Origin of the sequence: Burkholderia sp. Bp9015 (assembly GCF_003853505.1) — a bacterium.
GTDB lineage: Bacteria > Pseudomonadota > Gammaproteobacteria > Burkholderiales > Burkholderiaceae > Burkholderia.
The window spans coordinates 1-55,778 of sequence record NZ_QTPZ01000026.1; the positions used below are offsets into that span (position 1 = coordinate 1).

Below are 55,778 nucleotides of genomic sequence, written 5' to 3' on the forward strand. Positions count from 1 at the left end.
CACAGCCCTTCCTCCGACGCCTCGAACCATTCGCCTTCGGAATTCACCCCATGCACGAAGATCACGATACCGGGCAATGGCATCTGCTTGAGACAGATGAGCGGCGTGTTCTTCGCAAACATCGTCACGCCTTCGACGCGGCCGACGACGATCGGCGGCGGTTCGGGTCGCGGCGCCGGCCCGTCTCGGGCTATGGATTCAGGGCAGCTCTCCGCCGTTCGAGCGGCCGCTACTGGACGAGCATCTGGAAATGAATCACTCATCTGCATTCCTTCTTATATCTTGACCATTCTTCTTGATGAACCTCGTCGCCAGTCTCCCGAACCGGTCTGCGTCGGCCGCCGATCGCTTTCATTTACGCGCAACCCCATGCCGCACATAGCGCCGGAGCGGTATCGGCGCGCGCTTCCTTTCGCCCCGACCGACGATCGTGGAAGGCATGCAAGTCGGCGCCCCGTCAATTCCCTGCATCGGTCCTTCGCAGACGTCAGCAAGACGAAGCGCCGACGCGCTGGCCAATCACGCGTCGCACCTGTCCAATATGAAGGACGACCAAACGCTTATTCCAGTCGACGCGGCCCTAAGAAAGATTCCGGAATGTCACTGCTACCGAGATAGCGCTCGTGATTCCTGTTCTCGGCTCCCCGCCTGCTCCGCGCCGTCCAGGCAGCCCGCAACCTTGCCGCCGTCGAGCCCCAGCGCGGCCGCTCGCTGAACCAGCTCGATGTCGTTGCTCGCGCCGAGTTTCTTCATCGCGCTGATCTTCTGCGCGCTGACCGTTTGCTTGCCCTTGTTCAGCCGCTGCGCGATCGCCTTGATCGGCATGCCGGCCAGATAAAGGCGAATCACCTCGATCTCGCGCGTCGAAAGCTTCACCGGCGGCGCCTCGTGTCCGGCCAACGCATCGAGCGCGCGGCGCACAAGCGGCGACAGATAGTGACCGCCGCTATAGCTCGAGTGAATCGCGGTGACGATATGGCCCACCTCGTCGAACTTGCTCACGAGGCTCGCGCCGACTTGCGAGAGAATCGAACGGAAGATCACCGGGTTCTCGTTCCCGACCAACGCAACGATCCCGACGTTCGGACGCATGCGCCGCAGCCACTCGCACAGTGCGAAGCCGTTCATCTGCGCATCGCCGCGGACCGAATAATCGACCAGCGCGATGTCGCAATCGAGCGTGTCGAGGGTCGCGACGAGTTCGTCCGGCGTCCGGCAGACACCGACGAGATCGATTGCGCACACGTCGCCGGCAATGTGCTCCATGCCGGCGAGCGTCAACGGCCAGTCGTATGCAAAGATGGTGCGAATATTGAATTTCCCCATGCGCGGTTCCAGAAGGTTCACCGGGCGCGCGGCGCGGAATGCGCGTACGACCGGCGTGGCGTTGAATTTACGAGCGAGATATTTTTATCCCGATCGTTATTCTATGAGGCGACGCTTGGACGGGATATCGGACGGTGAATAGAGCGGCCCGCGGGAACGTAGTACAAGTTTGATTTTTGGCGCCGGCCCGACCGTTTGGCTGGCATCGCCCTCGTCCTGACAGCCAACGTGACGGGTCGCACGGGCCGCACCGACGGCCCGCGGGGTAAAATTGCGGCCTTTGCATGCCATTCCGGGCGACCGGCCAGGGCAGCGCGCCGTTGCCGGCCGCGCGCCCCGCCCGTTCGCCGGCGGCCCGTACTCCCCGCTTCCTCCATGACCGAATCCGATCTGCAATCCGACGACACCACCATCCACGAAGACGGCCTCTGGCGCGACAACGGCTGGACGGCCCGCATCATCAAGAACGAAGACGACGACGGCTGGGCCGTCGAGATGATCAAGGACGGCGAAGCCGAGCCCGCGCTCGTCGGCCCGTGGACCATGGGTCGCGACAAGAAGAACCCGAAGCCGATGGATGCGAACGCGTTCCGCACGCTGGTGAAGACCGCGACCGAGGTGCTGATGCGTCACGAGCAGCAGCGCCGCGCGATGCTGCACAAGGAAGTGACGGTGCAGGACGGCGACGGGCAGGATGTGTCGGTCACGCTCGACATCGTGCCGGACGAATTCGAGCCGTATGCGCAACTGAAGGCGTTCGACCCGTACGGCGAACTGCTGGCCGATGCGAAGGTGTCCGCCGGGTTCAAGCTCAACAAGGCCAGCGCCGCACGCTGGGTCGAATCGGGCTTCGAACGGCCGGCCTGACGCCGCGGGCCGCGGGCCGCGCGACGTCGGGCCGCGTGCCGCGCGGCCGCAACCGGCGTCAGCCGTGCAGGCCGAGCGCGGTCATCAGCCGGTACAGCGTCGCGCGCGAGATGCCGAGTTCCGCCGCGACGTCGGCATGCTGATGCCGATGCCGCAACAGCGTTTCCTCGATCGTGCGCCGCTCGGCCTGACGGCGCGATTCCGCGAGTGTCGGCGGCCGGTGCGACGTGTACTGGTTCAGTTCGAGATCGGCGGCCGAGATCAGCGGGCCGTTCGTCATCACGACCGCGAAACGGATCCGGTTGATCAGCTCGCGCACGTTGCCGGGCCACGCATAGTTGTGGATCGCCTCGATCGCGCACGGCATGAAGCCGCGAATCCGGTGCGAACTTTCGCCGCGATAGCGCCGCAACACATGATCGGCGAGCAGCATGATGTCGCGGCCGCGCGCGCGCAGCGGCGGCTCGTCGATGCGCAGTACGCACAGCCGGTAGTACAGGTCCGGGCGGAACCGCCCCGCCTGCATCGCGGACTCCAGATCGACGTGAGTCGCGGACACGATCCGCACGTCGACCGGAATCGACGCGCGCCCACCGAGCCGCTCGATCTTGCCCTCCTGCAGGAACCGCAGCAGGCTCGCCTGGCTCTCGAACGGCATGTCGCCGATTTCGTCGAGAAACAGCGTGCCGCCGTGCGCGGCCTCGATGCGGCCGATATTGCGCTGATGCGCGCCGGTGAAGGCGCCCCGCTCATGACCGAACAGTTCGGCCTGCAGCAGCGTCGACGGAATCGCCGCGCAATTCACGGCGACGAACGGCGCGTCGGCGCGCGACGAATGCTGGTGGATCGCCGATGCGGTCAACTCCTTGCCGGTGCCGGATTCGCCGGCGATGAACACGGTGGCTTCGGTGTTCGCGACCTTGCGGATCGTCGCGAACAGGCGGCGCATCGCGGCGCACGCGCCGATCATCACGCCGTCGGGCGGCGCGGCATCGACGGCCGGATCGCTTTCCGCCAGTTTCAGCATCCCGTACGCATGGCCGACGAGATATCCGATCGTCGTGTAGGCCGTCGCATTGCGCACGTAGTCGAAGCAGCACTGGCGAATCAGGCGCGCGATGGTGCCATCGCGCAGCCGCTCGCCGTCGGCGAGCGCGACCCAGCCGATCCGCGGATCGCGCAGCAGCGCCTCGAACGACGCGACGTCGGGCGACGCGAATCCGCCGAAATCGACGATGCCCGCATGCAGGCGGTTCGCCTTCACGAGATTGAATGCGTCCGCAACGGATTTAGCGCGCCACACCTCCCAGCCGCGCGACGCGAGACAGTCGACGAGCCCCGCATCGGGACGCTGCGACAGATAGACGAGCGGGCGCGACAGCACGGTTAGGTGACGCCGGGCCGCAACGAACGGCGGTGCGTATGCGGCCCGTTCGTCCTCGTGCGGGCCTGACAGTCTGATCTGGCAGCAATGGTTCATGATGGCCTCGCCGCATAGGGTTGTCTGACGGAGCGGGCGGCGCGAAGCGGTACGCGGCGAGCCTCCCTGCTCGCACGCGGCGCTACCGGCATGTCCGCTCCGGAAAGTTTCGTCATCGGCAGAACACGACACGCTGCGTGTAGATCTGCGGTTCGACGACGGGCCGCGCGGCCTGGTTGAGTTCCTCGCGATACGTGCGGTAGGTCTTGCCGTTCACCGTCACTTGCGTCGCGGGCGCCGTCTCGATCGTGTTCAATCCTTTGCGCCGCCAGTCGCTGACCCGCGCCGACGCGGACAGGTTCGACTCGCCGGCGATCTTCTGCGTGATCGCACTGCTGTCGCTCCACGGCTGTGTCTGCATGTCCTGCGCGTGCTGCATCGCGCCGACCGTCTTGCCGGTCGCGGTCGGCCCGTTCTGCGCTTCGAACGGCGCGCCGCGGCCGTACACCGGCGATTGCCACGACGGGGCGTGTCCCTCCTCCGGCATCATGTAGACCATCTGCGGATCGCCGACCATCATCATCGGCACGCATGCCGTGTTGTCCGCGCGGCCGAGCGTCGTCAGCGCCTGCTGGACGCTCGCGGCGTTCGCGAGGGTCTGCTCGCTCAGGATGACAAAGACCGCGGGGTTCTGGAAAACCGACTGTGCGGCGGCTTGTGTGTCGACCAGCAGCAGCGCGACCCAAAAGATCCTCATGATTGAGGCCTCCTCGTACCCTCGTCAGGCAAAAAGAGGTGTTGACCTCGGGGAGGGATCAACACCCGTCCAACTTGCACCGTGCGTCGCACAGCGGATCCCGGCGTTCCCGTGCGGCCCGGCTTGCCGGTCGCGCGGAAGCGTCGCCCGCGTGCTTACGACGATGTGCTCGTCGAGATGACGGTCGGAGCCGGCATCGCCGGCGCGGCCGGGGCGACCTGCTGGTCGGCCGCGGCCGGGGCTGGATCCGGCGCGGCCGGCATGTCGGCGGACGGCGCGGGCGCGGCGGCGGATTCGACCAAGCCGGTCGCCTTTGCGTCGACGGCTGGCGTGTCGGCAGCGGCTGCCGCCGTGGCGCGCGACGCGGCCTCCGGTGCGGGCGCTTCGGCTGCCGCCTGCGTTGCCGGCTCGGCAGCCTTCGCATCGACCGCGGGCTCGGGCGCTGCAGCGTAGGCCGGGGCCGGTGCGGCTTGCGCGGTGTCCGGCACCTTCGCGTCGACGGCAAGCGCTGCCGGGGCTTGCGCTGCGGTGTCGGTTGCAATCGGTGCCGGTTCCGGTGCCTTGTCGGCGACCGTCGACGCGGGTTCCGGCGCCATGTCAGCGGCCGCCAGCGCGGGTACCGGCGCCTTGTCCGCAACCGCTGGCGCAGATTCCGGCGCCTTGTCCGCGAAGCCCCCCGCGGCAACGATGGCGGCACCCGGCACCGCGCTCATCGCAGCCGGTGCAACGGCAGGCGCAGCACTCACCGCCGGTGCTGCCGCGGCAACCGGTGCGGTGACGACGGCAGGCACGACGGCAGCCGCTGATGCCTTCACGGCGGCCGCCTGCGTCCCGGCAGGCACCGCGCTGACGGCCGGCGCGACCATCGACGGCGCGGGCACCGGAACCGGAATCGGCGCCGCCTGGACCGCGGTCGTCGCCACCGGGCGCGTCAGCACGGGCGCGGCGGCATCGAGCGGCGGCAGGCCCATGCGGTTTCGCACGAGCGGATCGCGATACTTCACGTCGTCGGCAACGGTCGCTTCGGCGGACGGCGCCACATTCGAGCGCGCGAGCGGCGTGGTCGTCCCCGGGCACAGATGCCCGGTCGCTTCCACCGCGCGCCGGTTCGCATCGCTCTGGCAGAGCAGCGCGAGCGCGACGTCGGTCAACCCCATCGCGCGGAATTCCCGCGCATCGAGACGACGCACGCACGCCTGGTCGACCAGGGTCGTGCCGCCCGTCGCGCCGAAGCCCGGGAACGACACGCCGACGCTCACCGAGCCCATGCAGGTATCGGACAGCGTGGTCGTGAGGCCGGGCGCCTGGATCGACGGGTTCGTCTTGATCGTCTGGGTGCCCGAATAGTTGACGTTTTCCGACGCCTGGGTGTTGTAGGGGTTGGTGCCGGGTGAGCCGGCCGACTGGAGCGAACTCACGCTCTGCGGCGTCACGTTCGAGCCGCCGCTCGTGCTGGATGGCATCGTAACGTTCACGTTCACGCTCGAATTGCCGCTGCCGCGCACGCCGCTCGTGCTGGCACTGCTGGCGTTGCCGCCGCGCGAACTGGTGACGTTCGTGTTCATGCTCGAGCCGCCGCCCTGGCTGATCGCCGTCGACGACGTCGAGGACTGCGAACTTGAAGTCGAGTCGGCAGTCTGCGCCTGGGCACCGATCGCGGCCATCGCGAACATTGCGGCACATGCCGCCCTGATCTTGTTGCTGTTCATTTCACTCTCCGGACGAGGTTTGACCTCCGACCCAGGCAACCGCACTAATTCCCCCGAATGCCTTCAGCTTTGCCCGCTTCCCCGAACTGCTTCCAGCCGCTACCCAGCTGGGACCACGAACCGCCCGACATTCCCGGCCACGCCAGGGAATCCGGTGCGCCGATGGCACTGCCCGACGAAAGCGTGTGTTGTTCTGACGGATTGGTTGCAGGGTTCGACGTCTGCAAATTTGATTGCACGTCCTCGGCAGCGCGGTCAGCGCAATATGCCGTCAGAGACGCGAGCATCAGAGCGGCGGCAATCAGGTTCTGCTTCATGCCAACTCCTTACTTGAACAACAGTGCGGAAAAGAGACCAGCGTCGCTGGGAAACTGGTCCCCCGCACCCGACTAGTGACTGCTCCCGGTCGCGCTCGAACTCCCCTGGCTTCCGCCCGATGCAGACGGCGAACCGGCCGGACCGGTACTCCACACGGTCGACGCGTTGTAGTGATTCGAACCCGCGATCGCGCCCGACCCACCGCTGCCCGTCAACCCGGCAGCACCCGCGTTGGCGATACCCTGGTCGTTCCCGCCGCTGGCCGTGTAGTGGTTCGCGCCGAGGACGATCGTGGCGGTCACCCCTCCCGACAGCGCATTCGCGTTCTCGTTCGTGCTGCTGTTTCCACCGTACGAACCTGCGGCACCGATACCGCCGCCTGCCGCGAACGCGCCCCCGTTCGAGCCCCAGCCGCTGGCCGTCGAAGTCGAGTTGTGGAAGGCCGATGCCGTGCCGGTGGAACCAGCGGGTGTCACGGTACTTCCTGCGCTTGCGCCCGCGACCGAATTCGAATTGCTCGTATAGCTGCCTGAGCCGACCAGCACCGAACCGGACACACCCGCTGCAACGGATTGCGTCTGGTTGGTCGTGGACGGACCGGCGGCCAATACGGCCGACGAAAGGACGGTGAGCGCTGTCGCTAAAATGACTTTGGCTTTCATAGCAATTCCTTGCCGTGAGAAAGTTTGGTGGCGAGGTCGCCGGGCTCGCCCTCGCGAAACGAAACCCGGCGTCCGTGCCACCAGCCAATGACGAACGCTGCGCGCCGCGGCTCAGTGGTGATACGTCCAGCCGATCGAGCCGGCATTCGCACCGCTGTTGCCGCCCGCTTGCGCGCCGCCGAAGCCGAAGCCGCCCACCGTCGACGTTTGGACGTGGCTCGTGTACGAGATCGAACCGCTGCTGCCGCCGCCAGCCGTGGCACCTGCTGCGCCGAGTGCGGCACCCGAATCGGTCGCGGTGAAATGGCCGAATCCGGCAACCCCGGCAATCGTCGAGCCGCCGCTCGACGAATTGCTGGTCGATACCGTGCCGCTGCCGGCGAATGCTGCACCCGAAACCGCCAGAACTGCGACTGCAATCAGAAGCTTCTTCATGGTCGACTCCATAACGGCGTGGACGGAACAAGCGAGGAAAGCTGCACGCCTTCAACTTTCCAGCCCTGAGCAATCCCCATAACATAAGGATCACTATCTAATTACAAAGAATTTATTCATCTCGAATCCGATGGCCGCGCAATTTTTCGGCGATCCGAATCCTGGTTTCGTATTTTTTTAGTTTTCCGAAATTTTTATATTTATTCTCGATATGAGTTATCGATCATTTATCAATCGGAAAACGAATCGACGCACGCACCCGGAAACAGGCATTCGCCATTCGGGATCAGTCGTTTTCGAAATTTGCTTACACGGCATACCGGCACATGGCATCCGCTTCAGCGATCGAAAATGCGTGAGTACAGTTATCTACCGTGAATGCAGTGCCATCGAAAACATGCGCGTTATCGCGGCGATAACGGGCCTGCATTACAGTCAGGCGGCATCGCTTCTCCCTGGGCTACCGATCAAAGATCTTCCGGGCAATCCGGCCGACGGGTATGCGAGCTAGTCCAGCCACCGCCGGCATCGGCCCGGCGCAGCGGATACGGGTCGGCACGAGCGGAAACGATTCGGCGTCGAGCTGTCCGGCACGGACAGCATGGCCCATCCGGACGAGCTGAATGAAGGGGAGCACGGCTGTCGGCCGGTTGTCGTGAGAAACGACAGGCGGTCCAGCACGCGCAACGCGCGGATACCGGGAAACCGGCAACGAACCCGCGAAGCTGGCACTGCATCGCGAGTCCTGTTCCGAGCTGTCCGACTACCCCACGGGTGCGCAAGGAATGCGCGCATCAAGTTGTTGCTTCTGGTCTTCATCGCTATTTCCCCGACTGCTTATTGACGAACGGGCCGCCCCCCCATCTTTGTTGCATCAGGTCGACCGCTCGCCGGTGCGTCCAATATCGCAAACGGCATGCCATGCGTGATTCCACCGATGGTTGCGCGTCGCGTATCGTTCGCGGCGCCCGCAATATCGCCGGGAATCGAATTTTTTGTTTCAGGAATGTATCGCGATAGCGCTCGGCAGCACGCGCCGATCATCGAATGGCGCGAAGCAATGCCGGAAAAGGCGGACGAACGCGGCCCGCGGAGCCTCGCGCAAGGGGGTGTCGAACGGATGTTTCATACTTGAGAACTGCACCGTCGCATATCCCGGCCGATGTACATTTCGGCCCCGGCAAACCGCCTGCCGCAGCCCGTTCGGCAGCCTTCCCGTACGCGAAAAAATCGTGAATCGAAACGCGCGACAACCGGTTCTGCGGGACCCGCGCGGCCGACATCGCTATCGTTCCGGACGTGCGCACCCGCCGCCGCGAAACGCAATTGATTCATCCGTGAAAATACCGACGATATCGAGCATCGGCCGGCGATGCGAACGCGCGGCAAAAACCGGTAAATACGACGCAAGCCGACATGGCTTTCACGCCGCATATCGGAAAAAACGACGGCAGGTGCGCCATGCGGCCTTGAACACACTTTATCGATTTTTACTGTTTTCCTTCGATTCACCGACATCCAGTACCGGCAACCATCGTGCTCCAACGGATGGGATGAGAACACGCGCTGCGCGCGAGAAACATTTTCGAATCGAGTTCGACTGCTAATCTCATCGCGCGAAACATGGTCGTGAAACGCGCGATCCATGCAGAATGTGCGGGGCGGAGCGGCGTCATTGCGCGTTTCGGCCCGTCGGTTCGCATCCTGCCGGCATTTTCCGTATCGGTTCGCCCGTTCCCGGGATGCATGCTTGAAACAGAAGTTCGTGCGCGGCGCGGCGGCACGCTCCGCTGTCCCGTTGCGCCTGCGTGCGGCGGCCATGGCACATCGATTGCGTGTCATCCCGTTCCGGCGAGCCGCGCATCGCGCGACGAAGCCAGGCCGGATGCGGTCGACACGACCGGCACTGCCGTCAGGTGCCGAGCAATTCCTTCTTGCGCAGATGCACGACATCGCGCATCGGCGGCGCGCCGAACAGCCGGCTGTATTCGCGGCTGAACTGCGACGCGCTTTCATAGCCGACGGTCGCCGCCACCGACCCGACGTCGCCGCCCTGCCGCAACAGCAAACGCCGCGCCTCGTGCAGCCGCAGCTGCTTCTGGTACTGCAGCGGACTCAGCGTGGTCACGTGCTTGAAGTGATGGTGCAGCGACGACACGCTCATGTTGACCGCCTGTGCGAGCGTGTCGACGCGCATCGGCTCCGCGTAGTGATCGCGGATCCATTCGATCGCACGCGCGATCCGGTGCGTCTGGCTGCTCGCGACGGCCATGTGCCGCAGCCGCGTGCCCTGCCCGCTCGTCATCAGCCGGTACAGCAGTTCCTTTTCGATCAGCGGCGCGATCACCGGAATGTCGGCCGGCGTATCGAGCAGCCGCAACAGCCGCAGCGCGGCATCGAGCAGCGGCGGCGTCAACTCGGCGAGCGCGATGCCCTCGCCTTCCGGGCCCGCATCGGGCTCGGGCAGCCGCATCTCGGCCGCGAGTTCGACGATGCGCTGCAGATCGAGCGTGAGCGACAGGCACAGGTAAGGCGCGTCGGGCGACGCCTGCGTGACGCGCGAGAGGATCGGCAAGTCGATCGACGTAATCAGGCAATTGCGCGTGTCGTATTCGTAGGCCTGGCCGGCCACGATCACGCGCTTCGCGCCCTGCGCGGCGATCACGAGCGCGGCACGCGACACGCCGCAGCCGAGATCGACCGGATGCGCATGCCGATGCAGCATCAGCGCCGGCACGGCCGTGGAGTGGGAGCCGTCCGTCGGCGCGAAACGGCCGATCAGCGACGCCAGTTCGCGCCGCCCGGATTCGCGCGACGCCGCGATATCGGTCATGTCCATGACGGATTCCTCGCCTCATTTCCCTGAATCGCGGGAGCATAGCGAATCGCTCGCCGCCGCGCCGGGGATTTGCAGGATTGTTCAATAAATTTGCAGGATTGGGTAGACGTAAAAATCGGCCGTTCGCGCACACTGCCACCTGATCCGGCGCATGCCGGGTTTTCCCCACGGAGACAAAAAATGCCCACCACGTTTGTCCTGAACGGCAAGAGTGTCACGCTCGACGCCGATCCGTCGATGCCCGTCCTCTGGGCAATCCGCGAGCACGCGGGGCTGACCGGCACGAAGTTCGGCTGCGGCATGGCGCAGTGCGGCGCGTGCACCGTCCATCTCGAAGGCCAGGCCGTGCGCTCGTGCGTGCTGCCGCTCGCCGGCATCGCGGGCAAGCACATCACGACGATCGAAGGCCTCGAGAGCAAACCCGCGCAGGCCGTGCAGGCCGCCTGGGTGAAGCTGCAGGTGCCGCAGTGCGGCTATTGCCAGTCCGGCCAGATCATGTCGGCAACCGCCCTGCTCGAACAGAACCCGAAGCCGACCGACGCGGACATCGACGCCGCGATGAACGGCAACATCTGCCGCTGTGCGACCTACGCCCGGATCCGGGCCGCGATCCACGACGCGGCCGCGACGCTGGGAGCCTGACCATGACGATCGAACTCGACAACGCCGGCTCGGTGCGACCGTCGCGCCGCACGTTCCTGAAGGCCGCGGGTGCCGCGGCCGCCGTCAGCCTGACGATCGGCTTCGAATGGGCCGGCCTCGGCCGCCGCGCGCTCGCCGCGACGGCGGCCGCCGCCGACTTCGCGCCGAATGCATTCCTGCGCATCACGCCCGACGGCAAGGTCACGGTCATCGCAAAACATGTCGAAATGGGCCAGGGCGCGTACACGGGCATCGCGACGATCGTCGCCGAGGAACTCGACGCGGACTGGTCGAGCGTGCGCGTCGAAAGCGCACCGGCCGATGCGAAGCGCTATGCGAACCTCGCGTTCGGCACGATGCAGGGCACGGGCGGCAGCTCGGCCATGTCGAACTCGTGGCAGCAATTGCGCGAAGCGGGCGGCAAGGCCCGCGCGATGCTCGTGTCGGCCGCGGCGGCGCGCTGGAAGGTGCCGGCCGGCGAACTGACCACCGCCAACGGCGTCGTCACGCATGCGAAGAGCGGCAAGACGGCCGCCTACGGCACGCTCGTCGCCGACGCGTCGAAACTGCCGGTGCCCGACAAGGTCACGCTGAAGCAGCCGGCCGACTTCAAGCTGATCGGCCATCGCATTGCGCGCGTCGACGGGTCGGCCAAGTCGAACGGCACCGCGCATTTCACGCTCGACACGACCTTCCCCGGCATGCGCGTCGCGCTGCTGCAGCGCCCGCCGCGCTTCGGCGCGACGGTCAAGTCGTTCGACGCGACGGCCGCGAAGGCCGTGCCGGGCGTGGTGTCGGTCGTGCAGGTGCCGGGCGGCGTCGCGGTCGTCGCGAACGGTTTCTGGGCCGCGAAGCAGGGCCGCGACGCGCTGAAGGTCGACTGGGACGAAACCAACGCCGAAAAGCGCAGCTCGGACCAGCTCATGCGCGAGTACCGGCAGCTCGCCGCGCAGCCCGGCGCGTCGGCCCGCAAGGACGGCGATGCCGACGCGGCGATCGCGGGCGCCGCGCGCAAGGTCAGCGCGACCTACGAATTTCCGTATCTCGCGCACGCGCCGATGGAGCCGCTCGACGCGGTCGTCAAGCTGAGCGCCAACAGCTGCGAGATCTGGGCCGGCGACCAGTTCCAGACGGTCGACCAGGGCAACGCCGCCAGGGTCGCGGGCCTGAAGCCCGAGCAGGTGCAGATCCACACGCTGTACGCGGGCGGCAGCTTCGGCCGGCGCGCGAACGCGTGGTCGGACTACGTGGTCGAGGCCGTGTCGATCGCGAAGGCGCTCGGCGCGGACGGCAAGCCGGTCAAGCTGCAGTGGACGCGCGAGGACGACATCCAGGGCGGCTTCTATCGCCCGATGTACTTCCACAAGCTCGACGCGGGGCTGACCGCGGACGGCCGGCTGGTCGGCTGGCGCCACCGGATCGTCGGCCAGTCGATCCTCGCCGGCACGCCGTTCGAGGCGTTCATGGTCAAGGACGGAATCGACGCGACGTCGGTCGAGGGTGCGGCGAACCTGCCGTACGCAGTGCCGAACGTGTCGGTCGAACTGACCACCACCAAGGTCGGCCTGCCCGTGCTGTGGTGGCGCGTGGTCGGCAGCTCGCACACGGCCTACGCGGTCGAGGCGTTCATCGACGAAGCCGCGCACGCGGCGGGCAAGGATCCGTACCTGTTCCGCCGCGACCTGCTCGCGAAGGAGCCGCGGATGCGCGCGGTGCTCGAGCTGGCCGCGCAGAAGGCCGGCTGGGATCCGGCGAAACCGCTGCCGAAGGGCCGCGGGCGCGGGATCGCGGTGGCCGAGGCGTTCAAGAGCTACGTCGCGCAGGTCGCGGAAGTGTCGGTCGACGCCGACGGCAAGGTGAAGGTCGAGCGCGTGGTGTGCGCGGTTGACTGCGGAATCGCGATCAATCCCGACATCGTCGCCGCGCAGATGGAAGGCGGCATCGGCTTCGGGCTCGGCGCGGCGCTGCACAGCGCAATCACGCTGAAGGACGGCCATGTCGAGCAGCGCAACTTCGACGGCTATCACGTGCTGCGGATGGCCGAGATGCCGAAGGTCGAGGTGCATATCGTGCCGTCGGGCGAGGCGCCGACGGGCGTCGGTGAGCCGGGTGTCGCTCCGGTCGGGCCGGCGGTCGCCAACGCGATCTTCGCGGCGACCGGCAAGCGGCATTACGTGCTGCCGTTCGATTCGGGCGATACGGCGAAGGCTTGACGAGCGGAACGAAGAGACGCCGGGCCGGCCGCGTGACGGGAACGTTGCGCGGCCGGTTTTTTATTGCCGAGCCTGCGGCTTCCAATGTAGGGTTCCAAGTCGGCAAAAATCTTCTGCAAACCATTAATTCACTTATAAAAACGGCTAACCCGGATAGGGTTCGATGTAGGGTTCGTCATCCGCCCGAAACCCCGTTCGCGCTGGGCGAACCGCGCGTTCCGCACGTTACGCCGCCCGTAACGTCCGTAACGCCCGTAACGTTCCCGCCGGATGCTACGTAACAATCCTTCAATGTTGCTCCGACCCTTCCGAAGCACACCACACGCCCCACGTTAAAAATTCTTTTAGATTCAAGGCTGGCGCACCGCCCACCCCGCCCCGACCACCCGTCGATTCCTGTCAGCCCGTCCCTGGCCCGGAAGTTGCGGTACATGACCCGCAAACACTCCTTTACGGACATGCGAGGGCCAACATGGATTGCAAATACCTGTACATCGACAACATAAAAATCAACTTCGTGCGCCGCACGATCGAAATCGACAACAAAGTCGTCGACGTCACGCCGCGTGAATTCGATGTCGTCGAATTCCTGCTCGACAACATGAACAAGATCGTGCCGCGGCAAGCGATCCAGGAAGCGGTCTGGGGCCGCGAGCTCGGCGTGTCGTCGCGCACGCTCGACACCCATATCTCGCGCATCCGTTCGAAGCTGCAGCTCGATCACGACAAGAACCTGCGGATCATCCCGATCTATGCGGTCGGCTATCGGCTGGTGCTGTTCGGCGCGGCCATGACGCACGTCGAACGCCACGATGTGGCGCCGATCCTGCGCGCCGCACCCCAGCAGGCGCTGGCCGCCGACTACGCGTAACGCGTAGCGGCTCACCCGCGCGCCGCCGCAGCGCGGCGCGCCGACAAGGCTCCTCCACGGCGCTGCACGCGCGACCCGGAGCGTCTCGTGGCCGGGCACGCCTTCCCCGCCGCGACACGACCGCCGCCATCGGGCGGCGGCCGCGTTTGCGGCAGTCGCATGCAAGCGCGCGTGCCGTCGATTAGCGGCTGCGCTATCGCACGCCACGCCGCCGCGACACCGCGCCGACCCACCACCGCCCCGCCACGCCCCCCGACAAAAGGCTTCGTAGCTCGCCGCCACCCGCGCGGCCCCGCGCTGGACACGACTACGGATTCCGGCGCGGCACGCGGCCGGCGGCGTCCCTACAATCGACGCAGCAGCCGCGCGCCCCCTGCGCCGCCGGCCACAACAACCCGTCGAACCAACGCCGAATCCGCCCTGATCCCGCCGTGCCTGCGCTGTCCCTGACGAATGCCGACGCCGGCGACGCCGCGAATCGGGCTCCGCCCGCCGCCGCCACCCCGGCCGCCATCCCGCCCCCGCCGGCCGCGGTCGCGCTCGACGCGTCGCCCTGGCTGCCGCGCCTGTCCGCCGCCGCCGCGCGCGGGCTGTCGCATGCGTACGGCGCGACGGCCGCGGTCCCGGTCACGCTCGGCGAACACGCGTACGAGGTGCGCTGGCGCGCCGATGCCGAACCGGCCGCCGACGCGCATGCCTACCGCTTCGTCATCGGCCCGGCCGCCGGCACGCTGTGGATCGATCCGGTCGCGGAAAGCGCATGGCTCGGCGACGCGGCCGACCCGGCCGTGCCGGCCGTGATCCGCGCGGCGCTGCTCGCCGACCTTGCCGCGCCGCTCTCGGCCGTGTTGCAGGCCGCGACGCGGCAGCGCGTGGAATTGCTGCCGCCGCCGGCGAGCGTGCCCGCGTGGCGCACCGCGCCGGCCGCGCTGCGCTTCGAGCTGCGTCGCGCCGACGGCGCCTGGCGCTGCCACGGCGCGCTGCTGTTCGATGCGCCGGACGCGCTCGCGGTGTTCTTCGCGACACCGACGCCGGCGGCCGCGCGGCCCGACACCCGCGCCGCGTATGCGGGCCTGCCGGTGCCGCTGGTATTCGAGATCGGCCGGACCGAGCTGACGATGGCCGAACTGGCCGACGTCGTCGGTGGCGACATCATCGCGATCGAACGCTGGCGCGCGCACGAGCAGAACCTGCTGTGCGTCGCGCGGGTGCCGGCCGCGCCGGCGTGGGAGATCACCGGACGGCCGTCGGGCAACCGGCTGACCGTCGAACGAATCAGGGAGATGCCATTGGAACCGACCCGCACCGAAACCCCGCCCACGAGCGCGCACGATGCGCCGCCCGACGATGCGCCGCGCTCGCTCGACGGCCTCGCGGTCGACCTGCGTTTCGAATTGCCGCCCACGTCGATCCCGCTCGGCGAACTCGGCGCACTGCAGCCGGGCGCGGTGATCGAGCTGCAGCAAGGCATCAACCAGAGCGTGATCCATCTCGTCGCGAACGGGATGCTGATCGGCACCGGCCACCTGATCGCGGTCGGCCAGAAGCTCGGCGTGCGCGTCGTCACGCTGACGCAGCCCGCGCCGCGCGAGCGCTGAACGATGGGCAGCCTGCCGAATCCGGTCGCGCTGATCGCGGTGATCGCCGCGCTCGGCATCGCGCCGTTCGCCGCGCTGATGGTGACGAGCTATACGAAGCTCGTGGTCGTGCTTGGCCTGCTGCGCTCCGCGCTCGGAATCCAGCAGGTGCCGCCGAACCTCGTGCTGAACGGCATCGCGCTGATCCTGTCGCTGTTCATCATGGCGCCGGTCGGGATGTCGATCCGCGACGCGCTGCAGGCACGCCACTTCGACGCGTCGGGGCAGCTGTCGACCGCCGATATCGGCGCGCTCGCCGATGCCGCGCTGCCGCCGGTCAAGGATTTCCTGGTGTCGCACACGCGGCAGCGCGATCGCGAATTCTTCGTGCGCACGGCAACCTCGGTCTGGCCGAAGAACCGCGCGGACGGCATCAAGGACGACGACCTGCTCGTGCTGGTGCCGAGCTTCACGCTCGCCGAGCTGACCAAGGCATTCCAGATCGGCTTCGTGATCTACATCGTGTTCATCGTCGTCGACCTGCTGGTCGCAAACATCCTGCTCGCGCTCGGGATGCAGATGATCTCGCCGACGACGATCTCGGTGCCGTTCAAGCTGCTGCTGTTCGTCGCGCTCGACGGCTGGTCGCTGCTCGTGCACGGGCTCGTGCTGTCGTACCGCGTATCGGGGGCGGGATGAACGCGCGCGCGTTGCGCAGCGTCGTGCCGAACCTGCGCGCAGTGATCGCGCCGGCCGTGCTGATCGCGCTGGCGTTGACGCTCGCCGGCGCGGGCCTGCAGCCGCGCAGCGCGCACGCGGCCGGCAGCGCCGCCGGCTTCGCGCAGCTCGCGCGCGCGTGCGCGCCGAACGTCGATCCCGACACGCTCGCCGCGCTGGTGCGCACCGAATCCGGTTTCAACCCGTATGCGATCGGCGTGGTCGGCGGCCACCTGACGCGCCAGCCCGCGTCGCTCGACGAAGCGCGCGCGACCACGAGCGAGCTGGCCGCGCGCGGCTTCAGCTACAGTGTCGGCCTAGCTCAGGTGAACGAACGAAACTTCGCGAAATACGGCCTCGACGACACGACGATGTTCGAACCGTGCCGCAACCTGCGGGCGGGCGGCGCGATCCTGACCGAATGCTTCGCGCGCTCGTCGAATACCGGCCGTCCCGCGCAGGCCGCGTTGCGCGCGGCGCTGTCGTGCTACTACAGCGGCAACTTCACGACCGGGTTCTCGAGCGGCTACGTGAGCCGCGTCGTCGCGAGCGCGCGGCGCAATGCGCGCGAAGGCGGCGTCGAGCCGATTCCGGTGGTGAGCGATACGCCGCCGCCCGCGCGACAACGGCGCATGGACGCGGCCGCGACCACGCCGCCCGAACGCGCGCGCAGGCTCGCGTCGCCCGCGGCCTCCGCCGACGCGCCGTCGTGCCATGCGCGCCCGGTCGTGATGATGTGCCGCGGCTTGCCGGCGAGCCAGGCGAAGCGGCTGTGCGTGCGCTGTCTCGATCAGTGAGCGTCGACGCGACGCCGGCATGACGTGCATCGGATGACGCGGCGTGCCGCGTCGCCCTGCTTCATGCGGCGCGCTGTGCCTCCAGCCGTGCCCGGAACTTCCGAACCGCGCCGCGTCATCCCGCTTCATGCAGCGCGCTGTGCCTCCAAGCGTGCGCGAAACTTCGGCACCGCCCCGCTTCACGCAGCGCGCTGCGCCTCCAGCCACGCCTGGAACATCAGCACCGTCCACAGCTGATGCTGCCAGTTCATCCGGCCCGACTGGTGCTGGCGCCACAGCCGGTCGACCGCCGCCGCGTCGAAGAAGCCCTCGTCACGCAGCCGCGACGGCTGCAGCAACGCGTCGGCCCAGTCGCGCAGCGCGCCGCGCAGCCAGTGATCGACGGGCGCGCAGAAGCCCTGCTTCGGCCGGTCGATCAGCGCCGACGGCACGTACCGGTCCAGCAGCCGGCGCAGCAGCGCCTTCGACTGCCCTTCCGGCAAACGCACCGACGCGGGCACGCGCCATGCGAATTCGACGACGTGATGATCGAGGAACGGCATGCGCGTCTCGAGGCTCACCGCCATCGCCGCGCGGTCGACCTTCGCGAGGATGTCGGTCGGCAGGTACGTGAGCGTGTCGATCGCCATCGCCTGCTCGGCGAAGCTCAGGTTCGCGGGCCATGCGGACACCGTATCGAGCGGGGTCGGCGGTTCCTTTCCGGCCAGCGCGATGCGCTCCGGATGATGCACCGACGACATCAGCAGCCGGTACAGCGCGATGCGGCTCTCGGCCGTCATCACGTGGCCGAGCTTGTGCAGCCGGTCGCCGATGCGGGTCGCCGAGTCGCGTGCTTCCACGCCGCTCCATGCGCCCTGCGCGACCGCCGCGAGCTGGTCCGCATGATCGGGACGCAGCGCATGCAGCGCGGCGGCGATCCGCGCGCGCACCGCCGCCGGCACGCGATGCAGCTTGCGCCACAGGCGCGGCGTCAGGAAGTAGCGCGTATAGCCGCCGAACAGCTCGTCGCCGCCGTCGCCGGACAGGCTCACCTTCACGTGCCGGCGCGTCAGCTCCGACACGAGGAAGGTCGGAATCTGCGACGCATCGGAGAACGGCTCGTCATAGATCGTCGGCAGTTTCGGCACGACGCCGAGCGCATGGTCGGCCGTCACGTAGAGCTCGGTATGCCGCGTGCCGAGGTGGCGCGCGACCGCCTTCGCATAGCCGGCCTCGTCGTAGCCGGCCTCGTGAAAGCCGATCGTGAACGTGTCGACCGGCTTCGCCGACTGCGCCTGCATCAGCGCGACGATCGCCGACGAATCGATGCCGCCCGACAGGAACGCGCCGAGCGGTACGTCGGCTTCCATCTGCCGCGCGACGGCCTGGCGCAGGATCGTGTCGAGCTGATCGACGGCCTCGTCGGCGCTGCCCTCGAATGGCCGCTCGCGGCCGGCTTCGATCGCCTGCTCGAGCGTCCAGTACGCGCGCAGGCGCGGCGTGTCGCGCGCATGCTCGAACTGGATGAAGGTGCCCGGCGGCAGCTTGCTGATGCCGCGATAGATCGTATGCGGCGCGGGCACGCTCGACTGGCGCAGGTACAGGCACAGCGCGTCGCGATCGATCGTGCCGTCGAAGCCCGGGTAGCCGCGCAGCGCCTTCAGCTCCGACGCGAACACCAGTGCGTCGCCGATCCGACCGTAGTAGAGCGGCTTCTCGCCGATCCGGTCGCGCGCGAGCGTCAGCACCCGCGACGCACGATTCCACAGCGCGAACGCGAACATGCCGGTCGTGCGCCGCAGCGCCGCCTCGACGCCCCACGCGGCGATCGCCGCGATCAGCACCTCGCTGTCGGAGTGGCCGCGCCACGCCGGTGCGCGACCCGCGCGCCCGAGCTCCGCGCGCAACTCGCGATGGTTATAGATTTCGCCGTTGAAGACCATGACGTAGCGGCCGCACGCGGATGCCATCGGCTGCCGGCCGTGGACCGACAGATCGACGATCGCAAGCCGCCGGTGGCCGAGCGCGATACCGGCTTCCGGGTCGACCCAGAGGCCCTGCCCGTCGGGGCCGCGATGCGCGAGGCTCGCCGTCATTCGCGCGAGCGTGCCGCGCGCTGTCTCCTCATCGAAGGCGACGCTATTCAGAAAGCCGTCGATTCCGCACATTGATTTGTCTGCCTCTGTTGACCTGTTCCGTCAGCGGCGGCGCAACCTCGCAGCCCGCCGTCCGGCTGACGGTCGAGCCATATTACGAAGAAATAAATCAGCAATAATTCATGGGTGAATCTCGGACGACCCCGGAAAAAAACCGGCGTCAAGCACTGCGTGCGACCGGCCCGGTGAAGCGGAAACAGGGCCCCATCACGACGCATCGCTGAACCGCGCGCCTTTCGATGTTCCGGCCCCGACAGTTCGAGCACGTCAGGCCGCGCCGGTCGCCCACTTCAGCAACTGCGCGACTTCGCGGAAATGCCGTTGCTGGATCGTGCCCTTTTCTGGCGTGCTCTCGTACAGCGCCTGCGCGAGGCCGGCGTTCGCAAGCGTCGGACGCAGCGCGTCGCGCGCGAGCCGTACGATCCGTTCGGCCGCCTCGCCCTCGCCGCGCGCGAGCACCCATGGCAGTGTGCCGACGCCGCCGTAATAGAGCGCGACCGCGACGCTCGACGAATAGACGACCACCGACGCGAAGCCGATCCGGTCGGGCAGCGACGAGAACTGCGCTTCGCGCGCGAGCTGCCGGCGCTTCGCCTCGATGTGCGGGTCGCCTTCGTCTTCCTTGTGCTCGCGCCGCACTTCCTCGATCGACATCTTCATCTTCTGATTGAACTCGCGCCGCTGATGCACGATGTCGATCAGCGCCATCACGATATAGATCAGCGCGGCCCAGCCGAACAGCAGCATCAGCAGCTTCACGATCAGCGCGAGAATCGACATCGGCCGCGTGAAGCCGGACTGCACCGCCGGGTCGAGCGACTCGACGATCAGCCAGCCGAGCGTCGCGACCAGCAGCACGGTCTTCAGCAGCATCTTCGCGAGGTTCACGAGGTTGCGCATCGACACCATGTTCTTCAGCCCCTCGGCGGGATTGAGCCGCGACAGCTGCGGCACGAGCCGGCTCCACGCCATCACGCCGCCCACCTGCACGAAGCCGGCCAGCAGGCCGGCCAGCAGCCCGGCCGCGACGATCTGCGCGGACAGCAGCGCCCAGTCGCGCGCGGCGCCGTCGATCAGCACCGCGAGCCGCGCGAAAGGATCGCTGGCGCCCGCCGCATCGAACACGAGCCGGAACAGCGCCTGCAGCCGCGCGAACAACGTGCCGAGCCCGACCGCGAGCGCGACGCACACGCCGACGAAGAACGCGGACGAGATCGTCTCCGCGCTCTTCGGCACATCGCCTTTCTGGCGCGCCTCGCGCAGGCGCTTCGCGGTCGGCTGCTGGTTCTTTTCGGCCATCGTCGCTCCGGTCCGGCGGGGCCGTCACGCGCCGCCGTGCGCGGCGAACAGCGCGCGCAGCAGCGCCATCAGCCCGCTGTCGGGGCTCAGCAGCGCGCGCAGCGACGCGTATACCACCGGCAGGAACAGCACCATCATCAGCACCGCGAGCGCGCTCTTCAGCGGCTGCGCGAACACGAAGACGTTCAGCTGCGGCACCGCGCGCCCGACGAGGCCGATGCCGAGCTCGACCAGCACCAGCACGATGATCACCGGCGCGGCGAGCTTCACCATCCATTCGAAGATCGTGTCGGTCTGCCGCACGACGAAGGTCTGCAGCATCGACGAGAAGTCGGGGCCGAGCGAGCCGATCGGCCACCACGCGTACGACTGCGCGAACAGTTGCACGAGCACCTGCAGGCCGCCCGCGGTGACGAACAGCGCGATCGCGACGAAATTCAGGAACCCCGACGTCGGTCCGCCCTCGTGCCCGCCCATCGGATCGAAGAACGCGGCGCTGCCGCTGCCGGTCTGGAAATCGATCAGGTAGCCGACGCCCTGGATCGCGAACAGCACCGCGCTGAACGCACCCGCGAGCAGCATGCCGATCACCGCCTCCTTCGCGACGAGCAGGCACCACATCAGGAACGGCAGCGCGGCGACCTGTGCCGGGTCGATCACCGGCGCGACGAACGCGGCGATCACGACCGCGATGCCGTTGCGCACGAGGCCCGTGACGATCTGCTCGTTGAACACCGGCACGACGAACATGATCGGCAGCAGGCGCGGCATCACGTAGAGCAGCGGACGCAGCGTGCCGGCGATGTCGTTGAAGTTCGCGGCGTGGTCTAGCATCGGCGCTCCGCGGCGGCGGGCGGCGCCGGATCGTCGATGGTGGCGGCCGGGACAGTTGCGCCGCCCGGATCGGCGTTGCCGGCCGCTGCGCGCGTGTTTGCCGTGTTTGCCGTGTTTGCCGTGTCCGTCGCGTCCATCGCGTCTACCCCCGCCGGTCGCGACACCATTTCCGCATCGAACGCGGCGGCCATGTCAGGCTGCCCCGATGCATGCCCCTGCGCGTCGCCCGCCCACACGCCGGCCGTCGCGAAGCGCCGCACCGCATGCGCATCCGCGACTTCATCGGCGTCGCGCTCGACCCGCGCCGCGCGCGCCTGCAGGGCCTTCTCGCCGGCCTTGTCCAGCTTGTCCTCAGCGGCCTTCGCCTTGCGCGCGGCGCGCTGCAGGTCGGCGAGCGTGGCCTCGTGACCGCGGTGCAGGTGCGCGGCCTCGCTGACCGACGCGTGCGCGACACCGATATGGCGGTCGAACGTGCGCGTATCGGCCGCCGCGTTCTGCAACGCGCGCGCCTCGCGCACGTCATCGGCGAGGCGCGTCTGGATCGCGGCCTTCGCCGCGACCTGCTGCGCAAGCTGCGCGTGCGCGGCGTCGAGCGCGCGCCGGCTCTGCGCAGCGATGCCCTGCTGGCGCGCGGCCGCCACGCGCGCGATCTGGCTGCGCATCTCGCGCACGCGCTTCAGGCGGGCGAGCGTCGCGAGCACGAGACGGTCGTCGGCTTCAGACATGGTCGTTCGCGAGTTTCGTCAGCTTCGCGAGCAGCGCGTCGAAACGCACGTCCTCGTGCGACGCCTGCGCGCAGAACGCACCGATCGCATCGCGCGCACGCAGCGCGAGATCGCCGAGCCGGTCGCTGCCTTCGCGGTACTCGCCGATCTGCACGAGCAGCTCGATTTCCTGGTACTTCGCGATCAGCTCGCGCACGCGCGCGGCCGCTTGCTGATGCGCGCGGCTCGCGACGAGCGGCATCACGCGCGACAGGCTCGCGAGCACGTCGATCGCCGGATAGCGGTTCGCGAGCGCGATCTTGCGCGACAGCACGATGTGACCGTCGAGGATCGAGCGCACTTCCTCGGCGATCGGATCGGATTCCTCATCGCCTTCAACGAGCACCGTATACAGCGCGGTGATCGAGCCGGTCGCGCCCTGCCCCGCGCGTTCGAGCAGGCGCGGCAGCACGGCGAACGTCGACGGCGGGAAGCTGCGCCGCGTCGGCGGCTCGCCGCTCGCGAGGCCGACCTCGCGCTGCGCGCGAGCGAAACGCGTCAGCGAATCGACCAGCAGCAGCACGCGCTTGCCCGCATCGCGGAAGTGCTCGGCGATCGCGGTCGCGACCAGCGCGGATTTCACGCGCTCCATCGCCGGACGATCGGACGTCGACACGACGACGATCGAGCGCGCGCGCACCTCGGGCGACAGGCTGTGCTCGATGAACTCGCGCACTTCGCGGCCGCGTTCGCCGACCAGCGCGATCACGTTCACGTCGGCCTGCGCGCCGCGCGCGATCATCCCGAGCAGCGTGCTCTTGCCGACGCCGGACGGCGCGAAGATGCCGACGCGCTGGCCGATGCCGAGCGTCATCAGGCCGTCGATCACGCGCACGCCGGTCGGAAACGGCGTGTCGATCAGCTTGCGCGCGAGCGGGTTCGGCGGGTCCTGCTGCGTCGACACCCACGCGGCGCCCGTCACCGGCCCGCGATCGTCGAGCGGCCGGCCGAGCCCGTCGAGCACGCGGCCGAACAGCGCTTCGCCGACCGGAAACACATGCTCGCGCCCGGACGGCACGACGCTCGTCTCCGGCGACAGCCCGGCCACGTCGCCGAGCGGCGTAAGCAGCGTGGTCTGCCGCGAGAAGCCGACCACTTCGGCGAGCAGCGTCGGCTGGTTCGGCGTGCGCAGCTCGCAGATCTCGCCGAGCCGCGCGCGAATGCCCGTCGCATTGAGGATCTGCCCGACCGCGTGATTGACGCGGCCCTGCACCGACACCGGCGAGAAGAACGCGAGCCCCGCGTCGAGATCGCCGACGAGGCGGCCGCGATCGAACGACGCGGCATCGTCGTCGCTCTCGAGGCCGTTCGGTTGCGGATCGTCGAGCGGCGCGTTCATCGCGGCGAGCCCTTCAGCGCGTCGCGGCGGATCGCCTGGCGCAGCGCGTCGATCTGCAGGTCGAGGCTCGCATCGATGCGCCCGGACGGCGTCTCGACCGTGCATGCGTGGCGTTCGAGCTGCGCATCCTCGACGATGCGGATCCGTTGCCGGTTCGACTGGCCGGCGAACGCGCGCTCGAGCGCGTCGCGCATCTCGTCCTCGCGGCCCGGCGCGACCCGCACGATCAGGAACGCCTCGTCGCGCACGAGCGGCGCGATCCGCGCGAGCGCGGCCTCGTACAGCTTCTGCGTGGCCATCTCGCCGACGATCGCGCGCACGGCCTTCACGACGATGTCGGCCATCGAATCCTTCATCGACTCCATCGTGCGCGCGGCGGCCAGCGCCTGCGTATAGGCCTGCGCCGCATGCTCGCGCTGCGCGCGGCGCATCCCTTCGTCGTAGCCGGCCGCCTGGCGCCGGTCGAATTCGCGCTGCGCATCGGCGACGATGCGCGCGGCCTCGTCGCGCGCGGTCGCGATCACCGCGGACGCGTCGAGCAGCGCCGCGTATTCGCGCTCCTTGAGCACCTTGCGCTCCGACAGCAGCTGCAGGTTGTCGCTCGTGATCAGAAAAGCCAGTCCCATGACGCAAGCCTCTCGGGAATCAGAAACAGGAACAGCAATTCGCCGAACTGGTCGCGCTGCGCGCGGTTCAGCCAGTACGGCGCTTCGTCGTCGATCGCGCGGTTGAATTTCAGGCGCGCGCGCCGCGCGACCGCATCGCCCGCCACGCCGATGAAATCCGCGAGCAGCCGCCCGCCGCGCGCACGGATCACCACCGGCAGCGCGGCCGGATCGGCGCGCCACGGCTCGAGCGTGTCCGAGAGCGCACCGAATTCCGGCGCGCGCTCGAGCGCGAGCTCCAATGCATCGCCGCCGAGCTTCGCCGCGACTTCCGCGCGAATGCGGCGCACGGCCAGCGCATCGCGCAGCCAGCCGCGATGCAGCAGCAAGCCCGCATACGATGCGAGCTGTTCGAGCGCCGCGCCGGGCAGCAGCGCAAGCCGCGCGCACGGATTCGCGAGGTCGAAGTCGTGATGTTCGGCCACGCCGTTCGCATCGAGCAGATGGCGCGCAAGCAGCTTGCGACCGGCCGGGCCGAACGCGTCGGGCGAGCGGTAACGCGCGGGCCAGTCGGCCGGCACGCGCGTCACGTGCAGATAACGGTCGGGCCGCAGGTTGAATTCGCAGACGAGCGCATGAAACGCCGCGCGCCGCGCAGCGGGCGGCGCCGCGAGAGATTGCAGCCACGGCAGCGACACGGCATCGGGCGCAACGCCCGGCGGCAGCACATGCGGCTCGTTCATGCGCCGTCGCGCGCGCCGTCCGGCGTGCGCAGGCTGCCGCCCGACTGCGCGGACGCGCCGCCTGCACCGTTGCCGCCGCGCGGTGCGCCGCCGACCAGCCCGGCCAGCCGCGCGCCGAACATCCCGCGCCGCGCGGCCGACAGCGCGATCACCGCGCAGGTCAGCAGGATCAGCGCGAACACCAGCCAGCCGAGCGGCGAGCGCAGCCGCAGGATGTCCGACACCGCGCTGCCGATCCCGTCCACGCGCGCCGTGCGCGCGGCGGCCGGCTGCAGGAACAGCGACACGTTGTCGTACTGCAGCCCTTCGATGCTGTGCGCGACGAGATCCTTCACCATCGGCGCCATCGCGCGCAGGTCCACGCCGGGCCGGTAGCGGATGTACACGGCCGCCGACGACGGCTTGATCTTGTCCGCAAGCGGATCGTTCTCCGGAATCACGACCTGCACGCGCGCGACTACCACGCCCTCGATGTCCTGCAGCGTGCGCGACAGGTCCTGCGACACGCCATACAGGTAGCGCACGCGCTCCTCGGCCGGCGTCGACACGAGCCCCTGCTTCTGGAACAGCTCGCCGAGGCTCGCGTAGCTCGGCTTCGGCAGCCCGTTCGCCTGCAGCACGGTGAGCGCCGACTGCATGTCGCCGTCCGCGACGCTCACCTGCCATGCGTTGCGATCCGACGTGTCGCGCGCGTCGTTGTCCTTCGCCGCGCTGATCCCTGCGTCGCCGAGCACGGCAACCATCTGGTTCGCATCGCGCTCCGACAGGCCGGAGTAAAGCTCCTTCTGGCAGCCCGCCAGCAGCGCGAGCAGTCCCGCGAGCAGCGCACGCGCCGCCCGGCTGCGCCACGCATGCAGGCGCGGCGTCGAATCGATCGTCGTCATCGTTTGTCCGCTTCAGGGCGCGCGGCCGGTTCAGGCGCACGCACCGGCTTTCGCTACTCCTGGGTCTTCAGCACCGTGTGCGTGAAGCCGTTCGCCGCCTGCGCGACCGACAGGCTCAACTGGTATTCCGAAATCGTGGTGGTCGCCGTCCACTGGAAATCCATCGCCTTCACCATCGTCATCAGCGGATCGCTGCGGTTGTCCGCCATCGACGTCAGCATTTCGGTGCGGTGCTTGTCGATGTTCGCGTACCGCGTGTCGAGATCGTTGCCGTAGGTGCGCAACCGCTCGACGAGCGACGAATGGTTCGCCTGCGCGGGTGTCGCGGGCGTCATCTGCACGGCCGGCGCCGCATCGGCCGGCGCGCGCGACATCGCGACGCCCGACGCCGACGGCGACGCCGCGGCCGGCGCGGCACCCGGCTGCATCAACGCATCGAACTGGCGCACCTGCGCCGGATCGGACGCCGTGCCCGCCTGCTGCACGGCACCCGCGAGCGCGGCCGCGCCCGGTGGTGCCGCGCCTACGCCTGTTACCGACATGATCGTGTCCTCCTTGACCGGCAGCGCCGGGAACGGGCCGGCCGCCACGCGCACACGCCCCGCCGGGCGCCCGTCACGGGCGGCCCCGGCATCCGGCGTCGCGCGGCACGGCCGGCGACCGGCGTCATGCGCGGCCGGCGGAACTCAGGTGTTGCGCAACCTGGGCGTTCGCCGTCCCTTCCTGCGCGGTCACTGCGTTGCTGGTTTCGAACGTCGCGGTCGACTGCTGGACCTGGAAGTTGATCTTCGTCAGTTCGAGCTGCGTCTTGGTCAGGTCGTCCGCCTGCTGCTGGACCTGTTGCGTGTTGTTGGCACCAGTCGGGGGGGTACTCATGTTTCGCTCCTTTGCATGTACGTCATTGAACTGCTTCCCTGTTCCGGCGGCGGCCCCATGCCCCACCGGCGACGTGACGCGCCGCATGCGCGCGGCGTGTCGCGTAATGCGCGCACCGCGCGACGCGCGATGCGCAAGTCCTGTCGCGGCGCTAACGCGCCGCCGCCTTCGATGCGCCGGCCGCAGCAACCGCCGGTACCGCCGGCGCATCCGGCAACAACGCCGGTCCGGGCACCGGCTGTGCGACGCCGGCCGCCGCGCCGCTCGCGAGCGGCGGCACGGGCGGCGCCGATGCCCGCTCGGGCGCGCTCGCGGACGGACCGCCGAGCGGCATCGTGATGCGCTGGCCATTGCGTTCGAACACCACTTCGTCGGGGCCGATCGACACCACGGTCGGCCCTTCCTTCAGCCGCGCGCCTTCGAAATAGCGGCTGCCGTCGGCCGTCTCGATGTAGCGCTGGTCGCCGTCGCCCGCGAACACCGTCGTGATCTCCGGAATCCCCGCGACGCCGCCGAGTGTCGTCGCGGTGCGCGGCGCGGCCGCATCGGCGTCGCGCACGTGGTCGACCACCTCGAGCGCCGGACGCGCGTCCTTCATGTAGTTGCGGATACGCGGCTCGATCTGCGCGCGCTCGGCCGCCCCCGTCAATTCGATCCGGCCGCGGCCGAGATAGGTGACCGTCAGCGCCGTGTCGCTGAAATACGTCTGCGCGGTCGCGACGAGATCGCTTACCACGTAGAGGTTGCCGAGCGCCGCGTTGTCGACGCCCGCGACGATCTGCGCGACGCGTTCCCGCGCGGCCGGATCGCTCACGTAACCCGACACGATCACGCCGTCGTCGCGCGGCGCGACGGCGAGCTCCGGATACGCGTGCAGCAGCTGCTGCAGCCGGTGCGTGCGCGCGAGCACCGACTCGTGCTGCCACGGCAGGCGCCCCGACCATGCGACGAAGCCGTAACCGAGCGCGCCGAGCAGCACGCCGATCCACAGCGCGACGACCGCGATCACGAGCCGCCGGCTGCCGAGACGGCGCAGCCCGCCGGTGAGCCAGCCGAGCCACGCGGCCTCGCGCGCGGCGTCCGGCGTGTCGGCCTCGTCGGGCACCGCGACGCTCGCCTGCGCGTGACGCGCGATGCCGAGCTTGATCGAGCCGACCGTCACGACGTCCTGCGGCGTCATCGAGCGGCGGCCCGCGCCGAGCGGCGCGTCGTTGAACAGCACCGGCGCGCCGCCGTCGCCGCCGTGGTTCTGCACCGTCACCGCGAGCGCGCCGACCTGCAGGCATACCTGTTTCGCGCCGATCTCGCGATCGGGCAGGATCACTTCGCAGTCGGCCGCGGTGCCGACCCAGTTCGCGCCGCGCGCGAGCGACATCGTGCGGCCGTACATCGGCCCGCTGAGGAAGCACAGGTTCCACGGCGACGCGAGCGCGGGCGCCCCGGCCGCGGCGCCCGCCGCGCCGCCGGACAATGCGCCGTCGCCGTGCGGGTCAATGATGGTCGTCGACATGGGTGGACGCTCCTGCGGTCGTCGCCACCGGCTGCGCCGCCGAATCCTTCGGCGGCGGCAGCGCGGGCGGGCCGAACTTGGTGCCGGGCAGCGGCGCGGGCGTGAGCGGCACCGCGATGTCGTTGTCCGGCGGGCGATACATCGACGTGCCGTTCGAACCGGCCGGCCCGTCCGCGCCCGGGTTCACCGGCGAGCCGTCCGGCGCGTACATCGACGCGGTCGTCACCACGCGCGGCGTCAGCAGGTAGAACCGCTCCATGTGGTTGCCCGACTTGTCGGTGTACTTGAACAGGTTGCCGATCAGCGGGATGTCCGACAGCCACGGCACGCCGCTCTTGTTCAGCCGCACCTCGTCGTCGTTGAAGCCCGCGATCAGGAGGCTCTTGCCTTCGTCGATCATCGTCTTGGTGACGATGTTGCGCTGCTGGATCACCGGCACGTTCGACACGGCCTGGCCCGGCACGATGTTGCCGTCCTGGATGTCGATCGACATCATCACGCTCTGCGGGTTGCCGGACACGGCGGCCGCATTGCGGATCGCCTCGTCGACGATCATCGGCGTCACCTTGATGCTGGTGCCGGTCGTCACGCTGTACAGCGACGAATCCTGGTAGCCCTGCACCTGCACGTAGAACTGCGTGAGGTTCTCGAGAATGGCCTCGGTGTTGTCGAGCGCGAGCACCTTCGGCTTCGAGCGCAGTTGCGCCTGCCCCTTCTGCGCGAGCGCGTTCACGCGCGTGAGCAGGTAGTTGCGCAGCGAGCCGCCGATCGACGCGGTCAGCGCGATGCCGGTCGGCATGAAGGTGCCGGTCTGCCCCGTCTCCGACGCGCCGACGCCGAACGTCAGCGGCGGATTGCCGGCGCCGTTGTACTGCGTGTTGCCGTTCAGCGGATTCGCGCCGTTGCCGATCTGCACGTCGCCGTGCGTCGTGTGCAGGCGCCAGTCGATCCCGAGACTGTCGAGCGAATCCTCGTTGATGTCGATGATCGTCACGTTGATCTCGACGATGCGCGGCCGCTCGTCGAGCTGGTTGATCAGCGCCTGGTAGCGGTACATGTTCTCCGGCAGGTCGCGCACGATCACCGCGTTGATCGCCGGATCGGCGACGATCTGCGGCAGCGTGTCGCCACCGCCGCCGTTCGAGAACGGCGAGACGCCGCCGGCAGCGCCGTCGGCACCGCCATAGCCGCCCTGGCGCGGGCCGCCGGCAATGTCCGGAAAATCGAGCCGCGGCACCGCGATCGTCAGCCCCGAGCCGAGCTTCACCTGGCGCGCGGCCTGCCCGAGCGGCGTGCTCGACGGCAGTTCGCTCGTGCCGCCGCCCTTGCCGAACAGCCGGCGCAGGATCGTCGCGACGCCCGGCACCGTCACTTCCTTGCCCGAGCGGTTGATCGTGAAGTCGGACGCCCAGCCGTACCGGAGCCGGAACGCGCGGATGTCCGCATGCGCGCCGTTCGCCGACGGATCGCCGACCGAGCCGACCGCCTGCCGCACGAGCTCCACGTAACGACGCGGGCCGGCCACGTACACGCTGTTCGCGCGATCGTTGATCACGAGCGTGTAGCGCTTGTCGGGAATCTGCATCGCCTGCAGCGCGCGGCCGATCTCGCCGGCCGCGTTCGGCGGGATCGGGATCATCTGCGTCTGCGACTGGTCGGCCGGGTCGACGTACAGGAACGAGCCGTCGTAGTACCACGTGAGCCCGTAGGTCGAGCAGATCGTGTCGAGCGTCTGCTGCGGCGTGCCCGAGAAGCGGCCGCTGATCACGCCGTCGACCTTCGGGTCGACCACGGCCGTCACGCCCTGCGACGATGCGAGCTCGCGAATGAAGTCGCCGATCTTCTTGCCGTTCGCGACGATCGTAAACGGCTTGTTGCGCCAGCGCAGGTCCGCCGCGCGCGCCGGCTGCGCGACCGTCACGCACAGCGACGCGGCGAGCAGCGCGGTCGCGCACATGGCGAGCGCGGCCCGTTGCAGGCGGCGCGGTTGAAACCGGATCGGGGCGACGCGTCGACGCATCAAAACACTCCTGTGGAAGAAACGAACATGCGTTCCAGCGCCTGCTGCGCGAAGCGCAGCACCTCGCTGCCGAGCCAGCCCGACAGCAGCACGAGCGCGACCATCACGGCGATCAGCCGCACCGCGATGCCGAGGTTGGCGTCCTGCACCTGCGTGACGGCCTGCAGGATCGCGACGACGAGGCCGGTGACGGTGGCGATCAGCACGATCGGCAGCGACAGCAGCAGCACCAGCATCAGCGCCTGCCGGGTCAGGTCGAGGATCGTCGAGCTCGTCATTGCACGACTCCCGGCGCACGCACGCCGGCGCCCGCGCCGAGCGTGCCGTCGTCGGGCGGGTTCTTCACCCAGCCGACCGTATGCAGCTGCACGTCCTCCTCGACCTCCTGGTACGACAGCACCGCGAGTTCGGGCAGCACCGGCTGCAAAATCGTCTTCACGTAGCGGCGCGCGCCGAGCGCGACCATCACCGCGAGCCGCGCGGCGCCCGGCGGGTTGCCGTGACCGCCTGCGCCTGCCGGCTGCGCCGCCGTCGCGGCCTGCACGATCGCGCGCACCTGTTCGCCGATGTCCTGCTTGATCGCGCTCGACAGCGCGAGGAAATTGCCCTGCTTCGTGCGCATCACCGCGTTCTCGATCCGCTCCTGCAGGTTCTGCTCGAACAGCACGACGCGCAGCTGCCGCGTCGCGCCCGCATGGCGATCGGTGATCATCCGGCGCAGGTCGACGCGCACCAGCTCGACCAGCGCGATCACGTCGTCCGGCTCGTTCGGCGCCCATGTGATCAGGCTTTCGAAAATCACGCGCAGGTTGCGGATCGGCACCTGCTCGGCCAGCAGCCGGCGCAGCACCTCGGTCACGCGCTGCAGCGGCACGAGCCGCGTCAGTTCGCCGACGAGTTCCGGATGCTCGCGGCGCACCAGGTGCACGAGCGCCTGCGTTTCCTGGATGCCGAGCAGCTCGTCCGCATGCTGGCGCACGATCTGCTCGACGTGCGCGGCGAGCGCGCCTTCGCTCGTCAGCCACTTGCCGTCCGGCGCCGCGCCGTCGGGCTTGATCCACAGCGCGGTCGCGAACGGGCCGAAGGCCTCGGCCGGCTGGCGCTCCGCGCGCTCCGGCAGCGGCGCGACGCCGTCCCACAGCAGCCAGCCCGGCTTCAGCGCGCCCTGCGCGGCGAGCACGTCCTGCAGATAGATCCGGTACGTGCCGGGCGCCGCCCCTTCGTCGTCGTTCAGCGTGATGCGTGGAAACACCGTGCCGATGTCCGCGTCGACGCGCGCCTTCGCGCTCGACAGCGCGGTCTGCAGCTGCGCGAGGTTCAGCGTCGTGCGCAGGTCATCCGACAGCGACACCGCGATCAGCGACGTGACGCCTGCCGCATGCGACACCTTCGCGGGCTGGCCGTCGTCGGTCGCGCCGATGCGACCCGCGATGTGAATCAGGTTGAAGCTCGGCGCGGTCGTCTTGCGCTTGAGCTGCGTGAAGGCGAACGCGCCGAGGCCGAGCGCGATCAGCGCGAACGACCATTTCGGAAAACCGGGCACGACGAGGAACCCGGCCAGCACCAGCGCCGCGATCAGCAGCGCGCGCGGATGCGCGCCGAGCTGCTCGCCCAGCTGTTCGCCGAGCTGGCGCTGCCGCGTGTCGCGCGTCGCGACGCGCGTCGTCACGATGCCCGCCGCGATCGACACCAGCAGCGACGGGATCTGCGACGCCATCCCGTCGCCGACCGTCAGGATCGCGTAGCGCTGCAGCGCCTCGCCGATATTCATCCCGTGCATCAGCGTGCCGACCGCGATGCCCGCGACGATGTTGATGAACGCGATCACGAGGCCCGCGATCGCATCGCCCTTCACGAACTTCATCGCGCCGTCCATCGCGCCGTGCATCTGCGATTCCTGTTCGAGCTTCTCGCGGCGCTCGCGCGCTTCGTCGGCGCTGATGATGCCCGCGCGCAGGTCCGCGTCGATGCTCATCTGCTTGCCCGGCATCGCGTCGAGCGAGAAGCGCGCGCCGACTTCGGCGACTCGCTCCGAACCCTTCGCGATCACGATGAACTGCACGACGGCGATCACCAGGAACACCACGCCGCCCACCACGACGTTGTTGCCGACCACGAGCCGGCCGAACGCGTCGATCACGTGGCCCGCGTTCGCGTGCAGCAGGATCAGCTTGCACGACGCGATGTTCAGCGCGAGCCGGAACAGCGTGGTGAACAGCAGCAGCGCGGGAAACGACGAGAAGCTGACCGCCGACGGCACGTAGGTCGACACCGTCAGCAGCACGACGCTCGCGGCGAGGTTCAGCGAGATCATCCCGTCGAGCGCGGCTTGCGGCAGCGGCAGGATGAACAGCGCGACCACCGACACGATGAACGCGGCGAGAAACAGGTCGGCGCGCGGCGATGCCCCGAGACGTCGCCCGGACACGCTGCGGCCGGCGGAAAAGATCCGCTGCCAGTCGCGAGGGAGCGCCTTCGGTTCTGCCATCGTGCCGTCGTCCTGTCGTTGTCGCCGGCGGGCGCGGGCCGTCATGCCCCGCGTAGCGCGGACCGTTGAATGGGACGAGTGTAGCGACGCGCAACCGCGTAAAAAGGGAGGCGCCTCGTAGCGTCGCAGCCGTTTTCCGGTGACGATCGGATCGGACTACGAAACCCGGCGGCGCCTGCGCGCGCGCATCGCCGGAACCGCTTCCATCGCGCGGCTGGCGCCGCGCGGGGAGACAGGGTCAGGACTCCAGACGGCGCGCGGCGAGATACGCGAGCTGCGCGCGGTTCTGCACGTTGAAGAGTTTTTCGAGCGAGCGGATATGGTGACCGACCTTGTGCAGCGACGTGCGCAGCGCGCTCGCGATCTCCTGGTCGGACAGCCCGTGCACGAGCCGGTCGAGCACCTGCTGCTGCTCGTCGCCGAGCGCGAAGCCGCGCATGCGCGCGATGCGCGCCTCGAGAAACGGCAGCGCGACGCGATGCACGGCAAGGCTCACCGACAGCGCGCCGCCGATCACGCGATCGTCGATCCATTCGGTGCCGTGGGCTTCAGACGTCACGTTCACGGCAACGCGCAGGTCGAGCCGCGGCGCCGACAGGCTGAAGATCACGCCGCTGTTCATTGCATGCGCGCGCAGATGGCCGGCCAGCGCGAGCACCTTGCGGTCGCCGCTGCCCTGCGCGGCCGACTCGATCTCGTCGAGCCGCCACGCGACCGGGAAGCCGCTGCTGCGCACCTGCGCGAAACGCGGGTCGCTCTCGTAGAGCATGCCCTCGATATACGGCTGCATGAACGTCGCGGGCGCGAGGTCGCGCAGCAGATGCGCGCACAGGATGCGCCGCCCGATCATCTCGTAGGCGCCGTAGCCGAGCGTGCTGAAACCGATTTGCCGCAATCGCGCATGGCATTGGGAGAAATCGACGGAAGCGAGGTCGGATTTACCGGGCGCGATTTGAATTCCGGTAAAAACGTCGCGCTCGATTGCATGAATTTCTTTCGAATAAGCGGCAGCGGCCGCGATATCGGCTTGCGAGAACCACTCGACGCGTGGCGCGTCGTCAGCATATGTCATGAGGAGCCCACCCTTTCCCAATATGTGAACCTGCCCCGTCACGATTTGGTCTTTTCTTTATGATTTTCTGGTCGACTCTATACCGGTGCGAATATGAACCTTTCGCCCGAATTAGTATTACGGCATATTACGCGCAGACAGGCATTTTTGTACAATGCCCCCGCGTTTCGTCTGGATGACGATCGGCGCATATCATAAAGATGCTCGATCGCATCGTCGCGGGCACCGTGCACGACACGGCTGCCGCTGCGCGATGCGCGTCGATTCCGAGGGATGGCTCATGTCCGATATTGCATTGCAAGAAGAAGCGGTCGCCCCAACCTTGCCCCGTCCGCCGCGGCGGACGGTCGCCTGCACCGACGCGTCGAGAGCGCGCCCGGTGCAGGTCGTCTGGTGCGACGACGTCAAGCGCGACGACATCGCGCAGCCGCACGCGCCGAAGCTCGGCGTCGCCGATACGCTCGCGCACGCGCAGAGCACCGCCGAACGCAACCGGATCGTCACCAGCCTGCTGCACCTGACGGGCTTCTCGACGTTCGCGTATTTCGCGCTCGAATTCTCGCGGGAGCGTGTCGAAAGTCTCTACCTGCACGAGGCGTTCACGCCGCCCACCTATCGCGGCGACTACGTCCGGCACAACCATCACGACATCGATCCGCGCACGCTCGATGCGCGCGTGTGCAACATGCCGATCGTGTGGGACCTGCAGCAGCTGCGCCGCGAACACCGCGCGCGCGACGGCGGCCCGTGCGTGAGCCCGGCCGCGCTCGACGGTTTCCTGCAGACGATGCAGGACGACGGCATGTGCAGCGGCATCATGTATTCGATGGCCGTGCCCGGCACGCGGCTGCACGCGTTCATGAGCTTCACCGCGCCGCGCCGCACGCGCGAATGGATCACGCCGGCGACGATCGAGCAGGCGCTGTCGATCGGGCTGTCGGTGCACAAGTTCGCGTCGCCGCAACTGATCGCGACGTCGCGCGAACGCGCCGTGAACGGGCTCACGCCGTTCGAGCAGGAACTGCTGCTGGGCATCGCGGAAGGCGCGTCGGACAAGGAGATCGGCCGGCGCCTCGACACCAGCGCGCACAACGTCGACTATCACCTGCGCAAGCTGCGCAAGCGCTTCGGCGTCGCGAACCGGATCCAGCTCACGTACCTGACGTCGAAGCTCGAGCTGATCTGACGCGCGCGCTTTGCCCGCGTAAACGCACATGCCGGCCTCGCGGGCCGGCATGTGCGCACACCAGGAGATGACGCCGAACGGCGTTACTTCAGCAGCGTCATCTGCACGACCTTGACGATCACGAGACCGACCGCGATCACCAGATAGCCGCGCAGCACGGCCATCCAGACGCGCGTCGCGACCGTCATGTTCTGCGGTTCGAGCGTGTCGAGCGGGGGCATGCGCCAGGTGGCGCGCAGCGCGCGATCGATGCCCGGCTCGACGACGCGCTTGTTGCGGCGGATCAGCACCGTCGCGAGATAGCCGGTGATCGCGAGCACGGTGCCGCCGACCAGCACGTCGATGATCGCTTCGCCGCTGATGTCCGGATACATCACCGACGCGGTCAGGATGATCGACAGCAGCACGAGCACCCAGATCACCGCGCCCGTGAAGATGTTGAGCTTCGTCGAGTTGACCCACGGGCCGAGCACCTGGCGATCGTTGCACAGCACGAGCAGGAACACCGTCGCGCTCGGCAGCAGCACGCCCGCGAGCGTCTGCACCGCTTCGGTCAGCAGGCCGAGCGGGCTGCCCGGGATCAGCACGAGCGCGGCAGCGGCCGCGACGATCCCGAAGTAGACGAGATAGAAGCCCTTCGCATCGGACACGCCGCGATGCAGCGAATGACGGATCTTGAACACGTCGCCGATCGCGTACGCGGTCGACAGCGACACCGCCGCCGCGCCGATGATGCACGCGTCGAGCAGCGCGACCGCGAACAGCGTCGCGCTGGTGCGGCCCGCATACTTCTCGAGGCCGGCGATGATGCCGCCCGCGTCGCTGAAGTTGCCCGCTTCCGGATGGCCGCCGAACAGCGCCGCGCTGAAGCCGATCATCGCGACCGCGCCGATCAGCACGAACGCGATGCCGATCCACAGATCGACCTTCTCGTACTTCATGAAGCGCGGCGTGATGCGCTTGTCGATCACGTAGCTCTGCTGGAAGAACAGCTGCCACGGCGCGACCGTCGTGCCGACGATGCCGATCACGAGCAGCATCACGTCGGACAGCTTCGCGTGCGCGGGCCAGTTCGGCACGAAGAAGTCGCGCGACATCTGCGCCACCGGCGGGTGGATCGACACGAGCACCGGCACGAGCAGCAGGCTCAGCACGCACAGCACGATCGCGAACCGCTCGAAGCGCCTGAAGTCGCCGGTACTCACGGCCGCCATCGTCAGCGCGGCCGCCACGCACACGCCCGCGATCTTCGGGAGCCCGAAGAAAGCCAGCACGAACGTGATGCCGATGAACTCGGTGACGATCGTCAGCGCATTGAGCAGGAACAGGTCGATCACGCTGAACGCGCCCCAGAACTTGCCGAAGCGCTCGAAGATCAGGCGCGCATGGCCGACGCCCGTGACCGCGCCGAGGCGCAGCACCATTTCCTGGTTCACGTACAGCACCGGCACGAGCAGCAGCAGCGACCACAGCAGCGTCGTCCCGTAGTTCTGGCCGGCCTGCGTATAGGTGCCGAAGGCGCCCGCGTCGTTGTCGCCGACCATCACGATGAGGCCGGGGCCGATGATCGCGAGCAGCGTGCGCAGGCGCGCCCACCACGTGCCGCGCGCGGCGGTGTCGTGATGCGCGATGGTGCCGAGCGCGCCGCGGATGTCGCCCAGGTGGGCTTCGTCGAGCACGGCACTGCGTTCGACGGCGATCGGTGGAGAGACGTTGGATGGCGTGGACATGATGAATTCCGTACGGCTGGTTTTTTTCGGTCAAGCGTGTGGTCTTGGAATACGCGCGCGTAACAGGCCCGGGGCCCGCGCGCGCATGCCGAGACGCGCTCGGTGTTTCAGTTCAGCGAAGCAGCGATTTCAACCGGTTGAACAACCGGGAAAACACCCGCGGACGGGCGTCGAGCATCGGCATCGCGTCGTAGTGCGGATGCGATCGCGTGACTTGCGGAAGATTCGACAGCAGAAGGCCGAAGTTCATGGTCTGGCTCCTGGCGGCAACGGCATGCATGCCGGCCGCGTGGTGGGTGCGGGGCCAGTCCGGGGCCTGAACGACGTGTCAGGCTAGTCGGCCGGCATGTCCCTGCGACCCGGGTTCAAAAGGGTCTGTTGGTGCAACGGGCATAAGGGACAACTGTCACTGTCGTTCATGGCGGCTCCTGTGCGGTGTTCCGGAGAACACGGTTGGCCGCCGCCCGGCGCGCGGGCCGCCATTCGGGTGCATGCGAAACGCATGCGCGAACGCGGCCGCGCGCCGGGCGGCGGCGAAACCGGATGGCGCGTGCGCAAACGCATCACGCTAACCGGCGCGAATCAGGGTGCACGAGGGGGTTACTGAGAAATACTGCTGCGCGCACCGTTTGCCTGGGGGACAAACGGCGGCTTCGATGAGGCGCGGACGTCGGTCGCTCAGGCGGAAACTTCGTTCGAAGATCGACTACTGCAGGCGTCCAAGGCGGCGGCCCCAAGAGTGAAGATGGCGGATTCTATGGACCGGCCGAAACGGAAGTCAACCCTTTGGAACAGGCTTGACGGAATATTTTTTCGGGTTCATGCGGACTGAAAGATTCGCGCCCCAAATGACGCGCCGCAACCTTTCAGCGCCGCGGAGCGCATGCGCCGCCGATGCGTGCGAGCAACAGTCGCCGCGCGCCGCCGGCGGGCGGTCGCAGCGGGCATCGACCGGCCCCGGTGGGGCGGCGCACGCGGTGCGAAATGCGCAGCGTCGCCGCCTTTTTTGCTTGCACCGCAGCAAAACTCGCGACTACAATCCGCCCCAATTCATCAAGGGAGTCCCTTCGTGGACGCATGCTCCAGTTGCAGTTCGATGCCGGTCCAGGCCGGCCAAGCCATCGCGAGATAGCAGCCAGGCGCATGTCTTTCGCCGCTAGCTCGCCATCGTCGGGTTAGCGCGCTTCCTCCCGGGCCGGCATCGCCGGATCGTCCGTGTCGCACGCTCCGTTACGTTCCAATCGCCGAGCGCCGGTCGCGTCATGCACCCGTGCTCGATCACGTCGTCCGGCAAGCGCCGGACCGGACGGAGGCACGTCATGTTGTTTCAATCGCTCATGGTCAGACTCAGGCAACTCGCGCGTGTCGTGTCCGACCGCTCGTTCGCTTCGGCCCTTGCACCGCTCGCCCACACGTTCGGCAACTGGCGCGGCAGCGCGCTCGCGCACCTGCCGGCGGCACCGCGCCCGCTCGACTGCGTGCTGGCCGGCGCAATGGCGGCCGCCGTCGCGCTCGTCGCGCTGCTCTGTGCGACCGCATCGCGCCTCGGCTTCACGCACGTATGGCGGATCGGCGGCTGGCTGCCGTAACGGGTCGCGCGCGCAACGCGCAGCATGCCCGCGCGCCGCCGCCCGCACCTGCGCCATCGCTTGACGTTTTCACTGCTTCAGCCAAACCAATCACTCGAATCATGGAGCCCGCATGAAAAATCGCTTCGCATCCGCGCCGCGCACAGCGCGCCTCGACGCGCTCGCCGCGCTGTTGCTGTCGCTCGCGGCCGCGCCTGCGTTCGCGCAATCGTCGTCACCGGCCATCGCGGCCGAACCGGCCGCCGGAGCCAGCGACACTGCCGCCGCCCCCGCACCGGCCGCCGATGCTGCCGCGCCCGCCCCCACCGGTTTCTGGGAACGGTCGAACCTGCTCGGCAACATGGGCGGCCTGCGCGACGTGCTCGGCGATCACGGCGTCACGCTGAACCTGCAGGAAACCAGCGAGTACCTGTACAACGCCGCGGGCGGCACGCAGCGCGGCGGTGCCTATCAGGGCCTCACGCAATTCGGCTTCAACGTCGATACGGAGAAGGCGATCGGCCTGCCGGGCGGCACGTTCAACGTGTCCGGGTTGCAGATCCACGGCACCAACCTCACGCAGCGTTATTTGCAGACGCTGCAGACCGCGACTGGCATCGAGGCGAATTCGACCACGCGGCTGTGGGAACTCTGGTACCAGCAGGCGTTCCTCGCCGGCAAGGCCGACGTGAAGATCGGCCAGCAAAGCGTCGACCAGGAATTCATGGTCAGCCAGTACGCGGCGACGTTCATGAACGCGACGTTCGGTTGGCCCGTGCTGCCGGCGACCGACCTGCCGGCCGGCGGCGCTGCCTATCCGCTGTCGTCGCTCGGCGTGCGGCTGCGCGTGAAGCCGGCCGACGCGTGGACCGCGATGGTCGGCGTGTTCGACGGCAATCCGGCCGGCCGCAGCGACGGCGACGCGCAGGTGCTGAACGCGCACGGCACCAACTTCAACCTGCGCAGCGGCGCGTTCGTGATCGGCGAACTCCAGTACGCGCTGAACGCGCCGCCCGCCGACCCGAAGGCACCGCAACCGGCCGGCCTGCCCGGCACGTACAAGCTCGGCTTCTGGTATCAGTCGCAGCACGCGAACGATCCGCGCGTCGGCACCGACGGGCTGTCGCTCGCGGATCCGGCCAGCAACGGGATCCCCGCCACGCATCGCGGTAACTACGGTTTCTATGCGGTCGCGGATCAGATGGTATGGCGGCCGTCGGCGGACAGCCCGCGCTCGGTCGGCGTGTTCGCGCGCGTGATGGGTGCGCCGGGCGATCGCAACGTCGTCGATTTCGCGGCGAATGCGGGCGTGACGCTCAAGGCGCCGTTCAAGGGCCGCGACGACGATACGGCCGGCATCGCGGTCGGCTACGCGAAGATCGGCTCGCATGCGCGTGCGCTCGACGGCGACACCGGCAGGTTCACGACGCCCGGCTATCCGGTGCGGCGCGCGGAAACGGTGATCGAGGCGACCTACCAGTACCAGGTCGCGCCGTGGTGGCAGGTACAGGCCGACCTGCAGCACTTCTTCCGGCCGGGCGGCGGCATTCCGGACCCGAACGCGGCCGGCGCGCGCATCGGCGACGAAACGGTGGTCGGCGTGCGCACGACGATCACGTTCTGACATCCGCGCATGCGAAACGGGCCGGACTGCCGCGCGCGCGGCGATCCGGCCCGTGCTCGTTCAGGTGCGTGCATGCAATGCACGCGGCCTGTCACTCGCCATACAGCCCGAGCAGCTTCAGCGTGACGCCGTTGGTCCAGCCGAAGCCGTCCTGCAGCGGATATTCGCCACCCCCGCCGCCGCCCGCGCCAGCCCCTTCGACCACGTACTTCTCGACGAGCTTGCCTTCGGTTGCATACACATGCTTCACGTCGGTCAGAAAGCGCGTGCCGATGTCCTTCGCGAGCGCCGGCTCGCCGTAGCGGCGCAGCCCGTCGATCGCGATCCACTGCAGCGGCGCCCAGCCGTTCGGCGCGTCCCATTGCTGGCCCGTGTTCGCGGTCGTCGTCGCGAGGCCGCCCGGCTGCAGCAGCGTCTTGCGCACCTCGCGCGCGGTCGCCTTCGCACGCTCGGGCCACGCGACGCCCGCGAACAGCGGATACAGCGCGGCCGCCGTCACGCCGTCGCGCGGCTTGCGCAACTGCCAGTCGTAGTCGCCGTAATAGCCGCGACGGTTCCACAGATAGTGGTTGATCGCGGACGCGCGCCGCGCCGCCCGTCCGGAGAAATCCGCGACGCACGCGAAGTCGCGCGTGACCGCGCAGCCTTTCACGATCGTCGTCTCGAGATGGAACATCAGGCTGTTCAGGTCGACCGGCACGATCGCCGTCGTGCGGATCGTCGCGAGCGTCCGGCCGTCGCCGAACCAGCGCGAGCTGTAGTCCCAGCCGCTTTCGGCACCCGCGCGCAGGTCGCGGTACACCTCGTTCGCGGGGCGATCCGGCACGGCCTTCGCGGTCGTCACGTCCTCGAGATACGACTCGTCGCGCGGCGTGTCGCTCGCGTCCCAGTAGCGGTTCAGCACCGCACCGTCCGGCATCGCGACCACGTTGCGCGCGGCCTGCCCGCGCGGCGTCGTCGTTTCGCCCTGCATCCAGTACGCATGCTCCTTGCGCAGCGCCGGCAGGTATTTCTGGTAGACCTTGTCGCCTTCGGCCTGCGCGGCGAGCGTGACCATGTACGCGAAGAACGGCGGCTGCGAGCGGCTCGCGTAGTACGTGCGGTTGCCGTTCGGGATGTGGCCGATCGTGTCGATCAGGTATGCGAAGTTGTCGAGCATGTCGTCGACGAGATCCTCGCGCCCCGACACCTGCAGCCCGAGCATCGTGAAATAGGTATCCCAGTAGTAGCCTTCGCGGAAGCGGCCGCCCGGCACCACATACGGCTTCGGCAGCGCGATCAGCGAACTGTACGGCGGCACCGTCGTGCTGGTGCGCGTGAGCTGCGGCCACAGCCAGTCGATGTGCTGGCGCAGCGTCTGGTTCGCGGGCGGCGTGACCCCGCCTTCCGGCGGCGGCGTGAAGTGCTGGTCGACGAACGCCTTCAGCGAGAAGCCCGGCTGCGACTTCTGTTGCTGATACAACTGTACGATCGTCGCCGGATCGGCGTTGGGCGTCGCGTCGACGAAGGTCTTCTGGTCGGGATAGAGTTGCGCCGTCTGCACCGCGACGAACAGGTCGCCGTAGAGCTGGCTCGGCGGCGGCAGCAGCGTGCCGGAAGCCGGCGCCGTGGCGGGCGCGGCGGACTGGCTGGCCGCCTGCATCGCGGCCTGGTTCGCACTGTCGGCCTGCGCGGCGCAGCCGGCGACCGCGAGGTAAGCGACGGCGAGCACGGCGGCCCAGCGCAGACGCGGCGCGGGCACGGACGGATGCGAGGCAGGATGCGATGCGGTCGATGCGGCGCGACGTGACGTCATGACGTGTCCCCTCCTTTCGATGATGAATGGTTCGGCAGGGGTCTCGTTCGCGCGTGCGCTCGTCTCGATGGCCGTCGATCGATGCGCGTCGTTGTCATCCGCAGATGAGTTCCGACTGTCGCACGAAACGCGCATCGCACGCAAGTTTCGCGGCCGCCTCCGGGGGCGCGCGTCATGTGTCACGTCATGGACCGCACCGGCAGCGCGGTCGTCTCTTCTTCCACGCGCGCTAACAGGAACGACTGTTGCAACATGCGGAACGAGCGTTGTCTCGCGTGACGCAACGACCACATTGTGGGCATAATGGCGTCTTTACCGCGCGCCCTGCCCATGTCGCCCGTCTTTCTAGCACCGCTCATCGTTGCCTGTGCGTTGTTCATGGAAAGCGTCGACGCGAACATCATCGTCACCGCCCTGCCCGCGATGGCGAGGGACTTCGGGCACAATCCCGTCACACTGAACATTGCGATCACGGCCTACGTGGTCGGCCTCGGCGTCTTCATCCCGATCTGCGGATGGCTTGCCGACCGCTTCAGCGCGCGCTCCGTGTTCCGCACCGCGATCGGCATCTTCGTCGCCGGCTCGCTGATGTGCGCGGCCTCCAATTCCCTCGGCGTGCTCACGTTCGCGCGCTTCGTGCAGGGCGTCGGCGGCGCGATGATGGTGCCGGTCGGCCGGATCATCATCTTCCGCGCGGTGCCGCGCTCCGATCTCGTGCGCGCGATGAACTACCTCGCGATTCCCGCGCTGTTCGGGCCGACGGTCGGGCCGCTCGTCGGCGGCTTCATCACGACCTACCTGCACTGGCGGATGATCTTCTTCATCAACGTGCCGATCGGCATCTACGGGATCTACCTCGCGAGCAAGCACATCGCGAACACGCACGAGGCCGATCCCGGCCCGCTCGACTGGTTCGGCTTCCTGCTGTCGGCGAGCGGCGCCGCGCTGCTGCTGATGGGGCTCACGCTGATCGACGGCGCGCTCACGTCGCGCGGCAACGCGCTCCTGATGTGCGCGGCCGGCGCGGCGATGCTCGCGCTCTACGTGCCGTACGCGCGCCGCAAGGCGCGCCCCGTGCTCGACCTCAGTTTCCTGAAGATCCCGACTTACCACGCGAGCGTGGTCGGCGGGTCGCTGTTCCGCATCGGCCTCGGCGCCGTGCCGTTCCTGCTGCCGCTCGCGCTGCAGGAAGGCCTCGGCATGAGCGCGTTCCACTCCGGGCTGATCACCTGCGCATCGGCACTCGGCGGCGCGGTGAGCCGCTCGACGGCCACCCATACGTTGCGCCGCTTCGGCTTTCGCACGGTGCTGATCTACAACGCCGCGTTCGCCGGGCTCGCGATCGCCGCCTACGGCGTGTTCCATCCGGGCATGGCGACCTGGGCGATCTGGATGATCGTGCTGGTCGGCGGGATCTTCCCCGCGCTGCAGTTCACGAGCCTGAATTCGATGATCTACGCGGATATTTCGCAGGCCGATGCAGGCCGCGCGACGAGCCTCGGCAGTGTCGTGCAGCAGATGTCGCTCGGGCTCGGCGTGACGGTCGCCGGCCTCGTGCTGCACCTGTCGCACTGGCTGCAGGGGCATCAGACGATGGTGTGGTCGGATTTCTGGCCCGCGTTCGTCGTGGTCGGGCTGTGTTCGTTCGCATCGATTCCGATCACGCGGCGGCTGCCGCCCGGCGCCGGCGACGAGGTCGCGCGCGGCAAGCGGCAATGAACGGGCTGGCTGGCGGGAAAAGGCTGGCGGCGGAAAAGCGAAACAACAAAAAAATCAGCGGACATCCACACGGGGCCGGTGCACAGCCGCATGGATGTCCGCTCAGGGCTCCGGGTCTCTCGTTGGGGGTTGAGAATCCCGGATCTGCTTCCTGCGTGCCATGGACATATGTGCGTCGGAAGCCGAATCGTTGCGCGCACATTTCGTCGCGCCATGACTGCACTATAGGGAAAGTCGCGCCGCGCATCTGTCAAGCATTGTCAGACGTGTCGCGCGAAAGCGTCGCACACGTGCGCCGCTTTCGCGCTAAAGTGGTGCCCGACCGCCACCTTCAGCCGCCGCTCCGATGCTCACGCTTTCGCTCGCCGCCGCCCGCGCGCTGCATCTCGCCGCGCAGGGCCTGCTGACCCCGCCCCGCCGCAAGGCCACCAAGGCCGACGTGCTCGACACGATCCGCCGAATGGCGCAGTTACAGATCGATACGATTCATGTCGTCGCGCGCAGTCCGTATCTCGTGCTGTTCAGCCGTCTCGGCGACTTCGCCCCGCAGTGGCTCGACGAGCATCTCGCCGAGGCGCGCCTGTTCGAATACTGGTCGCACGAAGCGTGCTTCCTGCCGGTCGAGCAATTCGGGCTGATGCGCTACAAGATGCTCGATCCGTCGGGGATGGGCTGGAAATACGCGGCCGACTGGCACGCGCAGAACCGCGCCGAGATCGAGCGGCTGCTCGCGTGCATACGCGACGAAGGCCCCGTGCGGTCCGCCGATTTCATCCGGGAAGACGGGGTGAAAGGCAACGGATGGTGGGACCGCAAGCCCGAGAAAAAACACCTGGAAGTGCTGTTCACGACCGGCCACCTGATGGTGTCCGAGCGCCGCAATTTCCAGCGCATCTACGACGTGCGCGAGCGCGTGCTGCCCGACTGGGACGATGCGCGCGACCTGCCGCCGCGCGACGCGGTGCTGCCCGCGCTGCTCGACTACACGTGCCGCGCACTCGGGATCGTGCGCGCGGACTGGGTTGCCGATTACTACCGGCTGCCGCGCCGTTCGTACCGCGCGGAACTCGAGCGGCTCGCGGACGCGGGCGAGCTGATCCCGGTGGAGGTCGCCGACTGGAAGGAGCCGGCCTACGTGCATCGCTCGCTCGACGCGCTGCTGCCGGCCGCCGCGGCAGACACGCTGCGCTCGACGGTCACGACGCTGCTGTCGCCGTTCGATCCGGTGGTATGGGACCGGCGGCGCGCCTCGACGCTGTTCGGGTTCGACTACACGATCGAGTGCTATACGCCCGCGCACAAGCGGCGCTACGGCTACTTCTGCCTGCCGGTGCTGCATCGCGGCCGACTGATCGGGCGCGTCGACGCGAAAGCGCATCGCGCGCTCGGCACGTTCGAGTTGAAGACGGTGCATGTCGAGCCGGGCGTGCGGTTCGGCACGGGGCTCGCGGCCGACGTCGCGAAGGCCGTGAAACGGCTGGCGGCGTGGCATGGCACGCCGGAAGTCACGGTCGGGCACGCGCCGACAGCGCTCGCGGACGCACTGCTCGGCGGCTGATCTGCCGCGGCGGCGCGACCGCTCGCCCGCCGCATGCATGCGCGCCGGCACCGTTGCCGTATCGACGCGCCGACGCATCGACCCATCGACCCATCGCGGCGCCGCCGCGCATGCCCACCGCGCGGTGGGCCTCCGCTGCAACCGCTACCGCTTCGCGGCAATCCAGCGGGCAATGCCCGGCCACACGTCCTTCAGCGTGCGCGATCCCATGAACAGCCCGATATGTCCGCCCGGCACGAGTTGGCGCGTCACCTGCGAGGCGGGCGTCCCCACCAGGTCCTGCGCGGCGAACACCTGCTCCTGCGTCGTGATGTCGTCGGCCGCGCCGGCAAGCAGATAAACGGGGCACGTGATCGCCTTCAGGTCGAGCATCCGCCCGAGCGCGACGAACGTGCCCTTCGCGAGCCGGTTCTCCTTGAAGATCTGCACGATCGCCTGCAGATACCAGCGCCCCGGCAGGTCGATCGGACTTTCGTACCAGTTCGCGAATGCTTCGCGCTTGCGCAGGTAGTCCGCATCGTCGAGGTGTTCGTACAGGTCGACGTGCTCGGCGAGATAGTGCTGGTCGGGATGCATGTTCTTCCAGCCGCGCAGCATGAAGCGCCCGCGCATCAGGCCGCCGCCCATCGTCACCAGTTCCTCGTAGAACGACGTCGGATAGGTGTGCGCCATCTGCTTGATCGGACCGTCGCCCGCATCCGTGTCGATCGGCGCGCCCGCGAGCACGAGGCTCGCGACCTTGTGCGGAAAGCGCGCCGCATACATCGCGGACATCCACCCGCCCTGGCACAGACCGACGAGATTCACGCGCCCGCCGAGTTCGTCGACGCAGACGTTCAGCTCGGCCAGGTACTGGTCGATCTCGAGGTCCCGCATGTCTTCGGTCGCCGAGCGCCAGTCGGTCAGGTACACGCGCGTCACGCCGTGCTCGCGCAGCGTCTGCATCAGGCTCTGCCCCGGCTGATAGTCGGCGATCATCGCCCGGTGTCCCGCATACGGCGCTTCGACGATCGTCGGCAGCCCGTGCGCCGGCGCGACCGAATAATCGCGGAACGTCATCGTGCGCAGTTCCAGCAGCGCGCGGTTCGGCGACGCCAGCGCCGGATGCGGTTCGCAATGCAGTTTCTCCTCTTCCGCGACGAAACGCAGGTTGCGCGCGGTGAGTGCCGAGCCGAGCCGGACCATCGCGGCGGCGGCGGCCATCGGCCAGAAGATCGGCAACGCCGGCGCGCTGGCGGACGTCGCGGAAGGCGGGACGGTATCGGTATCGCTCGAATTCACTGAATTCATCGAATTCCTGGCTACTGGGAACATGAAGGGAAAAAGCCGTACGCGCGCTGCGCGACGATCGTCCGCGCTGCACCCGCGGCGAATCGCACGTCACGCGCGCGGCCGTGACGTATGCGTGACGTTTGCGTCTTTCGATGCGTTCGCAACGATCTTCCGATGCGGACGGCAATCGGTCATCGAACGCCCGGTGCGACGATCGACGAAACCATTCTGGTCCGTAACCGGAAGCGATCGCTTGATCGTCGTCAATCGTTTCAGGTGAAATCCCGATAGCATGAAATCGCGCGATGACAGTTCGATGGCCGCGGCGCGATATCCGCCGACCTCGCTGCCGCACTCGCGGCCGACATCGCGTCGCCACAGCGCACCGGCGACACCGGGCGACCTGCCTCCCCGCCTCACATGCACATCCGCGAAATCCGCTCGAAGATCAGCAGTACCTCGTCCACGCGCAAGATCACGAAGGCGATGGAAATGATGGCTCGCACCAAGATGGCGGGCGCGCAGCGGCGGGCGCGCGATTTCCGGCCCTATGCGGCGCGCATCCGGGAGATGGCCGAGCGCGTGCTGCGCGACCGGTCCGGCCACGTCTCCGCGCTGATGGCGAGACGCACGCCCGTGCGCCGCGTCGGCCTGATCGTCGTCAGCACCGATCGCGGGCTGTGCGGCCCGCTCAATACGCGGCTGCTGGTCGAATGCGTGGATGCGCTCGAACGCTGGAACCGCGCCGGCGTCGCGTGCGAACTCAGCGTGATCGGCGCACGCGGCATTGCGCCGCTGATGCGCCATGGCGCGACCATCACCGCCCGCGCGAGCGGCCTCGCCGCCGCGCCGCACTTCGAGCAGCTGCTCGGCGCGCTGCTCGTGCCGCTCACCGCATTCGTCAACGGCGAACTGGACGAACTGCATATCGCGTACAACCGGTTGACGAGCCCGCTCGCGTATTCGCCGCGCATCGACGCGGTGCTGCCGCTCACCGGCCTCGACACCGGCACGCCGCCCGGCGACACCGCGACATCCGACTATCTGTACGAGCCCGCGCCGAAACCGGCCGTGGATACCTTGCTGCTGCGCTACGTCGAGGCGACGCTCTACCAGGCCGTCGTCGAGAATTACGCGTGCGAGCAGTGCGCGCGGATGTTCAGCATGCAGACCGCGACGGAGAACGCCGATCGCGTGCTGCGCGAGCTGCGGCACCTGTACCAGAAGACGCGCCAGGCGCAGATCACCACCGAGCTGTGCGAGATCGTCGCCGGCGCGGCGGCGGTCTGAAGGAGGCACGCATGCCGACGTCGATGAAGCTCGACATCCTCAGCGTGGAAGACGTGCTGTATTCGGGCGACGCACATTTCGTCGTCGTGCCCGGGGAAAGCGGCGAGCTGGGCATCTACCCGCATCACGCGCCGCTGCTCACGCGGCTGCGGCCCGGCGTCGTGACGCTCGTTGCCGCACCGGGCGGCGAACACCGCCGGCTGCTCGTCGCGGGTGGCCTGCTGGAAGTCAGCCGCGACGGCGTGACGCTGATTGCCGACCACGCACTGCGCACGCCCGAACTCGACGACCTGCGCGCACGCGAAGCACGGCATGCGGCGGACGAGTGGCGCCGGCGCTTCGCGCACGACAACCGGCGCGCCTTCGATTTCGCATCTGCGCGTGCGGAGTTGATGGACGAAATCCGGCGCTTCTTCGCGCTGGCGATGCACCGGGAGTCCGCGCCGCGCGACACGCCGGGCGCCGCCGGCTAGGCCGGGCGCCGGCACCGCTCGTCGTGCGGTCGGCGGGCGTGCTCAGTTCAGTCGCGCAGCTTGCGAAAACGCGGCGTGCCGTCCGGCAGGTTCTCGTTGAACATCGCTTCCGGCCGCACCCACAAGCCGCGCGCATGCGGCCACAGATGCTCGTACACGACCACCGACTCCTCGGTTTCGGAATGACGGGCGACGCCAATGTAGCGATACAGCCCGCCCTTGTAGTGCCGATGCGTGGCGAGTTGTTCGGCTTCCTGTTCGGTCATGATCTGCTTCCCTTCGGCAAAAACGAAAGCGCGTATTGTATGCGCTCGCCGCGCGTCAGCGTTTCGCGTAGATATCGGGGCGGCGGATTTCCATCAGCCGTTCGGGATTCGCGGACGGCCCGAAACCGACCGGCCGGTACAGTTCGTGCGCGTCGGTCGTCACGAGCAAGATGCGGCGCAGGCCCTGCACCATCGGCTGCGCGAATACGTGGTCGATCAGCGCGCGGCCATAGCCGTTGCCGCGCTCGGCCGGCAAGACGAATACGTCGCACAGGTAGGCGAACGTCGCGTGGTCGGTCACGAGCCGCGCGAATCCGACGAGCCGGTCGCCCACATACGCGCCGAAGCACAGCGAGCCGTCGATCGCGCGCTCGACGACGTCGCGCGGAATGCCCTGCGACCAGTACGCATCGCGGTGCAGGAAATCGAAAATCGCGTCGATGTCGAGCTCGCGCTTGTCGGTGGAAAATCTCAGCGGGGCGGGGGTGGCTGCGGGCACGTCGGCTCTCCGGTCGGCTGGGGGGAGCAGCAACGATAGCGCGGTGCGGGGTGGGCGACAAGCGATGCCGCCTCGACATGTACAACATTCCGTACAATGGACGCCCATGCTATACTTGTACGGTTAAAAGTACAAGTGAGGCGAATCATGCGCACGATTCACTTTTCGGATGCCCGCGGCAATCTGAAGACGGTCATCGACCAGGTCGTCGACGACGCGGACGTGACGCTCATCACGCGTCGCGATGCGCCGAACGCGGTCATCATGTCGCAGGAATACTATGACAGCCTGATGGAGACGGTTCATCTGCTCCGCTCACCGGCCAACGTTGCCCACCTCGAACGCTCGATCGCGCAACTGCGCAAGGGCAAGACGAAAGAGCACAAGCTGGCGGGGGACGATGAATGAGCGTACGCCGCGTGCTCTTTACTTCCGACGCGTGGGACGACTGCGTTTATTGGCAAGGGCAAGACCGCAAGACGCTCAAGCGCATCAACCAGCTCATTCGCGAAGCCCAACGGACGCCGTTTGAAGGCATCGGCAAACCCGAACCGCTGAAGGCCAATCTGTCCGGGTTCTGGTCCCGCCGCATCGACGATACGAACCGCCTCGTCTACGAAGCGGACGATCTTCAAATCAGCATAGTGTCCTGCCGCTACCACTACGCGTAGCACCAATCCCGCCGCCGTCCCCGCCTCTTCAAGGCGCCGGCAACGCCCGATCGGCCTTGCACCGCTTCAGCGGCAGCGGCCGGGCCGCCACGATCCGCGTCACCTCGCGGGTGCGCGGGTCGATTTCCAGGTCGAGGCACGCGCAGCCGTAACCGTGCATCCCCGCATTGGTGACGACCCAGCCGCGCGTCGACATGTCCGGCATCTCGTCGAGGCCCGGCACCGGCGGGCTGCCCTGGGTCGACAGCGTCCAGCTGTTGTCCTTGTCGACGAGCCACCAGTTGGCCGGCGTCGGATTCTCGAGCCATCCGCAGCGCTTCTCCGCGGCGGCGGCCGCGGGCGTCGCGGACGTCAGCGCGACGAACACACCGAGCATCCACATCGCAGAACGGGCACGGGCGATTTTCATTTCAGGGAAGTCCGGACGAAGGAAACGGGGGGAAACGATAGCGTCGACAGCATACCGGGCTTTCATGCCCGTTATGTCATGCACCGCGTTTCGCGGGCGGCATTCCGTCCGATGCAAGGAAGCTGCCCGACCATCCCGCTTCGCCGCGGACCCAACCGCTCGCACGGGCCACGCGGCTCGATTCGGTGATATCGTCACCGGCTCGATCAACTCGCGGCATCGCTTCATGCCTTATCGACTCATCGCGTTCGACTTCGACGGCACCCTCGCCGATTCGCTCGACTGCTTTCTCGCGGCGCTCACGGAGGCATCGCGCCTGCACGGCTTTCGCGACGCGACGCCCGAGCTGCGCCCCGCGCTGCGCGGCATGTCGGCGCGCGAGATCATCCGCGCGCTCGAGGTGCCGATGTGGAAAGTGCCGCGTGTGACGCTCGACATGCGCCGGCTGATGCGGCCGCGCATCGCGCACGTAAAGCTGTTCCCCGGCGTCGACGCGACCTTCGACGCGCTCGCCGCACGCGGCATCCGCATCGCGATCGCGACGTCGAACACCGAGGACATCGTGCGCGACCGGCTCGGCCCGCACGCGAGCCGTTGCGTCGACACGTTCGCGTGCGGCATTCCGCTGTTCGGCAAGGCGCGCCGGCTGCGCGCGCTCGTGCGCGAAGCGGGCATGCAGCCCGACGACGTGCTGTATGTCGGCGACGAGATCCGCGATGCCGAAGCGGCGCGCCGCGCGCGTATCGCATTCCAAGGTGTCGCATGGGGTTACACGGCGCCCGACGCGCTGCAGGCGCATTGCGCGACGCCGTTGCTGCCGCGTCTCGACGCATTGCTCGATCGCGTGTGAGGACGCCGTACGAATCGCGCGCTCGATTCGACGAATCGCGAAACAACCCGCCCGCGAAACGATGAAACGTCGATGACATGCGCGCGCATTGCAGCGATCGAATGCACGCTGCGCACGCAAAAATTGCCGCCACGATGCACGTAACAGGTACGCCCTACCTGGCCGCGCGCGCATCCATCGTTTCGTCTTACCAACCGTTACACAAACCACAGCGCGGTTGCACCTGCTACCTGAGCGCTCTCCTAGAATCAGTCGGGCCGGGAAACACTTCGAACGCCGCCGCGGCAGAGCGGCCATCGAATCCGGCCCGGGCGCGCCCGGTCTCTCGCACAGCTGCGGATCACGCGATCCGCCCGTTAATCAGAGCCCCGATCGAAAGGAGGTCCCATGAACCGCTTTCCCCAAGTCTCGCGCCTTGCATTGTCTGCCGCTGGCCTGCTTCTCGTCGCCGTGACGGCGACCGCGCAAACCGCGCAACCGGCGCCGTCCGCACCGGCAGCCGCCACGCAGACGCGCATCCACGAAGCCGACCAGGCCTTCATCAACGACGGCACGAAAACCGTGTCGACCCAGCACGACGCCGCACGCATCGCCGATTCGCGCACGTCGGACAGCCAGGTGAAGGCGTTCGCGCAACGCGTGTCGACCGACGATGAGAAGATCATCCAGGCGATGCGCGCGGCCAGCCCGCGCGGCATCGACGTGCCGGCCAACGATCCCGACACGGCCGTGCTGGACAGCATCAAGACCCTGCGCGGCGCGGAATTCGACAAGGCGTATATCGAGCAGGTCGCGCTCGCCGGTCAGCAGAAGACGATCTCGGCATTCCAGGCCGAAATCGCGTCGGGCCGCGACACGAAGCTGAAGGAAGTCGCGCGCCAGGCGCTGCCGATCCTGCAGGCGCACTACGCGGCCGCGCAGAAGCTCGCGCAGCGTCATCACCTCGCATCGGCGCAGTAACGCGCTGCCCCGCCGCGCACCGCGCGCGGCACGCCGCTTCCCCCGTCGTCGCGTCGCCGCCCCCTTTGCGGCGGCGCGACGCACGCGGCACCCGCCTCGCGTCAGGTCGCGAGCTTCGCCCGCAACCGCTCGCTCACCTCCGGCCATTCGTCGTCGATGATGCTGAAGCGCACCGAATTGCGCTTGCGGCCATCGGGCATGATCCGCTCGTGACGCACGATCCCTTCCTGCTTCGCACCGAGCCGCAGAATCGCCGCGCGTGACTTCTCGTTCAGCTCGTCGGTCGTGAACTGCACGCGCACACAGTGCAGCGTGTCGAACGCATACGCGAGCAGCAGCCATTTCGCTTCGGTATTCGCGCGCGTGCGCTGCGCCGATGCGCTCAGCCACGTATGACCGATCTCGAGCTTGCGGTTCTTGCGGTCGATCTTCCAGAAACGCGTGCTGCCGATCACGCGGCCCGACGCACGCTCGACGATCACGAACGGCATCACGGTGCCGGCCGCGCGGCCTTGCAGCGCCGTGTCGAGATAGGCGTCGACCGTCTCCTCGCCCGGCACGACCGTGACCTTCAGGTTCCACAGCTCGCCGTCCGCCGCCGCATCGAGCAAAGCCTGCCGGTCGGATGCTTCGAGCGGCCGCAGCGCGATGCGCTCGCCGGTGAGCGTCGGTTGTCCGGGGGAAGATGAAGCGTCGGTCATGACGGGTTCCGTTTCCGTGAAGATGACGAAGAGAAGCAGGCTGCGCGCAGCGAAACGCCCATCATACGGCCGTCGTCAGCCGGGCAGCGCGGCGAGCCGCTCGCGAATCGCCTGCGCTTCGCCACGCAGCGCTTCGGCGAATGCGTCGACGAGCAGGCTCTTCGGCCGGTGCTCGGGCACGATCACGCTGACGCGGTAGGGAAACGAGCGCGTGAGCGGCCGCACGTGCAGGTCGCGCCCGACGAAATCGAGCGCGGTCAGCGGATTGACGATCGCGGCGCCCAGCCCCTGCCGCACGAACGCGCACACCGACACGGCCGACGGCGTCTCGACCACCGAACGCGGCGCGACACCGAGCTGCGCGAACGCCTCGTCGATCAGGATCCGGTACGGGTCGTTCAGCGACAGGCTCACGAACGGGCGATCGGCGAGATCCGCGAGATCGATCGCGCGCTGCGCGAGCAGCGGATGGCCGTCCGGCAGCACGCACACCTCGTCGACTTCGAGCAGCGGCGTGAGCACGGTGCCGGCCGGCGCGACGTCGTGCTCGGTCAGCCCGAGATCGTAGCGCTGCGCGGTCAGCCACTCCTCGAGCACCGGCGACTCCTGTGTCGCGACCGACACGCTGACGCCCGCATGCGCGTCGTGAAAACGCCGGCATGCGCCGGGCAGGATCGCGTGCGAAAACGCCGGCAGCGCGATCACCGACAACTGGCCGTCGCGAAACTCGCGCAGCCGCGCGGCCGTCGCCGCGACGCGCTCGAGCCCCACATACGCGAGCCGCACGTCGTCGAACAGCGTGAGCGCGGCCATCGTCGGCCGCAACCGGCCGTGCGAGCGCTCGAACAGCGCGAAGCCGACCACCTGCTCCATCCGCGCGAGCTCGCGGCTGATCGTGGGCTGCGACGTATAGAGCATCTCGGCCGCGCGCGTCGTGCTGCCGGTGACCATCAGCGCGCGGAAGACCTCGATGTGCCGGTGTGTGAGCATGGCCGCCTATATCAAAAATGAATCGAATGTCGACAAACATGCATTTTACTGTATAGACATTCAGGCGCATCATTCAAGCTGTCCGTTCATTCGATCCGATTCATCCGCCATGTCCCTCGATTCCCGCCAGCTCGCGACGCTCGCGCAGCAATACGGCACCCCGCTGTGGGTGTACGACGCCGACGTCATCCGCGACCGCATCGCCCAACTGCGCCAGTTCGACGTGATCCGCTATGCGCAGAAGGCGAACTCGAACCTGCATATCCTGAAGCTGATGCGCGAGGAAGGCGCGTGCGTCGACGCCGTGTCGCTCGGCGAGATCGAGCGCAGCCTCGCGGCCGGGTTCAGTCCGGCGGGCGAGCCGGAAGGCGTCGTGTTCACGGCCGACCTGATCGACCGTCCGACGCTCGCGGCCGTGCTGAAGCACGGCGTGACCGTGAACGCCGGCTCGCTCGACATGCTCGCGCGCGTCGGCGAGCATGCGCCCGGCCATCGCGTGTGGCTGCGCGTGAATCCCGGCTTCGGCCACGGCCACAGCAACAAGACCAACACCGGCGGCCCGCAGAGCAAGCACGGGATCTGGATCGACGACGTGCCGCGCGCGATCGAGATCGTGCGCCAGTACGGGCTCAAGCTGGTCGGCATCCACATGCATATCGGCTCGGGCGTCGACTACGGCCACCTGTCGCAGGTGTGCGATGCGATGGTCGACCTCGTCACGTCGCTCGGCCACGACATCGAAGCGATCTCCGCCGGCGGCGGGCTGTCGATTCCGTATCGCGACGGCGAGCCGCGCGTCGACGTCGGTCACTACTTCAGCCAGTGGGATGCCGCGCGCAAGCGGATCGAACGGCATCTCGGCCACGCGGTGCGCATCGAGATCGAACCGGGCCGCTTCCTCGTCGCCGAGGCCGGCACGCTCGTCACCGAAGTGCAGGCCGTGAACCGCCGTCCGAAGCACGACTTCGTGCTGATCGACGCGGGCTTCAACGACCTGATGCGTCCGTCGATGTACGGTAGCTACCACGCGGTGTCCGTCCACACGCAGGACGGCGCGCTGCCGGCCGGCCGGCCGCTCGTCGACATCGCGATCGCGGGGCCGCTGTGCGAGTCCGGCGACGTGTTCACGCAGGACGCGGGCGGCGTGGTCACGCACCGCAAGCTCGCGCAGCCGCAGATCGGTGACCTGCTGTTCCTGCACGATGCGGGCGCCTACGGCGCGTCGATGTCCTCGAACTACAACAGCCGGCCGCTCGCGCCGGAGGTGCTCGTCGATCGCGGCACGCCGCGGCTGATCCGCCGCCGGCAGACGATCGACGAACTGCTCGCGCTCGAAACGTTCGAGTAACACGCGTTCGGCGGCAGTCACGCCAACGGCCAGGTTTGCCGCTACCGGCAAATCTGGCCGTTGTGCTTTTCGGCGCGCGGCGCTCATGCCGCCCGGCAACACATGAAGCACGCCGCCGAAGTCGCCGATCTTCCACACGCGGTCGCCTCGCCCCTTCGCACCTTCGAACCTTCTCCCCTTCGCCACCTGCGCCGACCGACTCCGACACCCGCTTCCCGGGTGTTCGGTCACACCCCGGCCAATGACTTCTGCCGCATTGTTCGCCCGCCGCGCACCACGCACAGTGGCCGCACGGCAGCGCATTCGCTTCGACCCGCGCGCCGTCTCGACGGCCGAGCAACGCCGGGTTATCTGCAGGAGCGAACATCGTGCAACTTCGACTCACCACCGGCCGTGACTACCAGGACGACCTCACGGCGCTGCGCGACGCGATCCGCCAGAACGGCACGCGCGCGACGCGGCAAGCCGTCGACGTCGTGATCGGCGACGACACCGGCGCGCCGCGCGTGTCGCTGTTGTTGAACCTCGCGTGGCAAGCCGCGAAGAACGGCCCCGCCGTCGACGCGTCGCTGTACACGCTCGGCTTCGTCAGCCAGGGCGGCACCTTCGTATTCGACATCCGGCCGTTTCCGGGCGGCACGCCGGCCGGCGCGGCAGCGCTCGGCGGCGACGGTTCGTACGGCTGGCTCGGCTACGCGACCGATCCATTGCCGACGATCAATCCGAGCAACCTCCATCAGGCCGTGTGGACGCTGTCGAAACTCAAGCCGGCGGACGCATCGAAGCCCGCACCGTTCAAGCCCGATCTCACACGGCTCGTGATCGCGTTGTCCGAGGCGCTGCGCTTCGCGCGCACCGAGCATGCGATCGCCGGCCTGCTCGACGGCACGCTCGCGACCTACGCGCCGAACGACGATCGCACGGCCTGCTTCAACAACTGGGCGGCGAAGGGTTTCCCGCTCGGCGAGCCGGCCTGATGCCGGCGAAGGAGCCACTCATGTCTGGACTCGACTTCAACGCGTCGCTGCGCTGGGAAACGTTCGTACTGGGCCTGATCGCGAATGCCGGCGATACGCCACGCGCGGGCAAGCAGCAGACCGGCTGCGCACTGCCGATGTACGTGATTCCGTTCGCGCGGCTCGACGCGCCG

Annotated in this window: 55 protein-coding genes and 1 pseudogene (1 of these 56 running past the window's edge); 21 read left to right on the forward strand and 35 right to left on the reverse strand. The window is 68.2% G+C overall.

Features of this window, described 5'->3' with window-relative positions; translation table 11 throughout:
* Both DIE12_RS24895 and DIE12_RS24900 read right to left on the reverse strand, forming a co-directional pair.
* A pseudogene (locus tag DIE12_RS24895) lies at window positions 1-263 on the reverse strand (hypothetical protein); the annotation flags it as partial.
* Between the two features lie 343 nt (window positions 264-606).
* Window positions 607-1,326 carry a response regulator transcription factor gene (locus DIE12_RS24900; protein ID WP_124522326.1) on the reverse strand — a complete coding sequence of 240 codons (720 nt, stop codon included), beginning with the start codon at window positions 1,324-1,326 and terminating at the stop codon, window positions 607-609.
* Between the two features lie 375 nt (window positions 1,327-1,701).
* On the opposite strand from DIE12_RS24900, the gene DIE12_RS24905 reads away from it, so the two are divergent.
* Window positions 1,702-2,193: a hypothetical protein gene (locus tag DIE12_RS24905; RefSeq protein WP_044846642.1), complete on the forward strand. Its 492-nt coding sequence runs from the start codon at window positions 1,702-1,704 to the stop codon at window positions 2,191-2,193.
* Between the two features lie 58 nt (window positions 2,194-2,251).
* On the opposite strand, the gene DIE12_RS24910 is transcribed toward DIE12_RS24905, so the two are convergent.
* The 8 genes from DIE12_RS24910 to DIE12_RS24950 form a co-directional block, all read right to left on the reverse strand.
* Entirely contained in the window at window positions 2,252-3,673 is a 1,422-nt protein-coding gene (locus tag DIE12_RS24910; RefSeq protein WP_124522328.1) for a sigma-54 dependent transcriptional regulator, read from the reverse strand.
* 112 nt (window positions 3,674-3,785) lie between these two features.
* Window positions 3,786-4,370 carry a hypothetical protein gene (locus tag DIE12_RS24915; RefSeq protein WP_124522330.1) on the reverse strand — a complete coding sequence of 195 codons (585 nt, stop codon included), beginning with the start codon at window positions 4,368-4,370 and terminating at the stop codon, window positions 3,786-3,788.
* A gap of 155 nt (window positions 4,371-4,525) precedes the next feature.
* A complete protein-coding gene (locus DIE12_RS24920) occupies window positions 4,526-6,079 on the reverse strand; it encodes a chemotaxis protein CheA (RefSeq protein ID WP_124522332.1) in 1,554 nt (517 codons plus the stop codon).
* A gap of 44 nt (window positions 6,080-6,123) precedes the next feature.
* Entirely contained in the window at window positions 6,124-6,396 is a 273-nt protein-coding gene (locus tag DIE12_RS24925; RefSeq protein WP_124522334.1) for a hypothetical protein, read from the reverse strand.
* A gap of 72 nt (window positions 6,397-6,468) precedes the next feature.
* The gene (locus tag DIE12_RS24930) at window positions 6,469-7,059 is read right to left on the reverse strand and encodes a hypothetical protein (protein ID WP_124485385.1); all 591 of its coding nucleotides are present in this window, start codon (window positions 7,057-7,059) and stop codon (window positions 6,469-6,471) included.
* Window positions 7,060-7,170: 111 nt separating this feature from the next.
* Window positions 7,171-7,494, reverse strand: a complete 324-nt coding sequence (locus tag DIE12_RS24935) for a hypothetical protein (RefSeq protein WP_124485384.1) — start codon at window positions 7,492-7,494, stop codon at window positions 7,171-7,173.
* Between the two features lie 1,125 nt (window positions 7,495-8,619).
* On the reverse strand, window positions 8,620-9,315 hold the full coding sequence (locus DIE12_RS24945; RefSeq protein ID WP_124522337.1) for a hypothetical protein: 696 nt from the start codon (window positions 9,313-9,315) through the stop codon (window positions 8,620-8,622).
* A gap of 91 nt (window positions 9,316-9,406) precedes the next feature.
* Entirely contained in the window at window positions 9,407-10,333 is a 927-nt protein-coding gene (locus DIE12_RS24950; protein ID WP_044846637.1) for an AraC family transcriptional regulator, read from the reverse strand.
* Window positions 10,334-10,513: 180 nt separating this feature from the next.
* On the opposite strand from DIE12_RS24950, the gene DIE12_RS24955 reads away from it, so the two are divergent.
* The 6 genes from DIE12_RS24955 to DIE12_RS24980 all read left to right on the forward strand — a co-directional run bounded on the left by DIE12_RS24955 (window position 10,514) and on the right by DIE12_RS24980 (window position 17,150).
* A complete protein-coding gene (locus DIE12_RS24955; protein ID WP_044846636.1) occupies window positions 10,514-10,975 on the forward strand; it encodes a (2Fe-2S)-binding protein in 462 nt (153 codons plus the stop codon).
* A gap of 2 nt (window positions 10,976-10,977) precedes the next feature.
* A complete protein-coding gene (locus DIE12_RS24960; protein ID WP_124522339.1) occupies window positions 10,978-13,188 on the forward strand; it encodes a xanthine dehydrogenase family protein molybdopterin-binding subunit in 2,211 nt (736 codons plus the stop codon).
* 472 nt (window positions 13,189-13,660) lie between these two features.
* Window positions 13,661-14,059, forward strand: a complete 399-nt coding sequence (locus DIE12_RS24965) for a winged helix-turn-helix domain-containing protein (protein ID WP_044846633.1) — start codon at window positions 13,661-13,663, stop codon at window positions 14,057-14,059.
* A gap of 431 nt (window positions 14,060-14,490) precedes the next feature.
* On the forward strand, window positions 14,491-15,657 hold the full coding sequence (sctQ, locus tag DIE12_RS24970) for a type III secretion system cytoplasmic ring protein SctQ (RefSeq protein WP_124522341.1): 1,167 nt from the start codon (window positions 14,491-14,493) through the stop codon (window positions 15,655-15,657).
* A 3-nt stretch (window positions 15,658-15,660) separates the two neighbouring features.
* Window positions 15,661-16,335, forward strand: coding sequence for a type III secretion system export apparatus subunit SctR (gene sctR / locus DIE12_RS24975; protein WP_124485378.1), 675 nt, complete (start codon window positions 15,661-15,663; stop codon window positions 16,333-16,335).
* Window positions 16,332-17,150, forward strand: a complete 819-nt coding sequence (locus DIE12_RS24980) for a lytic transglycosylase domain-containing protein (RefSeq protein ID WP_124485377.1) — start codon at window positions 16,332-16,334, stop codon at window positions 17,148-17,150. Before sctR ends, DIE12_RS24980 begins: the two co-directional genes overlap by 4 nt.
* Before the next feature lie 179 nt (window positions 17,151-17,329).
* Here DIE12_RS24980 and asnB read toward each other — a convergent pair whose 3' ends face one another.
* The 15 genes from asnB to DIE12_RS25055 all read right to left on the reverse strand — a co-directional run bounded on the left by asnB (window position 17,330) and on the right by DIE12_RS25055 (window position 33,719).
* Complete coding sequence (gene asnB / locus DIE12_RS24985) at window positions 17,330-19,297, reverse strand: asparagine synthase (glutamine-hydrolyzing) (RefSeq protein ID WP_124522343.1); 1,968 nt, start codon at window positions 19,295-19,297, stop codon at window positions 17,330-17,332.
* A gap of 255 nt (window positions 19,298-19,552) precedes the next feature.
* The gene (locus tag DIE12_RS24990; RefSeq protein ID WP_124522345.1) at window positions 19,553-20,584 is read right to left on the reverse strand and encodes an EscU/YscU/HrcU family type III secretion system export apparatus switch protein; all 1,032 of its coding nucleotides are present in this window, start codon (window positions 20,582-20,584) and stop codon (window positions 19,553-19,555) included.
* Between the two features lie 24 nt (window positions 20,585-20,608).
* Complete coding sequence (sctT, locus tag DIE12_RS24995) at window positions 20,609-21,418, reverse strand: type III secretion system export apparatus subunit SctT (RefSeq protein ID WP_124522347.1); 810 nt, start codon at window positions 21,416-21,418, stop codon at window positions 20,609-20,611.
* A complete protein-coding gene (locus DIE12_RS25000) occupies window positions 21,412-22,143 on the reverse strand; it encodes a hypothetical protein (RefSeq protein ID WP_124522349.1) in 732 nt (243 codons plus the stop codon). The genes sctT and DIE12_RS25000 overlap by 7 nt, the downstream gene beginning before the upstream one ends.
* On the reverse strand, window positions 22,136-23,521 hold the full coding sequence (gene sctN / locus DIE12_RS25005; protein ID WP_124522351.1) for a type III secretion system ATPase SctN: 1,386 nt from the start codon (window positions 23,519-23,521) through the stop codon (window positions 22,136-22,138). The genes DIE12_RS25000 and sctN overlap by 8 nt, the downstream gene beginning before the upstream one ends.
* Complete coding sequence (sctL, locus tag DIE12_RS25010) at window positions 23,518-24,147, reverse strand: type III secretion system stator protein SctL (RefSeq protein ID WP_124522353.1); 630 nt, start codon at window positions 24,145-24,147, stop codon at window positions 23,518-23,520. Before sctL ends, sctN begins: the two co-directional genes overlap by 4 nt.
* Window positions 24,129-24,869 carry a SctK family type III secretion system sorting platform protein gene (locus DIE12_RS25015; protein WP_124485370.1) on the reverse strand — a complete coding sequence of 247 codons (741 nt, stop codon included), beginning with the start codon at window positions 24,867-24,869 and terminating at the stop codon, window positions 24,129-24,131. The genes sctL and DIE12_RS25015 overlap by 19 nt, the downstream gene beginning before the upstream one ends.
* Window positions 24,866-25,753 carry a type III secretion system inner membrane ring lipoprotein SctJ gene (gene sctJ, locus DIE12_RS25020; protein WP_044847610.1) on the reverse strand — a complete coding sequence of 296 codons (888 nt, stop codon included), beginning with the start codon at window positions 25,751-25,753 and terminating at the stop codon, window positions 24,866-24,868. Before sctJ ends, DIE12_RS25015 begins: the two co-directional genes overlap by 4 nt.
* A gap of 53 nt (window positions 25,754-25,806) precedes the next feature.
* Window positions 25,807-26,295, reverse strand: a complete 489-nt coding sequence (locus tag DIE12_RS25025) for a hypothetical protein (protein ID WP_124485407.1) — start codon at window positions 26,293-26,295, stop codon at window positions 25,807-25,809.
* A 124-nt stretch (window positions 26,296-26,419) separates the two neighbouring features.
* On the reverse strand, window positions 26,420-26,629 hold the full coding sequence (locus tag DIE12_RS25030) for a hypothetical protein (RefSeq protein WP_044847609.1): 210 nt from the start codon (window positions 26,627-26,629) through the stop codon (window positions 26,420-26,422).
* 151 nt (window positions 26,630-26,780) lie between these two features.
* Window positions 26,781-28,139: a type III secretion system inner membrane ring subunit SctD gene (gene sctD / locus DIE12_RS25035; protein WP_124522355.1), complete on the reverse strand. Its 1,359-nt coding sequence runs from the start codon at window positions 28,137-28,139 to the stop codon at window positions 26,781-26,783.
* Window positions 28,120-30,159 carry a type III secretion system outer membrane ring subunit SctC gene (gene sctC / locus DIE12_RS25040; protein WP_124522357.1) on the reverse strand — a complete coding sequence of 680 codons (2,040 nt, stop codon included), beginning with the start codon at window positions 30,157-30,159 and terminating at the stop codon, window positions 28,120-28,122. Before sctC ends, sctD begins: the two co-directional genes overlap by 20 nt.
* Window positions 30,159-30,437 carry a type III secretion system export apparatus subunit SctS gene (gene sctS, locus DIE12_RS25045; RefSeq protein WP_124485367.1) on the reverse strand — a complete coding sequence of 93 codons (279 nt, stop codon included), beginning with the start codon at window positions 30,435-30,437 and terminating at the stop codon, window positions 30,159-30,161. Before sctS ends, sctC begins: the two co-directional genes overlap by 1 nt.
* Window positions 30,434-32,647: a type III secretion system export apparatus subunit SctV gene (gene sctV, locus DIE12_RS25050; RefSeq protein ID WP_124522359.1), complete on the reverse strand. Its 2,214-nt coding sequence runs from the start codon at window positions 32,645-32,647 to the stop codon at window positions 30,434-30,436. Before sctV ends, sctS begins: the two co-directional genes overlap by 4 nt.
* A gap of 238 nt (window positions 32,648-32,885) precedes the next feature.
* Window positions 32,886-33,719, reverse strand: coding sequence for an autoinducer binding domain-containing protein (locus DIE12_RS25055; RefSeq protein WP_044847604.1), 834 nt, complete (start codon window positions 33,717-33,719; stop codon window positions 32,886-32,888).
* 280 nt (window positions 33,720-33,999) lie between these two features.
* Between DIE12_RS25055 and DIE12_RS25060 the strand changes: the two genes are divergently transcribed.
* Entirely contained in the window at window positions 34,000-34,905 is a 906-nt protein-coding gene (locus tag DIE12_RS25060; protein ID WP_124485365.1) for a LuxR family transcriptional regulator, read from the forward strand.
* 83 nt (window positions 34,906-34,988) lie between these two features.
* Here the strand turns inward: DIE12_RS25060 and DIE12_RS25065 are convergent, their stop codons facing one another.
* Both DIE12_RS25065 and DIE12_RS38200 read right to left on the reverse strand, forming a co-directional pair.
* Window positions 34,989-36,635 (reverse strand): Nramp family divalent metal transporter, encoded by a 1,647-nt coding sequence (locus DIE12_RS25065; protein WP_124522361.1) that lies wholly within the window; start codon window positions 36,633-36,635, stop codon window positions 34,989-34,991.
* A 112-nt stretch (window positions 36,636-36,747) separates the two neighbouring features.
* Window positions 36,748-36,885, reverse strand: coding sequence for a hypothetical protein (locus tag DIE12_RS38200; RefSeq protein WP_185500299.1), 138 nt, complete (start codon window positions 36,883-36,885; stop codon window positions 36,748-36,750).
* Between the two features lie 1,069 nt (window positions 36,886-37,954).
* Between DIE12_RS38200 and DIE12_RS25070 the strand changes: the two genes are divergently transcribed.
* Together DIE12_RS25070 and DIE12_RS25075 are read left to right on the forward strand one after the other, a co-directional pair.
* Entirely contained in the window at window positions 37,955-38,224 is a 270-nt protein-coding gene (locus tag DIE12_RS25070) for a hypothetical protein (protein WP_124522363.1), read from the forward strand.
* Window positions 38,225-38,336: 112 nt separating this feature from the next.
* On the forward strand, window positions 38,337-39,827 hold the full coding sequence (locus tag DIE12_RS25075) for a carbohydrate porin (RefSeq protein ID WP_124522365.1): 1,491 nt from the start codon (window positions 38,337-38,339) through the stop codon (window positions 39,825-39,827).
* A 91-nt stretch (window positions 39,828-39,918) separates the two neighbouring features.
* On the opposite strand, the gene treA is transcribed toward DIE12_RS25075, so the two are convergent.
* Window positions 39,919-41,622, reverse strand: a complete 1,704-nt coding sequence (treA, locus tag DIE12_RS25080) for an alpha,alpha-trehalase TreA (protein WP_124522367.1) — start codon at window positions 41,620-41,622, stop codon at window positions 39,919-39,921.
* 179 nt (window positions 41,623-41,801) lie between these two features.
* On the reverse strand, window positions 41,802-42,002 hold the full coding sequence (locus tag DIE12_RS38205) for a hypothetical protein (RefSeq protein WP_185500302.1): 201 nt from the start codon (window positions 42,000-42,002) through the stop codon (window positions 41,802-41,804).
* On the opposite strand from DIE12_RS38205, the gene DIE12_RS25085 reads away from it, so the two are divergent.
* Both DIE12_RS25085 and DIE12_RS25090 read left to right on the forward strand, forming a co-directional pair.
* Window positions 41,953-43,341: an MFS transporter gene (locus tag DIE12_RS25085; protein WP_124485360.1), complete on the forward strand. Its 1,389-nt coding sequence runs from the start codon at window positions 41,953-41,955 to the stop codon at window positions 43,339-43,341. The two genes, DIE12_RS38205 and DIE12_RS25085, sit on opposite strands and share 50 nt — an antisense overlap.
* 346 nt (window positions 43,342-43,687) lie before the next feature.
* Window positions 43,688-44,899 carry a winged helix-turn-helix domain-containing protein gene (locus DIE12_RS25090; protein WP_124522369.1) on the forward strand — a complete coding sequence of 404 codons (1,212 nt, stop codon included), beginning with the start codon at window positions 43,688-43,690 and terminating at the stop codon, window positions 44,897-44,899.
* Between the two features lie 144 nt (window positions 44,900-45,043).
* Here the strand turns inward: DIE12_RS25090 and DIE12_RS25095 are convergent, their stop codons facing one another.
* Window positions 45,044-46,102, reverse strand: coding sequence for an alpha/beta fold hydrolase (locus DIE12_RS25095; protein WP_185500300.1), 1,059 nt, complete (start codon window positions 46,100-46,102; stop codon window positions 45,044-45,046).
* A gap of 489 nt (window positions 46,103-46,591) precedes the next feature.
* Here DIE12_RS25095 and atpG point away from each other — a divergent pair, with 489 nt between their 5' ends.
* Both atpG and atpC read left to right on the forward strand, forming a co-directional pair.
* Entirely contained in the window at window positions 46,592-47,461 is an 870-nt protein-coding gene (gene atpG / locus DIE12_RS25100) for an ATP synthase F1 subunit gamma (protein WP_124522373.1), read from the forward strand.
* A gap of 11 nt (window positions 47,462-47,472) precedes the next feature.
* On the forward strand, window positions 47,473-47,934 hold the full coding sequence (gene atpC / locus DIE12_RS25105) for an ATP synthase F1 subunit epsilon (protein ID WP_044847595.1): 462 nt from the start codon (window positions 47,473-47,475) through the stop codon (window positions 47,932-47,934).
* A gap of 47 nt (window positions 47,935-47,981) precedes the next feature.
* On the opposite strand, the gene DIE12_RS25110 is transcribed toward atpC, so the two are convergent.
* The gene (locus DIE12_RS25110; protein WP_006751720.1) at window positions 47,982-48,200 is read right to left on the reverse strand and encodes a DUF1653 domain-containing protein; all 219 of its coding nucleotides are present in this window, start codon (window positions 48,198-48,200) and stop codon (window positions 47,982-47,984) included.
* Between the two features lie 55 nt (window positions 48,201-48,255).
* Window positions 48,256-48,699: a GNAT family N-acetyltransferase gene (locus DIE12_RS25115; protein ID WP_124522375.1), complete on the reverse strand. Its 444-nt coding sequence runs from the start codon at window positions 48,697-48,699 to the stop codon at window positions 48,256-48,258.
* Between the two features lie 147 nt (window positions 48,700-48,846).
* Between DIE12_RS25115 and DIE12_RS25120 the strand changes: the two genes are divergently transcribed.
* Window positions 48,847-49,107 (forward strand): type II toxin-antitoxin system Phd/YefM family antitoxin, encoded by a 261-nt coding sequence (locus DIE12_RS25120; RefSeq protein WP_059526792.1) that lies wholly within the window; start codon window positions 48,847-48,849, stop codon window positions 49,105-49,107.
* Window positions 49,104-49,370, forward strand: a complete 267-nt coding sequence (locus tag DIE12_RS25125) for a Txe/YoeB family addiction module toxin (RefSeq protein WP_060348282.1) — start codon at window positions 49,104-49,106, stop codon at window positions 49,368-49,370. The genes DIE12_RS25120 and DIE12_RS25125 overlap by 4 nt, the downstream gene beginning before the upstream one ends.
* A 28-nt stretch (window positions 49,371-49,398) precedes the next feature.
* Here DIE12_RS25125 and DIE12_RS25130 read toward each other — a convergent pair whose 3' ends face one another.
* Window positions 49,399-49,779 carry a DUF4087 domain-containing protein gene (locus tag DIE12_RS25130; protein WP_207671168.1) on the reverse strand — a complete coding sequence of 127 codons (381 nt, stop codon included), beginning with the start codon at window positions 49,777-49,779 and terminating at the stop codon, window positions 49,399-49,401.
* Window positions 49,780-50,005: 226 nt separating this feature from the next.
* Between DIE12_RS25130 and DIE12_RS25135 the strand changes: the two genes are divergently transcribed.
* Together DIE12_RS25135 and DIE12_RS25140 are read left to right on the forward strand one after the other, a co-directional pair.
* Window positions 50,006-50,629, forward strand: a complete 624-nt coding sequence (locus DIE12_RS25135; protein ID WP_124485353.1) for an HAD hydrolase-like protein — start codon at window positions 50,006-50,008, stop codon at window positions 50,627-50,629.
* 387 nt (window positions 50,630-51,016) lie between these two features.
* A complete protein-coding gene (locus DIE12_RS25140; RefSeq protein WP_124522377.1) occupies window positions 51,017-51,589 on the forward strand; it encodes a DUF4142 domain-containing protein in 573 nt (190 codons plus the stop codon).
* Between the two features lie 101 nt (window positions 51,590-51,690).
* Here the strand turns inward: DIE12_RS25140 and DIE12_RS25145 are convergent, their stop codons facing one another.
* Together DIE12_RS25145 and DIE12_RS25150 are read right to left on the reverse strand one after the other, a co-directional pair.
* Window positions 51,691-52,290 (reverse strand): GNAT family N-acetyltransferase, encoded by a 600-nt coding sequence (locus DIE12_RS25145; RefSeq protein ID WP_124522379.1) that lies wholly within the window; start codon window positions 52,288-52,290, stop codon window positions 51,691-51,693.
* A gap of 75 nt (window positions 52,291-52,365) precedes the next feature.
* A complete protein-coding gene (locus DIE12_RS25150) occupies window positions 52,366-53,280 on the reverse strand; it encodes a LysR family transcriptional regulator (protein WP_044847589.1) in 915 nt (304 codons plus the stop codon).
* 109 nt (window positions 53,281-53,389) lie between these two features.
* On the opposite strand from DIE12_RS25150, the gene lysA reads away from it, so the two are divergent.
* The 3 genes from lysA to DIE12_RS25165 all read left to right on the forward strand — a co-directional run.
* Complete coding sequence (gene lysA, locus DIE12_RS25155; RefSeq protein ID WP_124485349.1) at window positions 53,390-54,628, forward strand: diaminopimelate decarboxylase; 1,239 nt, start codon at window positions 53,390-53,392, stop codon at window positions 54,626-54,628.
* Between the two features lie 368 nt (window positions 54,629-54,996).
* Entirely contained in the window at window positions 54,997-55,605 is a 609-nt protein-coding gene (locus DIE12_RS25160; protein ID WP_124522381.1) for a ribosome-inactivating family protein, read from the forward strand.
* 20 nt (window positions 55,606-55,625) lie between these two features.
* Window positions 55,626-55,778, forward strand: the beginning of a protein-coding gene (locus DIE12_RS25165) for a hypothetical protein (protein WP_124522383.1). 489 nt of this gene lie beyond the right edge of the window; the window shows 153 of its 642 coding nt (coding positions 1-153); it begins with the start codon at window positions 55,626-55,628; its stop codon lies beyond the right edge, outside the window.

Bases quoted from the DNA above. Each gene is read 5' to 3' on its own strand.
- DIE12_RS24900 (WP_124522326.1), bottom strand. From the start codon at position 1,326: ATGGGGAAATTCAATATTCGCACCATCTTTGCATACGACTGGCCGTTG.
- DIE12_RS24905 (WP_044846642.1), top strand. From the start codon at position 1,702: ATGACCGAATCCGATCTGCAATCCGACGACACCACCATCCACGAAGAC.
- DIE12_RS24910 (WP_124522328.1), bottom strand. From the start codon at position 3,673: ATGAACCATTGCTGCCAGATCAGACTGTCAGGCCCGCACGAGGACGAA.
- DIE12_RS24915 (WP_124522330.1), bottom strand. From the start codon at position 4,370: ATGAGGATCTTTTGGGTCGCGCTGCTGCTGGTCGACACACAAGCCGCC.
- DIE12_RS24920 (WP_124522332.1), bottom strand. From the start codon at position 6,079: ATGAACAGCAACAAGATCAGGGCGGCATGTGCCGCAATGTTCGCGATG.
- DIE12_RS24925 (WP_124522334.1), bottom strand. From the start codon at position 6,396: ATGAAGCAGAACCTGATTGCCGCCGCTCTGATGCTCGCGTCTCTGACG.
- DIE12_RS24930 (WP_124485385.1), bottom strand. From the start codon at position 7,059: ATGAAAGCCAAAGTCATTTTAGCGACAGCGCTCACCGTCCTTTCGTCG.
- DIE12_RS24935 (WP_124485384.1), bottom strand. From the start codon at position 7,494: ATGAAGAAGCTTCTGATTGCAGTCGCAGTTCTGGCGGTTTCGGGTGCA.
- DIE12_RS24945 (WP_124522337.1), bottom strand. From the start codon at position 9,315: ATGGCCGCCGCACGCAGGCGCAACGGGACAGCGGAGCGTGCCGCCGCG.
- DIE12_RS24950 (WP_044846637.1), bottom strand. From the start codon at position 10,333: ATGGACATGACCGATATCGCGGCGTCGCGCGAATCCGGGCGGCGCGAA.
- DIE12_RS24955 (WP_044846636.1), top strand. From the start codon at position 10,514: ATGCCCACCACGTTTGTCCTGAACGGCAAGAGTGTCACGCTCGACGCC.
- DIE12_RS24960 (WP_124522339.1), top strand. From the start codon at position 10,978: ATGACGATCGAACTCGACAACGCCGGCTCGGTGCGACCGTCGCGCCGC.
- DIE12_RS24965 (WP_044846633.1), top strand. From the start codon at position 13,661: ATGGATTGCAAATACCTGTACATCGACAACATAAAAATCAACTTCGTG.
- sctR (WP_124485378.1), top strand. From the start codon at position 15,661: ATGGGCAGCCTGCCGAATCCGGTCGCGCTGATCGCGGTGATCGCCGCG.
- DIE12_RS24980 (WP_124485377.1), top strand. From the start codon at position 16,332: ATGAACGCGCGCGCGTTGCGCAGCGTCGTGCCGAACCTGCGCGCAGTG.
- asnB (WP_124522343.1), bottom strand. From the start codon at position 19,297: ATGTGCGGAATCGACGGCTTTCTGAATAGCGTCGCCTTCGATGAGGAG.
- DIE12_RS24990 (WP_124522345.1), bottom strand. From the start codon at position 20,584: ATGGCCGAAAAGAACCAGCAGCCGACCGCGAAGCGCCTGCGCGAGGCG.
- sctT (WP_124522347.1), bottom strand. From the start codon at position 21,418: ATGCTAGACCACGCCGCGAACTTCAACGACATCGCCGGCACGCTGCGT.
- DIE12_RS25000 (WP_124522349.1), bottom strand. From the start codon at position 22,143: ATGTCTGAAGCCGACGACCGTCTCGTGCTCGCGACGCTCGCCCGCCTG.
- sctN (WP_124522351.1), bottom strand. From the start codon at position 23,521: ATGAACGCGCCGCTCGACGATCCGCAACCGAACGGCCTCGAGAGCGAC.
- sctL (WP_124522353.1), bottom strand. From the start codon at position 24,147: ATGGGACTGGCTTTTCTGATCACGAGCGACAACCTGCAGCTGCTGTCG.
- DIE12_RS25015 (WP_124485370.1), bottom strand. From the start codon at position 24,869: ATGAACGAGCCGCATGTGCTGCCGCCGGGCGTTGCGCCCGATGCCGTG.
- sctJ (WP_044847610.1), bottom strand. From the start codon at position 25,753: ATGACGACGATCGATTCGACGCCGCGCCTGCATGCGTGGCGCAGCCGG.
- DIE12_RS25025 (WP_124485407.1), bottom strand. From the start codon at position 26,295: ATGTCGGTAACAGGCGTAGGCGCGGCACCACCGGGCGCGGCCGCGCTC.
- DIE12_RS25030 (WP_044847609.1), bottom strand. From the start codon at position 26,629: ATGAGTACCCCCCCGACTGGTGCCAACAACACGCAACAGGTCCAGCAG.
- sctD (WP_124522355.1), bottom strand. From the start codon at position 28,139: ATGTCGACGACCATCATTGACCCGCACGGCGACGGCGCATTGTCCGGC.
- sctC (WP_124522357.1), bottom strand. From the start codon at position 30,159: ATGCGTCGACGCGTCGCCCCGATCCGGTTTCAACCGCGCCGCCTGCAA.
- sctS (WP_124485367.1), bottom strand. From the start codon at position 30,437: ATGACGAGCTCGACGATCCTCGACCTGACCCGGCAGGCGCTGATGCTG.
- sctV (WP_124522359.1), bottom strand. From the start codon at position 32,647: ATGGCAGAACCGAAGGCGCTCCCTCGCGACTGGCAGCGGATCTTTTCC.
- DIE12_RS25055 (WP_044847604.1), bottom strand. From the start codon at position 33,719: ATGACATATGCTGACGACGCGCCACGCGTCGAGTGGTTCTCGCAAGCC.
- DIE12_RS25060 (WP_124485365.1), top strand. From the start codon at position 34,000: ATGTCCGATATTGCATTGCAAGAAGAAGCGGTCGCCCCAACCTTGCCC.
- DIE12_RS25065 (WP_124522361.1), bottom strand. From the start codon at position 36,635: ATGTCCACGCCATCCAACGTCTCTCCACCGATCGCCGTCGAACGCAGT.
- DIE12_RS38200 (WP_185500299.1), bottom strand. From the start codon at position 36,885: ATGAACTTCGGCCTTCTGCTGTCGAATCTTCCGCAAGTCACGCGATCG.
- DIE12_RS25070 (WP_124522363.1), top strand. From the start codon at position 37,955: ATGTTGTTTCAATCGCTCATGGTCAGACTCAGGCAACTCGCGCGTGTC.
- DIE12_RS25075 (WP_124522365.1), top strand. From the start codon at position 38,337: ATGAAAAATCGCTTCGCATCCGCGCCGCGCACAGCGCGCCTCGACGCG.
- treA (WP_124522367.1), bottom strand. From the start codon at position 41,622: ATGACGTCACGTCGCGCCGCATCGACCGCATCGCATCCTGCCTCGCAT.
- DIE12_RS25085 (WP_124485360.1), top strand. From the start codon at position 41,953: ATGTCGCCCGTCTTTCTAGCACCGCTCATCGTTGCCTGTGCGTTGTTC.
- DIE12_RS38205 (WP_185500302.1), bottom strand. From the start codon at position 42,002: ATGAACAACGCACAGGCAACGATGAGCGGTGCTAGAAAGACGGGCGAC.
- DIE12_RS25090 (WP_124522369.1), top strand. From the start codon at position 43,688: ATGCTCACGCTTTCGCTCGCCGCCGCCCGCGCGCTGCATCTCGCCGCG.
- DIE12_RS25095 (WP_185500300.1), bottom strand. From the start codon at position 46,102: ATGGCCGCCGCCGCCGCGATGGTCCGGCTCGGCTCGGCACTCACCGCG.
- atpG (WP_124522373.1), top strand. From the start codon at position 46,592: ATGCACATCCGCGAAATCCGCTCGAAGATCAGCAGTACCTCGTCCACG.
- atpC (WP_044847595.1), top strand. From the start codon at position 47,473: ATGCCGACGTCGATGAAGCTCGACATCCTCAGCGTGGAAGACGTGCTG.
- DIE12_RS25110 (WP_006751720.1), bottom strand. From the start codon at position 48,200: ATGACCGAACAGGAAGCCGAACAACTCGCCACGCATCGGCACTACAAG.
- DIE12_RS25120 (WP_059526792.1), top strand. From the start codon at position 48,847: ATGCGCACGATTCACTTTTCGGATGCCCGCGGCAATCTGAAGACGGTC.
- DIE12_RS25125 (WP_060348282.1), top strand. From the start codon at position 49,104: ATGAGCGTACGCCGCGTGCTCTTTACTTCCGACGCGTGGGACGACTGC.
- DIE12_RS25130 (WP_207671168.1), bottom strand. From the start codon at position 49,779: ATGAAAATCGCCCGTGCCCGTTCTGCGATGTGGATGCTCGGTGTGTTC.
- DIE12_RS25135 (WP_124485353.1), top strand. From the start codon at position 50,006: ATGCCTTATCGACTCATCGCGTTCGACTTCGACGGCACCCTCGCCGAT.
- DIE12_RS25140 (WP_124522377.1), top strand. From the start codon at position 51,017: ATGAACCGCTTTCCCCAAGTCTCGCGCCTTGCATTGTCTGCCGCTGGC.
- DIE12_RS25145 (WP_124522379.1), bottom strand. From the start codon at position 52,290: ATGACCGACGCTTCATCTTCCCCCGGACAACCGACGCTCACCGGCGAG.
- DIE12_RS25150 (WP_044847589.1), bottom strand. From the start codon at position 53,280: ATGCTCACACACCGGCACATCGAGGTCTTCCGCGCGCTGATGGTCACC.
- lysA (WP_124485349.1), top strand. From the start codon at position 53,390: ATGTCCCTCGATTCCCGCCAGCTCGCGACGCTCGCGCAGCAATACGGC.